Source organism: Enterobacter cloacae complex sp. 2022EL-00788 (assembly GCF_026627565.1).
Lineage (GTDB): Bacteria > Pseudomonadota > Gammaproteobacteria > Enterobacterales > Enterobacteriaceae > Enterobacter > Enterobacter pasteurii.
The window spans coordinates 1-52074 of sequence record NZ_JAPNMC010000018.1; the positions used below are offsets into that span (position 1 = coordinate 1).

The following is a 52074-nucleotide window of genomic DNA, read 5'->3' on the forward strand; positions in this document are numbered from 1 at the left end:
GGTGGCGTATATTACGCTTTCCTCTTTCAGAGTCAACCCGTTATTTCAGGATTTTTTCTCTTCAACCGACCGGGTTGTTTGTGAAGTGATTCACATCCGCCGTGTCGATGGAGGCGCATTATAGGGATCCCAGTTTTTAGCACAAGTACTTTTTAGATCTTTTTTTCCAACTGATGATTTTCCGTGCTTTTCGCTGAAATCCCGCCCGATCCGCTTAAAAATTGACGCATTTTGCCTTGCCTCGATCCCCGAATACGATCAAAGTCTTCTTTATAGCGTTCATCTGTATCGAGGTAGATATGTCTTCAGTATTACGTCCCTATAAAGATCTGTTCCCACAGAAAGGCGATCGCGTGATGATCGATGCCAGCAGCGTGGTCATTGGTGATGTTCGCATGGCCGATGATGTCAGCATTTGGCCGCTCGTGGCGATCCGCGGCGATGTTAACTATGTAGCTATCGGTGCACGCACCAATATTCAGGACGGCAGCGTACTGCACGTCACGCATAAATCGTCCTACAACCCGGAAGGCAATCCGCTCATCATCGGGGAAGACGTCACCGTCGGCCATAAAGTGATGCTCCACGGCTGCACGATCGGTAACAGAGTTCTCGTTGGGATGGGATCGATTTTGCTGGATGGCGTGACGGTAGAAGATGACGTCATGATTGGTGCTGGAAGCCTTGTTCCGCAAAACAAACGCCTGGAAAGTGGCTATCTCTATTTAGGCAGCCCGGTAAAACAGATCCGCCCCTTAAAAGAGGCGGAAATCGAAGGTTTGAAATATTCAGCGAACAATTACGTAAAATGGAAGAATGACTATCTGGATCAGGATAACCAGACCCAGCCCTGATCGTCTTCCTGCCCATCGCGGATTAAATCGCTGGCTTCCTCTTCAAGATCCCAGCGATTTTCGCAAAACACCGCCAACGGATCTGAACCATCAAAGCGCTGGAGCAGCGTGTCCCTTTTAATTGCACAGGTCAGCTGCATTCCATGCACCAGCACCGGGAAGCAGACCGCTTGCCTGCTCTCATCCCAGATTTCTCTGTCGGGAAAATGAATCGCCTGATTCACGCTGTCAGTTCCTGTTTCAGCTTTTCGATAACCGGTTCTACGGCTGGCAACACGCCGTGCCACAGCAGCACCGCATGTGCCGCCTGCCCCACCAGCATACCGAGGCCATCAGCCAGATGTTTTGCACCCTGTTGCTCACACCAGGTCAGAAAAGGCGTCTTTCCTGATTGATAAAACATGTCATAGGCGTAGATATGGGAATGTATCAGGCTCGCGGGAATTGCCGGGATCTCTCCATTTATGCCGCTGGAAGTGGCATTGATGACCAAATCGAATTCGTGCCCCGCGAGATCATCCAGCGCTACCGCGGTTACGCTGCCCGTATGTTCGAACAATGTCGCCAGCGCTTCTGCTCTGGAGAAGGTACGGTTGGTTATTGTTACCGCGCAGCCCAGTGAAAGGAGAGGAAGCAATACACCGCGCGACGCTCCCCCCGCGCCGATCAGCAGGATCCGAAAGCCTGGTTTGATAAACGACAATCTTTGCAGATCGCTAAGTAAACCTATGCCATCGGTGTTATCACCCAGAAGGCGACCATCTTCAAGCCGCTTAAGCGTATTGACGGCGCCTGCGAGCGACGCCCGCTCGGTCAGTTCATCCGCACGCCCGAAAGCCTCTTCTTTAAAAGGCACCGTAACGTTCGCACCTTTACCGCCAGCATCAAAAAAAGCGTTCAGCGTCGGTATAAATGCATCAACGGGCGCAAGGACCCTGCCATACGGGTGATCTATCTGCAACTGCCCGGCGAACAACTGATGAATCAGAGGCGACTTGCTGTGTGCAATCGGATTACCAAAAACAGCATAGGTTTCCATCATATTACCCCTGGCGAAAACGTTCGCCGGTTAAGGCGTCGCGAATTTCCGACGGGTTAAGACGACCACCGGTTTCACCCACGGCGACCGGGAAATCATTCCCGAACTGCGCCAGAACGTCTTCCGTAGTACGGCAAGGAGGAAGACCGGTCAGGTTGGCGCTGGTTGAAACCAACGGTTTGCCAAACGCCTGACATAACTCCACCACCAGCGGATGGTCGGTGACACGCACCGCGAGCGAATCGAAACGGCCCGTTAACCAGCGCGGCGTAGTCGGTTGCGCAGGAAAAACAAACGTCACAGGACCAGGCCACGCAGAGAAAATGGTTTCCCGCTGTGCAGGCGTCAGCATGGAATCATCAATATAAGGCTTAAGCTGCTCGTAATTCGCAGCGATCAAAATCAATCCTTTTTCCACAGGCCGCTGTTTAAGCGCCAGCAACCGGCTTACGGCGACTTCGCTGTCAGGATCGCACCCGACCCCAAAAACGGCTTCTGTTGGATAGGCGATGACTTCTTCTTTTTTCAGAACTTCCACCGCCTGCGCGATGGAGCCTGATGGCAGGTTATTATTCACTGATTTGATCCGCCGAAACCGGCTTTCCACATTGTTTACTGGCGCAAAAGCGTTTCAAGCCTTGCGCCGTTTTCTTCTCTATAAGTAACGGATAATCGCAATGAGGGCAGACACCCGCTACTGGTTTGAAATTGATAACGAACTGGCATTCAGGATAGCGATCGCATGAATGGAAGGTCTTACCATAACGGGAGCGGCGCTGCACCAGTTGCCCACGCTGGCATTGAGGGCAGGCAATTGCCGTCTCATCTGGCTTATCAATTTGTTCCGTATGTTCACATTCCGGGTAACGACTGCATCCGATAAACATCCCGAAACGTCCCTGCCGCAGCGCAAGTTCCCCTCCACAGAGCGGACAGAGCTGACCCTCCAGAATTTTAACAATATGTCCGTCCGCCTGGCTTTTCAGGGGACGAACATAATCACATTCCGGATAGTGTGAACAACCGAGAAACGGACCGTGTTTCCCGGACCGAATAACAAGTTCAGCCCCACACTGTGGGCAGGGCTCGTTTTTATGCACCGTGAAGAGTGCTGATTTGGCCATAACAACTCTTGTTGCTGCACATTGAATTAATGCAGCATACCTTCATTCACTTCAAAGAGTAATTCTTCCATTTGCTGATAGGCGTTTTCACAGCCTGGAATGTTGAACAGAACCATCAGGATCACCCATTTCAGATCTTCCAGTTCAAATTCTGCTGTATCCAGCGCCATAACGCGCTCTATCACCATTTCTCTCGTTTCGAGGTTTAGCACCTGAATCTGCTCAAGGAATAAAATAAATCCCCGGCAGCTGGCATCCAGCCTTTCACACTCTTCAGCTGTATAGATGCGCACAGACAATGGGTCAGAAGCAAGCTGCATCGGTTCGGCGAGGCCGTCCTGATAATCAGCCAGCTTATCCAGCCACATCAACGCATTATAAATATCTTCCCGCTCAAAACCTGCGTCGGTCAGATCCCGTGTTAATTTGTCCTGATCCACGTGCATTTCTGCTTCGTTGTGGATGTAAGTCTCAAACAAATACATCAGTACGTCGAACATGGCATGCCCTCCTTAATCGGACATAGCCGCCGGGTACAGCTGCGATCCACCCTGCTAACTCCAGTTCGAGTAGCTGTGCTACCGTTACTGGCACAGGTTGGCCGGCACGTTCAGCGACAACGTCAACAGGTGTTACCTCATCTCCTACGTTAGCCAGGAGCTTGGGAAATGGCAATGCTACTGCCTCCTGATCTGATGAAATATGTCGCTTTTGAGGTTCATCCAGCAGCCAATGCAATCCGTACTGCAAATTTTCCAGGATATCCTCTTTACAGGTAACCAGCGTCGCCCCCTGCTTTATCAGCCAGTGCGGGCCTTCGCAGCCGGGGTTGCCAATCGGGCCGGGTAACGCAAAGACCTCCCGCCCCTGCTCCAGCGCGCACCTTGCGGTAACCAGCGATCCGCTGCGAATCGCGGCCTCTACCACCAGCACGCCCAGGCTTAACCCACTGATGATCCGGTTACGCCGGGGAAAGTTGCCCGGCCAGGGAGAGGTTGAGAGCGAAAATTCAGAGACGATTGCCCCCTCTGCGGCAATAAGTTGCTCAGCCAGCATTTGATGGCGATGCGGGTAGAGACTGAACAGACCATTCCCCAGCACGGCAATACTTCGCCCTTTTGCCGACAGCGCCGCGTGATGCGCCACGCCATCGATGCCGCAAGCCAGGCCGCTGGTGATGGTAAATCCACATTGTGCGAGTTGTTCACTCAGAATTTTCCCCCACCGCTCGCCGTACCACGAGGGCGCACGGCTGCCCACAACCGCAAGCTGCATGCTATTGAGCGCGTCGACGCTGCCTCGCACAAATAGCGCCCCCGGAAAGTCGGGGATAGTTCGCAACAACGGCGGAAAGCGAGGATCATCAGCCGTCAGCAGGTGATTCTCCGCCTGGTCCAGCCATTTCAGGCTACGTTCAAGTTCACCCTCACTGAATGAAAAAAACTTTCCGGCCTGTTTGGCCGACAGCCCTGCGTCTCTGACAGCGTCGGCATCAACACACGTCTGGCGAAGCAGCCGCTGGGCGGTTTCCAGCATCGCATCACCACATAACGATCCGATGTTTATAAGCCTTAACCATATCTCTGTGGGCGTCATCCTTTTCCCTGCCATAAGCAGCCTCAGCAATCTTTGCGATTGGTCACTGATGCTGTCAATCGACCGGGGATTTGTCTAGAATAGAAGTAATATTCTTATCAACTCCTGAACACGACTCTGGAAATTTATGGCAGTTTTGCAAGTGTTACATATTCCTGACGAGCGCCTTCGCATCGTCGCGGAACCGGTTAAAGAAGTGAATGCAGAAATTCAGCGTATCGTCGATGATATGTTCGATACCATGTACGCTGAAGAAGGCATTGGCCTTGCGGCGACCCAGGTAGACATTCACAAGCGTATTATCGTGATCGACGTTTCTGAAAACCGCGATGAGCGTCTGGTGCTGATCAACCCTGAGCTGCTCGAAAAAAGCGGCGAAACGGGCATTGAGGAAGGCTGCCTGTCTATTCCTGAACAGCGCGCTTTAGTGCCGCGTGCCGAAAAAGTGAAAATCCGCGCACTGGACCGCGACGGCAACCCCTTTGAACTGGAAGCCGACGATCTGCTGGCGATTTGCATTCAGCATGAGATGGACCACCTGGTCGGTAAGCTGTTTATCGATTACCTTTCGCCACTGAAGCAACAGCGCATTCGTCAGAAAGTAGAGAAACTGGACCGTTTGCGCTCTCGCGCATGACGTCCCCCCGGATACAAGGAATAACGTGTCTACATCACTACGTATAATCTTCGCGGGTACCCCTGATTTTGCAGCGCGTCATCTTGACGCGCTGTTATCGTCTGGACACCAGATTGTTGGCGTATTTACGCAACCAGACCGTCCGGCAGGCCGCGGTAAGAAGCTGATGCCAGGTCCGGTAAAAGTCCTGGCAGAGGCGCACGGATTACCGGTGTTTCAGCCAGCCTCATTACGTCCTCAGGAAAACCAGCAGCTGGTGGCTGACCTGAATGCAGATGTGATGGTGGTTGTGGCTTACGGCCTCATTCTGCCAAAAGCGGTCCTTGGTATGCCGCGCCTGGGCTGCATTAACGTCCATGGTTCCCTGCTACCGCGCTGGCGCGGCGCGGCGCCAATTCAACGCTCTCTGTGGGCGGGTGATGCTGAAACTGGCGTCACCATTATGAAGATGGACGTAGGTTTAGACACTGGCGACATGCTGCTTAAACTGGCGTGTCCAATTACTACCGAAGATACCAGCGCCACGCTGTATGACAAGCTGGCGGAACTCGGCCCGCAGGGGCTGATTGAGACGTTACAGCAGCTTGCTGACAATACGGCTAAGCCTGAAGTTCAGGACGACGCGCTGGTGACCTATGCTGAAAAGCTGAGTAAAGAAGAAGCCCGGATCGACTGGTCCCTGTCAGCGGCCCAGCTTGAACGCTGCATCCGCGCCTTCAATCCATGGCCGATGAGCTGGATGATGATTGATGAGCAGCCGGTGAAAATCTGGAAGGCTTCAGTGATAAGCGGCAATACGGCGGCCGAACCCGGTACGATTATCGATGCCAGCAAGAACGGTATTCAGGTTGCAACCGCAGAAGGGATTTTGAATCTGGAATCGCTACAGCCGGCCGGTAAAAAGGCAATGAGCGCTCAGGATCTCTTAAACTCTCGTCGTGAATGGTTTATTCCTGGCAATCGCCTTGCCTGAACAACTTTCTTCTTAAGGCCCGGTGTTTCCGGGCATTTTTATTTTTACGGTTATGAAAAGACAAAATCTACGCACTATGGCGGCTCAGGCCGTTGAGCAGGTTATCGAGCAGGGTCAGTCATTGAGTAATGTTCTGCCGCCACTGCAACAGAAAGTCTCCGATAAAGACAAAGCCCTGCTTCAGGAGCTTTGCTTTGGCGTTTTGCGCACCCTCTCTCAGCTTGAGTGGTTAATCAATAAGCTGATGTCACGCCCGATGAGCGGCAAGCAACGTACCGTACATTATTTAATCATGGTCGGTTTCTACCAGCTTCTTCACACCCGCATTCCACCTCATGCTGCGCTGGCTGAGACAGTGGAAGGTGCCGTTGCGATTAAACGTCCCCAGCTCAAAGGGCTGATCAACGGCGTGCTGCGTCAGTTCCAGCGTCAGCAGGACGAACTGCTGGCAGAGTTTGCCCAAAGTGAAGCGCGTTTCCTGCATCCGGAATGGCTGCTGAAGCGCCTTAAAAAGGCCTATCCGCAGAAGTGGCAAGAGATTGCTGAAGCCAATAATCAACGTCCGCCGATGTGGTTGCGCGTCAATCGTAACCATCATACTCGCGACGCGTGGCTGGCCCTGCTGGAGGAAGCAGGAATGGGCGGCTTCACGCACGATGCTTATCCTGATGCTGTACGTTTAGCCTCTCCTGCACCAGTACATGCCTTACCCGGTTTCGAAGAGGGCTGGGTAACGGTACAGGACGCTTCCGCACAGGGCTGCATGACCTGGCTTGAACCGAAGGATGGAGAACAGATCCTCGACCTGTGCGCTGCGCCAGGCGGTAAAACAACGCATATCCTCGAAGTGGCGCCACAGGCCAGCGTAATGGCCGTGGACGTTGATGAGCAGCGCCTTTCACGCGTCTACGACAACCTTAAGCGTCTGGGGATGAAGGCGCAGGTTAAGCAAGGCGATGGGCGCAAACCCGCAGAGTGGTGTGGTGAAACCCGGTTCGATCGCATTTTGCTGGACGCCCCCTGCTCTGCAACCGGCGTCATCCGTCGTCATCCGGATATCAAGTGGCTGCGTCGCGATGGCGATATTAACGAACTGGCACAGCTGCAATCCGATATCCTGGATGCCATCTGGCCACATCTCAAATCCGGCGGAACGCTGGTGTATGCAACCTGCTCTGTACTCCCCGAGGAGAACAGCCAGCAAATTGCAGCCTTCCTGAAACGTACGCCTGACGCTGCACTGCACGATACGGGCACGCCTGAACGTCCGGGCCTGCAAAACCTGCCGGGTGCAGAAGAGGGTGATGGCTTCTTTTACGCTAAGCTAATCAAAGAGTGATGTTGAGAACAGGTCACGAAAGATGAAAATTATCATTCTGGGCGCGGGTCAGGTTGGTGGAACGCTGGCCGAGAACCTCGTAGGTGAAAACAACGATATCACCATTGTGGATACCAACGGCGATCGGCTGCGCGTTTTGCAGGACAAGTTTGACCTTCGCGTTGTGCAAGGGCACGGTTCCCACCCGCGCGTCCTTCGCGAAGCGGGTGCGGACGATGCCGATATGCTGGTAGCAGTAACCAGTTCTGATGAAACCAATATGGTTGCGTGTCAGGTGGCCTACTCCCTTTTCAACACACCGAACCGTATCGCTCGTATTCGCTCCCCGGACTATGTCCGCGATGCGGAAAAGCTGTTTAACTCAGAAGCGGTACCTATCGATCATCTTATTGCGCCAGAACAGCTGGTTATCGACAGCATTTATCGTCTGATTGAATACCCGGGTGCATTGCAGGTGGTGAACTTTGCTGAGGGGAAAGTGAGCCTGGCGGTCGTGAAGGCATATTATGGCGGCCCGCTGATTGGTAATGCCCTGTCCACCATGCGCGAGCATATGCCCCATATCGATACGCGCGTTGCGGCCATATTCCGTCACGACCGACCCATTCGTCCGCAGGGTTCCACCATTGTTGAAGCCGGCGATGAGGTCTTCTTTATTGCAGCTTCCCAGCACATCCGCGCAGTGATGAGTGAACTACAGCGTCTCGAAAAACCGTATAAGCGTATTATGCTGGTAGGCGGCGGTAATATTGGCGCAGGCCTGGCGAGACGGCTGGAAAAAGACTACAGCGTGAAGCTGATCGAGCGAGATCAGCAGCGTGCGGCGGAGCTTGCAGAAAAGCTTCAGAATACGATCGTGTTTTATGGCGATGCCTCAGATCAGGAGCTGCTGGCCGAAGAGCATATCGATCAGGTCGATCTTTTTATTGCCGTCACCAACGACGACGAAGCGAATATTATGTCCGCGATGCTCGCTAAACGCATGGGGGCAAAAAAAGTGATGGTGCTTATCCAGCGTAAGGCTTACGTCGACCTGGTACAGGGAAGCGTGATTGATATTGCCATATCACCGCAGCAGGCCACCATCTCTGCCCTGCTAAGCCATGTTCGTAAAGCAGATATTGTTGGCGTTTCGTCACTTCGCCGCGGCGTAGCGGAGGCCATTGAAGCCGTCGCCCACGGGGATGAAACGACGTCGCGGGTCGTTGGTCGCGCTATCGACGAAATTAAACTGCCGCCAGGCACTATTATTGGTGCCGTAGTCCGCGGTAATGATGTCATGATCGCCAATGATAATTTACGTATTGAACAGGGCGATCACGTTATTATGTTCCTTACGGATAAAAAGTTTATTACCGACGTAGAGCGTTTATTCCAGCCAAGCCCATTCTTCCTGTAATGGATCGGGTGCTCAGACGAGAGCACCCTTTTATTAACCTTTTAATTTCCATGCCTTTTATTTTTCGTGACGATTATTATCCCCAATGGCATTTGGCTAATCATTTGTTAAACTTATAGGCGTCAGCTGGCACAAGGAGAACATAATGAGTTTTATTAAAGAATTTCGCGAATTTGCGATGCGCGGGAATGTGGTAGATTTGGCAGTGGGTGTCATTATTGGTGCAGCGTTCGGTAAGATCGTTTCATCTTTAGTAGCAGACATTATTATGCCGCCGCTGGGACTGTTGATTGGAGGTATTGATTTTAAACAATTTGCCTTCACGCTTCGGGAAGCTCAGGGCGATATTCCTGCGGTTGTAATGCACTATGGCGTATTCATTCAGAACGTATTTGATTTCGTTATCGTAGCGTTTGCCATTTTCATGGCCATCAAACTCATCAACAGACTCAACCGTAAAAAAGAAGAACCAGCTGCTGCTCCGCCAGCACCATCTAAAGAAGAAGTCTTGCTGACTGAAATTCGCGATCTGTTAAAAGAGCAGAACAACCGCGTTTAATCAGAAGACCGAAACAGGAAGGCCAGTGGTAAAAAAGCGATTCGCTTGCTTGCCACTGGCCTCCCAGTTACCCCGTTGTGCATGTTTTCCCTTACGCAGATAACTTCCTTTTCCTTTTTTATTCTTTTCAACACGCTGTCTGAAGAGCGGGTCGTGAAGCAGTGCCTCTATGGCGTTATCCTTAATTTGTCCCTTAGTGTGCTGATAGCGGCTCATAATTTCTCCTGAGCAAGTTAATGACGGCGGGAGTCTAGACCCTGGCTGCTAAAAAATCAACAACCCTGAGTTTCACTACTGGCACCCTGTTCAAGCGCTTCCAGTATAGAGCAATAAACGCTGCTGTGAGCGGTACCGCAGCACGCATCATTTAACCTTTGCAGAGAACGCTGCATAGTCTGCAATTCCTGAATACGAGCTTCAACTTCTTCCAGACGTGCCTGAACGATGCTTTTGGATTCCTGACAGGTATGATGTTCAGGATCGATACGGATCGACAGCAGCTCGCGGATCGATTCCAGCGTGAAGCCAAGCTGTCGCGCATAGCGAATGAAACGAAGGCGCTGGAGATCGTTTTCCGTATAAAGGCGAAACCCACCTTCTGTTCTGATCTCATGGTCAATCATCTGCTGCTTCTCGTAATAGCGGATGGTATCCGGCGTTACGTTAGCGAGTTTCGCGAGTTCACCTATGCGGTACATCATCACTCCTCATTCATTTTCTGCATCAATCTTTCACTATACTCACCGTGTAAGAAGTCAGTATTCATGCCCGCCTGGCGAAGCTTTAGCTCAATGAGCGCCAGCCGGCGGCTGAGTTCTGCATATCGTGGGTCGTTCTTATGAATGCCTTTAAGCAAATCTGAAAGCTCAACCGCTTCATTACGTTGTTGAAGTTCAGGCGGTAAGCAGCCGGCATTCTTCAGCAAGCGATAACCGGCCCGTAATTCGGGCGCAATGTGCGAATCATCATCCAGTACTAAGGGCTCCCCACAGCCTGGGAGATTATCGAATTCGCCTTTGTGTTGGGCATCGCGAATATGGCGTTCTGCCCACTGGTCAAGCAACCACATTATGAGCTCCAGGGGATGAACAAAATTGATACAGGTATTGTAGATAAGTGGATATTGGGCAGATATAAAAAAACCCGCCGGAGCGGGTTTTTTTACGTTACTGCAGATTACTCTGCAGCAGCTTCTGCTTTCTCTGAACGATCAACCAGCTCGATGTAAGCCATCGGCGCGTTGTCGCCTGCACGGAAGCCACACTTCAGAATGCGAGTGTAACCACCGGCACGGCTCGCGAAACGCGGGCCCAGTTCGTTAAACAGTTTTGCCACGATCTCGTTATCACGAGTACGGGCGAATGCCAGACGACGATTAGCAACGCTGTCAGTCTTGGCAAGAGTAATCAGCGGCTCAACTACGCGACGCAGCTCTTTCGCTTTAGGCAGGGTCGTCTTGATGATTTCATGACGAACCAGTGAACCTGCCATGTTGCGGAACATAGCCTGGCGATGGCTGCTGTTGCGGTTCAGTTGACGACCACTCTTACGATGGCGCATGACCTTATCCTTCTCAGTAAAACCTTAACCTGTGATCCGGTTACTCGTCAGCAATGCTTGCTGGTGGCCAGTTTTCCAGGCGCATGCCCAGAGACAAACCACGTGAAGCCAGCACGTCTTTAATCTCGGTAAGAGATTTTTTACCCAGGTTCGGCGTTTTCAGCAACTCAACCTCGGTACGCTGTACCAGATCACCGATATAGTGGATAGCTTCTGCCTTGAGGCAGTTAGCAGAGCGGACAGTCAATTCCAGATCGTCAACAGGGCGCAGCAGGATCGGATCGAATTCTGGTTTCTCTTCTTTCACTTCCGGCTGACGTACATCACGTAAGTCAACGAAAGCTTCCAGTTGTTCTGCCAGGATGGTTGCCGCACGACGAATCGCCTCTTCAGGATCGATTGTGCCATTGGTTTCCATTTCGATGACCAGCTTGTCCAGGTCGGTACGCTGTTCTACACGCGCTGCTTCAACATTGTAGGCAATACGCTCTACAGGGCTGTAGCATGCGTCGACCAGCAGACGGCCGATTGGGCGCTCATCTTCTTCCGAATGAATTCGGGCAGAAGCCGGCACATAACCACGACCGCGCTGAACTTTGATACGCATGCTAATAGCTGCGTTCTCATCGGTCAGGTGGCAGATCACGTGCTGCGGCTTGACGATTTCAACATCACCGTCGTGGGTGATGTCGGCTGCAGTCACAGGGCCAATGCCAGATTTATTCAGAGTAAGAATAACTTCATCTTTACCCTGAACTCTCACCGCCAGCCCTTTCAGGTTGAGCAGGATTTCAAGGATATCTTCCTGAACGCCTTCTTTGGTGCTGTACTCATGAAGTACACCATCAATCTCAACCTCGGTCACCGCGCAACCCGGCATCGATGAGAGCAGAATACGGCGCAGTGCGTTACCCAGAGTATGGCCAAAGCCACGCTCTAAAGGCTCAAGGGTCACCTTGGCGTGCGTCGAACTCACTTGCTCGATATCTACCAGGCGCGGTTTTAGAAACTCTGTCACAGAACCCTGCATTGTGTCCTCTCTTTGGTACTAAGCTTTACTTGGAGTAAAGCTCGACGATCAGGTGTTCGTTAATGTCCGCAGACAGATCAGAACGTTCTGGCTGACGCTTGAACGTACCTTCCATCTTGCCAGCATCAACTTCCAGCCAGGTTGGCTTTTCACGCTGCTCAGCCAGCTCCAGAGCGGCTTTCACGCGAGATTGCTTTTTCGCTTTCTCACGAATGCTAACAACGTCATTCGCTTTAACCTGATAAGAAGCGATGTTAACAACACGACCGTTTACCATGATTGCTTTATGGCTAACCAGCTGGCGTGATTCAGCACGAGTCGCGCCGAAGCCCATACGGTATACAACGTTGTCCAGACGACCTTCCAGCAGAGCCAGCAGGTTTTCACCTGTGTTGCCTTTCAGACGTGCTGCTTCTTTATAGTAGTTACGGAACTGACGCTCCAGCACACCGTAGATACGGCGAACTTTTTGCTTTTCACGCAACTGCACACCATAGTCAGACAGACGCGGTTTACGCGCACCGTGCTGGCCAGGAGCTTGTTCAATTTTACACTTGGTATCGATCGCGCGAACGCCAGACTTAAGGAATAAGTCGGTGCCCTCACGACGGCTCAGCTTGAGCTTAGGACCCAAATATCTTGCCATTTTCTATCTCCAACTAACCTAAAAAACGAGCGTTATACGCGACGTTTTTTCGGCGGACGACAACCGTTATGAGGGATCGGAGTCACATCAGTAATATTAGTGATGCGGAAACCAGCGGCGTTCAGAGCGCGAACAGTAGATTCACGACCCGGACCCGGACCTTTAACCATAACTTCCAGATTCTTGATGCCGTATTCTTTTACGGCTTCAGCGCAACGCTCTGCTGCAACCTGAGCTGCGAACGGAGTGGATTTGCGAGAACCACGGAAACCGGAACCACCGGCTGTTGCCCAACCCAATGCGTTACCCTGACGATCAGTAATAGTAACGATGGTGTTGTTGAAAGAAGCATGGATATGAGCCACGCCGTCAGAGACTTGTTTTCTTACACGTTTACGTGCACGAACTGGTGCCTTTGCCATTATTCAATCACCCCGATTATTTCTTGATCGGTTTGCGCGGACCCTTACGGGTACGTGCGTTGGTCTTAGTACGCTGACCGCGCACTGGCAGACCACGACGATGACGCAAACCGCGATAGCAACCAAGATCCATCAGGCGCTTGATGCTCATGCTGATTTCACGGCGCAGATCACCTTCAACGACAAATTTGGCAACTTCGTCACGCAGCGTGTCGATTTGTTCTTCAGACAGCTCACTGATCTTAACATCTTCAGCGATACCCGCTGCAGCCAGAATGGCTTTGGAACGGGTCTTGCCGACGCCGTAGATCGAAGTTAATGCGATCACAGCATGTTTCTGATCAGGAATGTTAATGCCTGCTATACGGGCCACTATGCACTCCTACTATTTAATATGTACGCACCATGCTGAAAAGCCCGTTTTCAGGATACTCAAATGGAAACGTACAGACATACAAAAGATTGGCTGGCTAATCTAGCCAGCTCAACCCAACTTTGCAAGAAAAATATGCGAAATAATCAGCCTTGGCGCTGTTTATGCTTCGGCTCGGCACTGCAAATCACACGGATGACACCATCACGCTTAACGATTTTGCAGTTACGGCATAATTTCTTGACGGAAGCACGAACTTTCATTTTTACTCTCCGTAACTTCTCAGGCGACCAGTTAGCGGCCGTAGCCTTTCAGGTTCGCCTTCTTCAATGCAGACTCATACTGACTGGACATCATCAGAGTTTGCACTTGAGCCATAAAGTCCATAATCACGACCACAACGATAAGCAGTGAGGTCCCACCGAAGTAGAACGGTACTTTCATTGCATCACGCATGAACTCCGGGATCAGGCAGATAAAAGTAATATAAAGCGCACCAACCAAAGTCAGGCGAGTCATTACTTTATCAATATACTTCGCCGTTTGCTCTCCCGGACGAATTCCTGGTACAAATGCACCGGACTTCTTCAGGTTATCTGCTGTTTCACGCGGGTTGAAGACCAACGCCGTGTAGAAGAAACAGAAGAAGATGATCGCAGACGCATAGAGTAACACATAAAGTGGTTGCCCAGGCTGCAAATACAGCGAAATTGTTGTCAGCCAGTTCCAACCAGTACCGCCCCCGAACCATGACGCGATGGTTGCCGGGAACAGAATAATACTGGAAGCGAAGATAGCCGGGATAACCCCCGCCATATTCACTTTCAGCGGTAAATGTGTGCTCTGTGCAGCATAGACACGACGACCTTGCTGACGCTTAGCGTAGTTCACCACAATGCGGCGTTGACCACGTTCAACGAAGACAACAAAGAACGTCACTGCAAATACTAATACTGCAACCAACAGCAACAGGAGGAAGTGCAGGTCGCCTTGACGCGCTTGCTCGATAGTATGGGCGATGGCCGGCGGGAGACCCGCAACGATACCGGCGAAGATAATGATTGAGATACCGTTACCGATACCACGCTCAGTAATCTGTTCGCCGAGCCACATCAGGAACATAGTCCCTGTGACCAGACTTACAACAGCGGTGAAGTAGAATGCAAAGCCTGGGTTTAACACCAGGCCCTGCATACCAGGCATATTCGGTAAACCGGTAGCAATACCGATCGACTGGAATATTGCCAGCACCAGAGTGCCGTAACGGGTGTACTGGCTAATCTTACGACGTCCAGACTCCCCTTCTTTCTTCAGTTCTGCGAGGGCCGGATGAACGACCGTCAGCAACTGGATAATAATCGATGCCGAAATGTACGGCATGATACCCAATGCGAAGATAGAAGCACGGCTGAGAGCACCACCAGAGAACATGTTAAACATTTCAATGATGGTGCCTCGCTGTTGCTCAAGCAGTTTGGCAAGTACAGCGGCATCAATACCAGGGATCGGAATAAAAGAGCCAATACGGAACACAATCAGCGCGCCGATTACAAACAGCAGTCTGCGTTTCAGCTCGCCAAATCCACCTTTGGCACTTTGAAAATCTAATCCCGGTTGCTTAGCCATCTGCTACTTATTCCTCAATTTTACCGCCAGCAGCTTCGATAGCAGCACGAGCACCTTTAGTAACACGCAGGCCACGAACAGTTACCGGAGTAGAAACTTCACCAGCCAGGATCACTTTCGCGAACTCGATCTGGATACCGATAATGTTTGCTGCTTTCAGCGTGTTCAGGTCTACAACGCCGCCTTCAACTTTCGCCAGGTCAGACAGACGGATTTCCGCTGTGATCGCTGCTTTGCGAGAGGTGAAGCCGAACTTCGGCAGACGACGGTACAGTGGCATCTGGCCACCCTCGAAACCGCGACGTACGCCACCGCCAGAACGAGAGTTCTGACCTTTGTGACCACGACCACCGGTTTTGCCGAGGCCAGAACCGATACCACGACCCAGGCGTTTACCCGCCTTTTTAGAGCCTTCGGCCGGAGACAGAGTATTTAAACGCATCTCTTACTCCTCAACTTTAACCATGAAGTAAACCGCGTTGACCATACCACGAACAGCAGGAGTATCCTCGCGCTCAACGGTATGACCAATACGACGCAGACCCAGGCCAAGCAGCGTTGCCTTGTGTTTCGGCAGACGACCGATTGCACTGCGGGTTTGAGTGATTTTAATAGTCTTTGCCATGGTCAATTACCCCAGAATTTCTTCAACGGATTTACCACGCTTGGCAGCGACCATTTCTGGAGAATTCATATTTTCCAGGCCATCAATAGTTGCACGAACCACGTTGATCGGGTTGGTGGAACCATATGCTTTAGCCAGAACGTTATGAACTCCAGCAACTTCCAGAACGGCGCGCATTGCACCACCGGCGATGATACCGGTACCTTCGGAAGCTGGCTGCATGAATACACGAGAACCCGTGTGAACACCCTTAACTGGGTGCTGCAGGGTACCGTTGTTCAGCGCGACGTTAATCATATTGCGACGGGCTTTTTCCATCGCTTTCTGGATCGCTGCTGGAACTTCACGCGCTTTACCGTAACCAAAACCAACGCGACCGTTACCATCGCCAACTACAGTCAGAGCTGTGAAGGAGAAAATACGACCACCTTTAACGGTTTTAGATACGCGGTTTACCGCGATCAGCTTTTCCTGCAGTTCGCCAGCCTGTTTTTCGATGTGAGCCATCTTACACCTCTACCTTAGAACTGAAGGCCAGCTTCACGGGCAGCATCTGCCAGTGCCTGGACACGACCATGATATTGGAACCCGGAACGGTCAAAGGAAACATTGCTGATGCCTTTTTCCAGAGCGCGTTCAGCAACAGCTTTACCTACAGCTGCAGCGGCGTCTTTATTACCGGTATACTTCAATTGTTCTGAGATAGCTTTTTCTACAGTAGAAGCAGCTACCAGAACTTCAGAACCGTTCGGTGCAATTACCTGTGCGTAAATATGACGCGGGGTACGATGTACCACCAGGCGAGTTGCACCCAGCTCTTTGAGCTTGCGGCGTGCGCGGGTCGCACGACGGATACGAGCAGATTTCTTATCCATAGTGTTACCTTACTTCTTCTTAGCCTCTTTGGTACGCACGACTTCGTCGGCGTAACGAACACCCTTGCCTTTGTAAGGCTCAGGACGACGGTAGGCGCGCAGATCTGCTGCAACCTGACCGATCAGCTGCTTATCAGCGCCTTTCAGCACGATTTCAGTTTGAGTCGGACATTCTGCAGTGATACCGGCCGGCAGCGGATGCTCAACAGGGTGTGAGAAGCCCAGAGACAGGCCTACTGCATTCCCTTTGATAGCTGCACGATAACCTACACCAACCAGCTGAAGCTTTTTAGTGAAGCCTTCGGTAACACCAACAACCATTGAGTTCAGCAGGGCACGCGCGGTACCAGCCTGAGCCCATCCATCCACGAAACCATCACGTGGACCGAAGGTCAGAGCGTTATCTGCATGTTTAACTTCAACAGCTTTGTTGAGGGTACGAGTCAGCTCGCCGTTTTTACCTTTGATCGTAATAACCTGACCGTCGATTTTTACATCAACGCCGGCAGGAATAACGACCGGTGCTTTAGCAACACGAGACATTCTTTCCTCCGATTAGGCTACGTAGCAGATAATTTCGCCACCAAGACCAGCCTGGCGCGCTGCACGATCAGTCATAACACCTTTAGAGGTAGAAACAACTGCGATACCAAGACCAGCCATAACTTTTGGCAGCTCATCTTTTTTCTTATAGATGCGCAGGCCTGGGCGGCTGACACGCTGAATGCTTTCTACAACAGCTTTACCCTGGAAATACTTGAGAGTAAGTTCCAGTTCCGGCTTGGTGTCGCCTTCAACTTTAAAATCTTCGATAAAACCTTCTTCCTTCAGCACGTTGGCAATTGCCACTTTCAGCTTGGCGGAAGGCATGGTGACCGCAACTTTGTTCGCGGCCTGACCGTTACGGATACGGGTCAGCATATCCGCGATCGGATCTTGCATGCTCATCTGTCTTTACTCCCGTGATTCAATTGGTAATTACCAGCTAGCCTTTTTCAAGCCTGGTACTTCACCGCGCATGGCGGCTTCACGCAGTTTGATACGGCTCAACCCAAACTTGCCCACATAACCATGTGGACGACCTGTTTGACGACAGCGGTTACGCTGACGAGACGGGCTGGAATCACGCGGCAGAGACTGCAGCTTGAGAACCGCATTCCAACGATCTTCGTCGGAAGCGTTCACATCAGAAATGATCGCTTTCAGTTCAGCGCGTTTAGCGAAGAATTTATCAGCTAAAGCTACGCGCTTTACTTCGCGTGCTTTCATTGATTGCTTAGCCATTCAGTAACCCTACCTTACTTGCGGAACGGGAAGTCAAAGGCAGCCAGCAGAGCACGGCCTTCTTCATCAGATTTCGCAGTAGTGGTAATGGTAATATCCAAACCACGCACGCGGTCGACTTTATCGTAGTCGATTTCTGGGAAGATGATCTGCTCACGGACACCCATGCTGTAGTTACCACGACCGTCGAAAGACTTAGCGGACAAGCCACGGAAGTCACGGATACGTGGAACAGCAATAGTGATCAGGCGCTCAAGGAACTCCCACATGCGTTCGCCACGCAGAGTTACTTTACAGCCGATCGGATAGCCCTGACGGATTTTGAAGCCTGCAACAGATTTGCGTGCTTTGGTGATCAGCGGTTTTTGACCGGAGATTGCTGTCAGGTCAGCTGCTGCGTTATCCAGCAGTTTCTTGTCAGCGATCGCTTCACCAACACCCATGTTCAGGGTGATCTTCTCGACCCGAGGGACTTGCATGACAGAATTGTAGTTAAACTCAGTCATGAGTTTGTTAACTACTTCGTCTTTGTAGTAATCATGCAGTTTCGCCATCGTACTACTCCAAATTACTTGATAGTTTCGCTGTTAGACTTGAAGAAACGGACTTTTTTACCGTCTTCGAATCTAAAGCCTACACGGTCAGCCTTACCGGTAGCCGCATTGAAGATTGCAACGTTAGAAACCTGAATAGCAGCTTCTTTTTCAACGATGCCGCCTGGTTGGTTCAGGGCCGGAACCGGCTTCTGATGTTTCTTAACCAGGTTGATACCTTCAACGACGAGTTTGCCGGAAGACAGAACATTTTTTACTTTACCGCGTTTACCTTTATCTTTACCGGTTAACACGATAACTTCGTCATCACGACGGATTTTCGCTGCCATGATTCGCTCCTTAGAGTACTTCTGGTGCCAGAGAGATAATTTTCATGAACTTCTCAGTACGAAGTTCACGAGTTACCGGCCCAAAGATACGCGTGCCGATAGGCTGCTCGCTGTTATTGTTTAAAATAACGCATGCATTACCATCGAAGCGAATGACAGAACCGTCAGGGCGACGAACACCCTTCTTGGTGCGCACCACTACCGCCTTCAGCACATCACCTTTTTTGACCTTACCACGTGGAATTGCTTCCTTGATGGTGATCTTGATGATGTCGCCTACGCCTGCGTAGCGACGGTGCGAGCCACCCAGAACCTTGATACACATTACGCGACGTGCACCGGAGTTGTCGGCGACGTTCAGCATAGTCTGTTCTTGGATCATTTTAGTGCTCCGCTAATGTCAACTACTACCTGAGACTCTAAAATCAGAGCCGTTAAAAAGCCCCATATCGAGGGCGCGGCATTATAACACCGCTTCTGCAATATGGGTAGAAAAAATAAACGGCTCATCGCTGAGCCGTTTATTCGTATTGAGAATGCGTACTCTATTACAGAACCGCTTTCTCTACAACGCGAACCAGCGTCCAGGACTTAGTCTTGGACAGTGGACGGCATTCACGGATTTCAACCTTGTCGCCGATACCACATTCGTTGTTCTCGTCATGTACGTGCAGTTTGGTCGTACGCTTGATGAATTTACCGTAGATCGGGTGTTTCACAAAACGTTCGATAGCTACAACAATGGATTTCTCCATTTTATCGCTAACAACACGACCTTGCAGAGTACGGATTTTATCGGTCATTACGCACCCGCCTTCTGAGTCAGTAAAGTCTTAACGCGCGCAACATTGCGACGCACTTGCTTCAGCAGGTGAGTCTGTTGCAGCTGGCCACTTGCAGCCTGCATACGCAGGTTGAACTGCTCACGCAGCAGGTTCAGCAGCTCAGCGTTCAGCTCTTCAACGCTTTTTTCACGCAGCTCTTTTGCTTTCATTACATCACCGTCTTAGTTACAAAGGTGGTTTTGATAGGCAGTTTCGCTGCTGCCAGGCCGAAGGCTTCACGGGCCAGCTCTTCCGGAACACCGTCCATTTCATAAAGGACTTTGCCCGGTTGGATCAAGGCAACCCAGTACTCCACGTTACCTTTACCTTTACCCATACGAACTTCCAGTGGCTTCTCGGTGATCGGTTTGTCCGGGAATACACGGATCCAGATCTTACCTTGACGCTTAACTGCACGGGTCATTGCACGACGTGCTGCTTCGATCTGACGTGCAGTCAGACGACCACGGCCAACAGCTTTCAGACCGAAAGTGCCGAAGCTAACATCCGTACCCTGCGCCAGACCACGGTTGCGGCCTTTGTGCACTTTACGGAATTTTGTACGCTTTGGTTGTAACATCAGCGACGCTCCTTATTTACGGCCTTTACGCTGCTGCTTTTTAGGTTGAGCAGCCGGTTTTTCCGGTTGTTCAACAGCAGCCATACCACCCAGGATCTCACCTTTGAAGATCCATACCTTAACGCCGATTACACCGTAAGTGGTGTGCGCTTCAGAGGTGTTGTAGTCGATGTCAGCACGCAGAGTGTGCAGCGGTACGCGACCTTCGCGGTACCATTCGGTACGTGCGATTTCCGCGCCGCCCAGACGGCCGCTAACTTCAACTTTGATACCTTTAGCGCCCAGACGCATTGCGTTCTGTACAGCACGCTTCATAGCACGACGGAACATAACACGACGTTCCAGCTGAGAAGTGATGCTGTCAGCAACCAATTTAGCGTCCAGTTCAGGCTTACGAACTTCAGCGATATTGATCTGTGCAGGAACGCCAGCGATATCCGCTACGACCTTGCGCAGTTTTTCTACGTCTTCGCCTTTCTTACCGATAACGATGCCAGGGCGAGCAGTGTGAATAGTCACACGAATGCTCTTAGCTGGACGCTCGATAACGATACGAGATACAGACGCTTTAGCCAGTTCCTTAGTCAGGTACTGACGTACTTTAAAATCGCTGTCCAGGTTGTCAGCGAATTCTTTGGTGTTCGCAAACCAGGTAGAGTTCCATGGTTTTACAATACCCAGGCGAATACCATTAGGATGTACTTTCTGACCCATTGCTAGTCTCCAGAGTCTCAGCGATCGGACACAACCACAGTAATGTGGCTGGTGCGCTTCAGGATGCGATCTGCACGACCTTTCGCACGCGGCATAATGCGCTTCATGCTTGGGCCTTCATCTACGAAAATTTTCGCGACTTTCAGATCGTCGATGTCAGCGCCATCGTTGTGTTCAGCGTTAGCAATGGCAGATTCCAGTACTTTCTTGACCAATACCGCAGCTTTCTTGTTGGTATAGGTCAGGATGTCCAGGGCCTGCGACACTTTCTTACCGCGAATCAGGTCAGCAACAAGGCGAACCTTCTGTGCAGAAGAACGAGCATGGCGATGTTGAGCTAAAGTTTCCATCTCTTCCTCCTACCTTATTTCTTCTTCGCTTTTTTATCAGCAGCGTGGCCGCGATAAGTACGAGTCGGTGCGAATTCACCCAGTTTGTGACCAACCATTTCGTCGGTAACAAAGACTGGAACGTGCTGACGACCATTATGGACAGCGATGGTCAAACCGATCATGTTAGGAAAGATCGTTGAACGACGGGACCAAGTGCGCAGGGGCTTCTTGTCTCCGCTTTCCACCGCTTTCTCTACCTTCTTCAGCAAGTGCAGGTCAATAAAAGGACCTTTCTTGAGAGAACGTGGCATGGCTTATCCTCTAAAATTATTTGCTACGGCGACGTACGATAAATTTATCAGTACGCTTGTTGCTGCGGGTCTTCTTACCTTTGGTCTGAACGCCCCACGGAGTTACCGGGTGCTTACCAAAGTTACGACCTTCACCACCACCATGTGGGTGATCGACTGGGTTCATCGCAGTACCGCGAACGGTAGGACGAACACCACGCCAGCGTGCAGCACCAGCTTTACCCAGAACGCGCAGCATATGCTCAGCATTGCCAACTTCGCCCAGAGTAGCGCGGCAGTCTGCTTCGACTTTACGCATTTCACCAGAACGCAGACGCAGGGTGACATAAGCACCATCGCGCGCAACGATCTGAACGTAAGTACCAGCGGAACGCGCCAGCTGACCGCCTTTACCTGGTTTCATTTCTACGTTATGAACGGTAGAACCAACCGGGATATTGCGCATCGGCAGGGTGTTGCCTGCTTTGATTGCAGCATCAACGCCAGACTGAATCTGGTCGCCAGCTTTCAGGCCTTTAGGGGCCAGGATGTAACGGCGTTCGCCATCTTTGTACAGAACCAGCGCGATGTTCGCGGAACGGTTCGGATCGTACTCAAGACGCTCAACAACTGCTGGGATACCGTCTTTGTTGCGTTTGAAGTCAACAATACGATAAGCCTGCTTGTGGCCACCACCGATGTGACGAGTGGTGATACGGCCATTGTTGTTACGACCACCGGATTTGCTGTTTTTTTCCAGCAACGGAGCAAAAGGCTTGCCCTTGTGCAGCTCAGGGTTAACCACTTTAACTACGTGGCGACGACCCGGAGATGTCGGTTTACATTTAACAACTGCCATTGTATTACTCCTCCGACTTACTCAGCGCCGCCAACGAAGTCCAGGTTCTGGCCTTCTTTCAGGGTGACGTAAGCTTTTTTCCAGTCGCTACGACGACCGATACGCTGTCCGTGACGTTTAACTTTCCCTTTAACTACCAGGGTGTTAACGACTTCGACTTCGACTTCAAACAGTTTCTGCACAGCAGCTTTGATCTCTGCTTTGGTCGCGTCTTTAGCAACTTTGAGAACGATGGTGTTTGTTTTTTCCATCGCAGTAGACGCTTTTTCAGAAACGTGCGGTGCGCGCAGCACCTTCAGCAGACGTTCTTCACGAATCATGCCAGCATCTCCTCAACTTGCTTAACAGCATCAGCAGTCATTACGACTTTGTCGAAGGCGATCAGGCTAACCGGGTCGATACCAGTCGCGTCGCGTACGTCAACCTTGTGCAGGTTACGCGCGGCCAGGAACAGGTTCTCGTCCAGCTCACCGGTGATGATCAGCACATCTTCCAGAGCCATGTCTTTCAGTTTCTGTGCCAGCAGCTTAGTTTTAGGCGCTTCAACAGAGAACTTCTCGACAACGATCAGACGATCCTGACGTACCAGTTCGGACAGAATGCTTTTCAGCGCGCCGCGGTACATCTTTTTGTTAACTTTTTGACTGTGGTCCTGTGGACGCGCAGCGAAGGTCACGCCACCTGAACGCCAGATCGGGCTCTTGATAGAACCTGAACGCGCACGGCCGGTACCTTTCTGGCGCCATGGCTTTTTGCCAGAACCAGTTACTTCAGCACGAGTCTTCTGAGCACGAGTACCCTGACGAGCACCAGCTGCATAAGCAACAACAACCTGGTGAACCAGCGCTTCGTTGAAATCACGACCGAAGGTAGTTTCGGAAACAGTCAGCGCGCTCTGCGCGTCTTTCAATACTAATTCCATTGCTATCCCCTTACGCCTTCACAGCTGGTTTAACGATCAGGTCGCTACCGGTTGCACCCGGGACCGCACCTTTAACCAGCAGCAGGTTGCGCTCAGCGTCAACACGTACTACGTCCAGGCTCTGAACGGTTACACGTTCGTTACCCAGCTGACCTGCCATTTTCTTGCCTTTGAACACTTTGCCCGGAGTCTGGTTCTGACCGATAGAACCCGGAACACGGTGAGACAAGGAGTTACCGTGGGTAGCGTCCTGGGTACGGAAGTTCCAGCGCTTAACGGTACCAGCAAAACCTTTACCTTTAGAGGTACCGGTTACGTCAACTTTTTTAACGTCAGCAAACAGCTCAACGCTAATGTCCTGACCTACGGTGAACTCTTCGCCTTCAGCAAGACGGAATTCCCACAGACCACGGCCAGCTTCAACGCCAGCTTTAGCGAAGTGACCCGCTTCTGGTTTGGTTACACGGTTAGCTTTTTTAGCACCAGTGGTAACCTGAATAGCGCGGTAGCCATCGTTAGCCAGATCTTTAACCTGAGTAACGCGGTTTGCTTCAACTTCGATTACGGTTACTGGGATAGAAACGCCATCTTCAGTGAAGATGCGGGTCATACCCACTTTTTTACCGACTAAACCAATCATTGTTTCAACCTCTCAATCGCTCGATGACCTGATTAACCCAGGCTGATCTGCACGTCTACACCGGCAGCCAGATCCAGACGCATCAGAGCATCAACGGTTTTCTCAGTTGGCTCAACGATGTCAACCAGACGCTTGTGAGTGCGGATTTCGTACTGATCACGCGCATCTTTGTTAACGTGCGGAGAGATCAGAACGGTAAAGCGCTCTTTGCGGGTCGGCAGCGGGATCGGACCACGGACTTGCGCACCAGTGCGCTTAGCAGTCTCGACGATTTCCGCGGTTGATTGATCGATCAGACGATGATCAAACGCTTTAAGGCGGATACGGATTCTTTGGTTCTGCATGAGACCAGAGCTCCAATTATTTTATAAACGAAAATGATTACTCCTCAAACCCATTACGATTGATGGGAGAGTGTAACCGTTCTTACGTAGCTCCCCAATTGGGAGCATTGTTGAGTAACAAAGTGAGCTACTCTGGTTCAGATTGAACCCGCCGTCAATTACGACAAGCCCGCGCATTATACGTAAATCTGGACAAGACGCAAGTGCCGTTTAGAAATTAAGCGCTAAAGACGCACGATGCGTAAGGTCACGCACTTTTTTATGTAATCAATCCCTTCTCAAGGCTTTATCGGAAGCCGCTACGCAATTGCGGTTTTTGTAAATTGTCGGACATGCAGATTATGGCGAGTATGCGTGCAAACCCTTTTGAGGCCTTTTCCATGGTTATGACCCTCCCCTTTCTCCTGATCTATTTTTCACTAACGGCTTTCCTTATACGTGCAGACATTCGCACCGGGCTTCTTCCTGATAAATTTCTCTGCCCGCTGCTTTGGACGTGCCTGCTCTATCAGCTCTGTCTCCACCCTGATTTTCTGCCGAGTGCAGTGGTGGGTGCGATGGCGGGATATGCCGGGTTTGCCGCTGTCTATTGGGGCTATCGGCTACTCTGCCGGCGTGAAGGGATGGGCTACGGCGATATTAAATATCTGGCGGCGCTCGGCGCGTGGCATGGCTGGTGCGTACTGCCGATGCTGGCATTGGTAGCGGCACTGTTAGCGCTACTTTCCTTTCTGTGTCTCTCGTTGCTTACCCCTGACAAGCAGACATTAAAAAACCCGCTGCCTTTTGGGCCATTTCTGGCGACAGCGGGTTTATGCGTCGGTTGGGAAAACCTGATTAATTTTCCACTTTGATCTGAGACTGAAGATAGTTCTGTAGGCCAATTTTGCTGATGAGATCCAGTTCTGTTTCAAGCCAGTCGATGTGACCTTCTTCATCGGCCAGGATCTGGATCATCATGTCGCGGCTGACATAGTCATGGACGCTGTCCGCATAGGCGATAGCTTCACGCAGATCTTTCGCGCCCTCCAGTTCAAGCCGGAGGTCAGAACGCAGCATCTCTTCGACATCTTCTCCGATGCCCAGCTTTCCGAGATCCTGCAGGTTAGGAATGCCTTCAAGGAAGAGAATACGCTCGATGTATTTATCGGCGTGTTTCATCTCATCAATGGACTCATGGTATTCAACATCGTTGAGGCGAGTCAGTCCCCAGTTTTTGAACATTCTTGCATGGAGAAAATACTGATTGATTGCGACAAGCTCATTTCCCAATAATTTATTGAGATAACTTATGATTTTAACATCACCTTTCATTATATAGTCCCTCCGCTTCCACTCATTGAAGCGTAGAACGGGCTACAGGGATGTCAAAAAAAAGATGGTAGCTTACGCGATCTCTTTGAATTCCGGGATCTGCATCAATTCGTCCTGCATAATCTCACGCGCCGCGCGCACGCATTTACCGCATTGATTTCCCACCGGAACGAACTTGCGAAGCTGCTGAAAAGACTGTGGCTGAAACTGGCGAACGGCCTGACGAATTTTTTTGTCGCTTACACCATTACATAAACAAACGTACATAAAGACTCCCGTTCAAAATATGCGCAAAGTGTAAGTGAGAATGCTTATGATTACAATAGCACATACGCCTGTATGCGGCGCGGGAGGAGACAAAAAATGCGACATGCTGTGACAAGAAAAAGGGCACAAAAAAAAGGACGCCGAAGCGTCCTTTTTATTTCAGGGATAATTAATTAGCCCAGAACTTTAGCAACAACGCCCGCGCCAACGGTACGGCCGCCTTCACGGATTGCGAAACGCAGACCGTCGTCCATCGCGATTGGGTGGATCAGAGTCACAACCATCTTGATGTTGTCGCCTGGCATTACCATCTCTACGCCTTCTGGCAGTTCGATGGTACCGGTCACGTCAGTTGTACGGAAGTAGAACTGTGGACGGTAGCCTTTGAAGAACGGAGTATGACGGCCGCCTTCGTCTTTGGACAGAATGTACACTTCAGATTCGAACTTGGTGTGTGGCTTGATTGAGCCTGGCTTCGCCAGTACCTGACCACGTTCGATTTCTTCACGTTTGATACCACGCAGCAGAACACCTACGTTCTCACCAGCACGGCCTTCGTCCAGCAGTTTGCGGAACATTTCAACGCCAGTACAGGTAGACTTCGCAGTCTCTTTGATACCAACGATTTCAACTTCTTCACCAACTTTGATGATACCGCGCTCTACACGACCGGTAACAACGGTACCACGACCGGAGATGGAGAATACGTCTTCGATTGGCAGCAGGAATGGCTTGTCAATCGCACGCTCTGGTTCTGGGATGTAAGAATCCAGGTAGCCAGCCAGTTCGATGATTTTCTCTTCCCACTCTGCTTCGCCTTCCAGCGCTTTCAGCGCAGAACCACGAACGATTGGGGTATCGTCGCCTGGGAAATCGTACTGAGACAGCAGTTCACGAACTTCCATCTCTACCAGTTCCAGCAGCTCTTCGTCATCAACCATGTCGCATTTGTTCAGGAACACGATGATGTAAGGAACGCCTACCTGACGACCCAGCAGGATGTGCTCACGGGTCTGAGGCATTGGGCCGTCAGTCGCAGCAACAACCAGGATCGCGCCGTCCATCTGCGCAGCACCGGTGATCATGTTTTTAACATAGTCGGCGTGGCCTGGGCAGTCTACGTGCGCGTAGTGGCGAGTCGGGGTGTCATACTCAACGTGAGAGGTGTTGATGGTGATACCACGAGCTTTTTCTTCTGGTGCGTTATCGATCTGGTCGAAAGCACGAGCAGCACCGCCGTAGGTTTTAGCCAGTACGGTAGTGATTGCAGCAGTCAGGGTAGTTTTACCATGGTCAACGTGGCCGATAGTACCAACGTTGACGTGCGGTTTTGTACGTTCAAATTTTTCTTTAGACACGGCTATATTCCTTACTATAGTGCTCTCCCCTTCGGAGAGAGCACGGGACTTAGGTTTTAATCCTGTGGATTACTTACCACGGGCTTCGATAACGGCCTGAGCAACGTTGTTCGGCGCATCATCATACTTCAGGAATTCCATAGTGTATGATGCACGACCTTTGGTCAGAGAACGCAGCTGAGTTGCATATCCGAACATTTCAGACAGCGGAACTTCAGCGTGGATCTTAACGCCAGTTACTTCGGATTCCTGACCACGCAGCATACCGCGACGACGGCTCAAGTCACCGATAACGTCACCGGTGTTCTCTTCAGGAGTTTCTACTTCAACCTTCATGATTGGCTCAAGCAGAACTGGTTTTGCTTTCTTAAAGCCTTCTTTAAAGGCAATAGACGCAGCCAGTTTAAACGCCAGTTCAGAGGAGTCAACGTCGTGGTAAGAACCGAAGTGCAGACGAACACCCATGTCTACAACCGGGTAACCAGCCAGAGGACCAGCTTTCAGCTGCTCCTGGATACCTTTATCAACGGCAGGAATGTATTCGCCAGGAATTACACCACCTTTGATGTCGTTGATGAACTCGTAACCTTTAGGGTTAGAGCCCGGCTCCAGTGGGTACATGTCGATCACAACGTGACCGTACTGACCGCGACCACCAGACTGCTTAGCGTGTTTACCTTCAACATCGGTAACTTTCGCGCGAATCGCTTCGCGGTAAGCAACCTGAGGTTTACCCACGTTCGCTTCAACGTTGAATTCACGCTTCATACGGTCAACGATGATGTCCAGGTGCAGTTCACCCATACCGGCGATGATGGTCTGGTTAGATTCTTCATCAGTCCATACGCGGAATGATGGGTCTTCTTTCGCCAGACGGCCCAGAGCCAGACCCATTTTTTCCTGGTCAGCTTTGGTTTTTGGTTCAACCGCGATGGAGATTACCGGCTCAGGGAATTCCATACGCTCCAGAATGATCGGGTGATCCGGGTCACACAGGGTGTCACCAGTGGTCACGTCTTTCAGACCGATAGCTGCAGCGATGTCGCCCGCACGAACTTCTTTGATCTCTTCACGTTTGTTAGCGTGCATCTGTACGATACGGCCAAAACGTTCACGCGCCGCTTTCACGGAGTTCAGGATGGTGTCACCGGAGTTAACCACACCAGAGTAAACGCGGAAGAAGGTCAGGTTACCCACGAATGGGTCGGTAGCAATTTTGAACGCCAGTGCAGAGAATGGCTCGTCGTCGCTTGCGTGACGCTCAGCCGGAGTATCTTTACCGTCGTCCAGGATGCCGTTGATCGCAGGAACGTCAACCGGGGATGGCAGGTAGTCAACTACCGCATCCAGCATCGCCTGAACACCTTTGTTCTTGAACGCAGAACCACAGGTTACCAGGATGATTTCGTTGTTCAGAACGCGCTGACGCAGAGCAGATTTGATCTCTTGCTCAGACAGTTCTTCACCACCCAGGTATTTTTCCATCAGCTCTTCAGATGCTTCAGCCGCGGATTCGATCAGGTTCTGGTGCCATTCGTCAGCCAGGTCCTGCATCTCAGCCGGGATATCTTCGTATTCGAAGGTAACGCCTGCATCTGCTTCGTTCCAGTTGATGGCTTTCATTTTCACCAGGTCGATAACGCCGGTGAAGCCTTCTTCAGCACCAATTGCCAGCTGCAGCGGAACAGGGTTCGCGCCCAGACGGGTTTTGATCTGACCAACAACTTTCAGGAAGTTAGCACCCATACGGTCCATTTTGTTAACGAACGCGATGCGTGGAACTTTATATTTGTTTGCCTGACGCCATACGGTTTCAGACTGTGGCTGAACACCACCAACTGCGCAATAAACCATTACCGCGCCGTCAAGAACACGCATGGAACGTTCTACTTCGATGGTGAAGTCAACGTGCCCTGGGGTGTCGATGATGTTTACGCGATGCGGTTCGTACTGCTTAGCCATACCTGACCAGAATGCAGTAGTCGCTGCGGAGGTGATAGTAATACCACGCTCCTGCTCCTGTTCCATCCAGTCCATGGTGGCTGCGCCGTCATGAACTTCACCGATTTTATGGTTTACACCGGTGTAGAACAGAATACGTTCGGTAGTAGTGGTTTTACCGGCGTCGATGTGCGCACTGATACCGATGTTACGGTAGCGTGCGATGGGTGTTGTACGAGCCATTTGATTCCTCGTTTATATCTTTAGGCGTTCAGTTAAGTTACCCAGAGCGGGCGGCTTCTCTGAAGCGCCCGCCTGGTGACTACGACTCCGAAGGGATTACCAACGGTAGTGTGCGAACGCCTTGTTGGCTTCTGCCATACGGTGAACGTCTTCACGTTTCTTAACTGCAGTACCTTTGTTTTCTGCAGCATCAGAAAGTTCGTTCGCCAGACGCAGAGCCATGGATTTATCACCGCGTTTACGAGCAGCTTCAACGATCCAACGCATTGCCAGAGCATTACGACGAACCGGACGAACTTCAACTGGAACCTGATAAGTAGAACCACCAACGCGGCGAGACTTAACTTCTACAGTCGGGCGCACGTTGTCGAGAGCGACTTCGAAAGCTTCCAGTTCATTTTTACCAGAACGCTGAGCCAGGGTCTCCAGCGCGCTGTATACGATTGCTTCTGCAGTAGATTTTTTACCATCTACCATCAGGATATTTACAAATTTTGCCAGCAGTTCTGATCCGAATTTCGGATCTGGAAGAATTTTACGCTGACCAATGACGCGACGACGTGGCATGGGATTACTCCGTTGTTAATTCAGGATTGTCCAAAACTCTACGAGTTTAGTTTGACATTAAGATAAATCAGTTTGGCCTTACTTAACGGAGAACCATTAAGCCTTAGGACGCTTCACGCCGTACTTGGAGCGAGCCTGCTTACGGTCTTTAACACCTGAGCAGTCCAGCGCACCACGAACGGTGTGGTAACGAACACCCGGAAGGTCTTTAACACGACCGCCACGGATCAGGATCACGGAGTGCTCCTGCAGGTTGTGACCTTCACCACCGATGTAGGAAGTCACTTCGAAACCGTTAGTCAAACGCACACGGCATACTTTACGCAGTGCGGAGTTTGGTTTTTTAGGAGTGGTGGTATATACACGAGTACATACACCACGTTTCTGCGGGCAGGCTTCCAGCGCAGGCACGTTGCTTTTTGCAACTTTGCGTGCACGTGGTTTGCGTACCAGCTGGTTAACTGTTGCCATTAAATAGCTCCTGGTTTTAGCTTTTGCTTCGTAAACACGTAATAAAACGACCTCATACAATATGAGGACGCGAAATTTTAGGGCTACGTCGAAAAGGTGTCAAGAAATATACAGCGATCTCAAATCACCAGTTCATTTGACTGGCGTGCGTCACAGTAAGATTGACGAAATCAGTATAGCCAACCACGTCAATTTTGGCTGAAATTTGACCAGAAAGACCCCGCGCATCCAGATCGTCCTTCAGCGCAGAGACTGTTATGGGGGCATTACTGAGGATTTCAACAAAACGGCTGCCCTCAAGCGCCGCCAGCACGCCGTCCTGAATCAGCAGCAGATCGTCGCCTTCGCACAGCATGCTCAGTAAGGTGTCGATATCGCATTGCCACGGTGAACGGCTCAGGGTATGGAGCATGACAGCCTCAGAAAGTCAGAACGGTATCGTAGTGAGAGAGATGTTCGCGCAGGGTGCCGGATGCAAGGATCGTCACGTCCAGCACGAATGCCGTTTTCTCGTTTAACCCCCGCGCCGCCAGCGAGTCGGCGCACACGTAGAAGGTTTCAATGTCATAGAGCGGCAGCACTTTAAACGTCGCGATGTAATCGCGCGCAAGAATAGCCTGCGGTTGTTGACCCGCCAGAAGCTGGAATACGCCATCGCCCAAAAAGAACACGCCGATGTCTTCCGTCAATGCCGACGTCGCGAGCAATGCATCCAGCCCTTCCCGACCTGACGCGCTGCCATGCGGCGCAGAAGTAAAAACAAACGCTACGCGCTTCATCAGAATTGTACCACCCTGTCGCAGGTCAGCGCAGCCTGTGCTAAGGCGCCTAAGCCGCTGAGCGAAAAGCCCGGCTGCAGGTTAGCCCCCGACAGACCGAGGCGTTCGGCTTCGGCCGCATCCGCTACGCCGCGCCGCAGTGCCGCCGCCACGCAGATGTGCAGCTCAACGCCCTGCGTCTCGTTTAATTTTTGCCAGGCGCGTACAAGGTCAAACTCATCGCTCGCCGGAGACGTAAACTGGTTCGCGTTATAGACCCCTTCACGATAGAAAAAGACGCTTGCCAGTTCATGACCGGCCTCAAGCAGGGCATGGGCAAACTGGAGCGCGCTGCTGGCCTGCTGGGTGCCGTACGCCGGGCCCGTCACCATTAACGCAAAACGCATTACTTCTCTTGCCCCAGGAAGTCGCCGCTTTTGAACTGGCGAATATAGAGGTAAACCGTGTGCTTAGAGATGTTAAGACGATCGGCCACCTGGTTGATGGCATCTTTGATATCAAAAATCCCTTTCTCATAGAGGTTCAGCACGATCTGACGATTCTTGGCGTTGTTGGATACGTTGCGATCGGCATTCACCTCTTCGATGGTGAACTCCAGCGTCTGGGTCACAAGGTCTTCAACAGAAGAAGCAAAGTTCACCGACGAGCCTACGTCCGGCGTTTCTGGCGGAACGAAGGTACTCATGATTTGGGAGAATGGCACATCAAGGTTCATGTTGATGCACAGCAGGCCGATAACTCGCTGATCGCGGTTACGGATTGCGATAGTTTCAGACTTCATCAGCACGCCGCTTTTGGCGCGGGTGAAATAGCATTTTGAGACACTGCTGTCCGCGCCGGTCATGTCATGCAACATACGCAATGCAAGGTCGGTGATTGGCGAACCAATTTTACGGCCAGTGTGCTCACCATTCGCAATGCGGATAGCGGAACACTTAAGATCTTGCAGGGAATGCAATACGATTTCGCAGTGGGAACCAATGAGCATCGCTAACCCGTCCACTACCGCTTCGTAGGATTTCAGAATATCGAAGTCGGTCTGGTCAAATGGACGTTGATCCAGCAAATCAAGTTCACTGGTTTCGTTGGTTAAAAGCGACCTGGACATGAAAAAAACACTCCTTTTCAGGAGCCTGTCGTTAGGTTTTCAGGGCAGGCTCATTATCTACACGGACAACTAAATTAATACAGCGCGTATAACGCTTTCCAGTGTTAATTATATCTGCCCCACAATAAAAAAAACCGCCGCCTGAAAGGCGGCGGTTTTTTTCAGCATTACTTCTTCGCTGCTGCGGCTTTGTCGTCAGCCGGTGCGTCTGTTTTCGCATCCGCTTTCGGTGCCGGTTTGATGTCCAGCAGTTCTACATCAAATACCAGCGTGGAGTTAGCCGGGATCCCCGGAACGCCCGTTTTGCCGTAAGCCAGATCCGGTGGGATAACCAGCTTGATTTTACCGCCTTTCTTGATGTTCTTCAGGCCTTCAGTCCAGCCCGGGATCACACCGTCCAGACGGAAGGAGAGAGGCTCACCGCGCGTGTAGGAGTTGTCGAACTCCTTACCGTCGATCAGCGTACCTTTGTAGTTAACGACAACGGTGTCGCTGTCTTTAGGCGCGCTACCGGTACCTTCTTTCTCAACTTTATAGATCAGGCCAGTAGAGGAGGTTTTAACGCCTTTCTCTTTAGCAAACGTATCGCGGTAGGCTTTGCCTTTCGCTTCATTTTCTTTAGCGTCAGCTTCCATCTTGGTCTGAGCGGCGCCTTTCACGCGCGCTTCAAACGCCTGCAGAGTCTGCTCGATTTCCTGGTCAGACAGTTTGCTCTTGTCTGCGAACGCATCCTGAACACCTGCGATCAGCTGGTTTTTATCCAGTTTGATGCCCAGCTTCTCTTGTTCTTTCAGAGAGTTTTCCATGTAGCGACCCAGAGACGCGCCCAGTGCGTAGGCGGATTTCTGGTCGTCATTTTTGAATGCCGCTTTGCTGTCTGTAGTCGCAGCAGGCTTCGCAGCAGTATCAGCAGCGAAAGACAGCGGCGCGTTGAGCGCTACAGCCATGGTGGTCGCCAGCAGCGTAACTTTAAACAGTGATTTCATCCATATCTCCAGGACCTGAGGTCTCTCACCCCAGTGTTAAACGTAAATGAGTGACGTACTATAAAACGTTGTGGAAGAAATCTACAGACAGACTCCCCCGAATGTCTCTTCTTTTCAGACTATTTTTGTTTAAATAAGTTTCTTGTCAGGGAGATGGATACTGTACTTAAGGGAAAAGTCAGCTAAACTTCGCCGCCGCAGGCCCCCTGATGGCCCATGAGAGATGAACGAGGTGAATGATGAAGGATACAATGATGGAAGCGAGACTGGCTGAGCTGGAAAGCCGCCTGGCTTTTCAGGACATCACCATCGAAGAGCTAAACCAGACCGTGACGGCACATGAGCTTGAAATGGCAAAACTGCGGGATCATATGCGCCTGCTGACGGAAAAGCTGAAGGCGACGCAGCCGTCGAACATTGCCTCACAGTCTGAAGAGACGCCACCACCTCACTATTGAGGCGTAAAAAAAGCGGGATTATCCCGCTTTTTTATTTTCCGTCTTACGGAATTAGTGGCAACCGCAGCCGCCGTTACCGCAACCACCTTTACCGTGGTCGTGACCATGGTCGTGGCCGTGACCACCGCAGCAGCCATCGTGGCCGTGTTCGTGATCGTGGTCGTGACCGTGCGCACCGTGAACGTGGCCGTGAGCCAGCTCTTCTTCGGTTGCTTCGCGGATGGCAACAACTTCTACGTTGAACTTCAGGTTCTGGCCAGCCAGCATGTGGTTGCCGTCAACCACAACGTGGTCGTCTTCAACTTCAGTGATTTCAACCGGAACCGGCCCCTGGTCGGTTTCAGCCAGGAAGCGCATGCCAACCTGCAGCTCGTCAACGCCCATAAACACGTCTTTAGGAACGCGCTGAACCAGGTTGTCATCATACTGGCCGTAAGCGTCGTTCGCGCCCACAGCTACGTCAAATTTGTCGCCAACTTCATGACCTTCCAGCGCAGTTTCCAGGCCGGAAATCAGGGAACCGTGACCATGCAGGTAGTCCAGCGGCGCACTCACCGGAGACTCATCAACCAACACACCGTCTTCTGTACGTACCTGATAGGCCAGGCTGACCACCAGGTCTTTTGCTACTTTCATGATATCTCCTGAGCGTGGGAAAATTGCTGGCGCAGATTGTAGCGGAAATCTGCACCCGTGTACCCTTAAGCTTAAAAAAACTCAGAGCATATCGCTAGTCTGGATGAAAAATGCCGATCACTTGCTCTTCTTTGCGAACGTGATCGCGGGCTTCTTTGTCGGCCTCACGCATCTGGTGTCCGCACTTAACGCATTCAACTATATCGATATTATTTTCGCGCCACATGGCCAGCGTATCCTGTGCCTGGCAGGACGGACATTTTGCGCCCGCGATAAAGCGTTTACGTACAGCCATCTTTCGTTACCCTTTATTCAAATTCATCCCAGCCGTCGAGCTGGCGTCGTTCCTGCTGCATCTCGCGCTGGAAGATCTCCTCCAGTTCGCGGCGCGCTTCCCGCACGCGGGAGATCTGCGCCGTATCGCTGTGCACAGGCATCAGTTCACGCAGCATTCGCATATCCAGCCGGCGGAAATGCATCTGGGCGCGTTGCGCCTGGTGAGGATGCATCCCTAGCGAGATAAGCGCCTTACGACCCAGCTCCAGCGCGCTGGAGAAGGTTTCACGGGAGAAGTGTTTCACACCTGCCTGTAAAAGTTCGTGAGCTTCAACACGTCCGCGGGCCCGCGCCAGAATATGCAGATGCGGGAAATGCTGCTGGCACAGCTCCACCAGCTTCATCGTGTCTTCCGGGTCGTTACAGGTGATGACGATAGACTCCGCGGCCTCCGCGCCCGCCGAGCGCAGCAGTTCAAGCTGGGTCGCGTCGCCGTAATACACCTTATAGCCATATTTGCGCATCAGGTTGACCGCGCTGATATCGCGCTCCAGCACCGTGATGCGCATTTTGTTCGCCATCAGCAGTCGCCCGATCACCTGACCGAAGCGGCCAAAGCCCACGACGATCACCTGCGGTTTATCGTCTTCTACCCACGGCGCTTCGTCTTCATCGTCTGCCGGGTTCAGGCGGCGCGACAGCAGTTTGTCCACCAGCTTCATCAACAGCGGCGTGGTCATCATCGACAGGGTCACCGTCACCAGCAGCAGCGCCATCTGGTCATCCTTGAACAGCTTTTGTGACGACGCGGTAGAAAAGAGCACGAACGCAAACTCTCCGCCCTGGCTTAACACGCTGGCAAACTGCATTCTTTCCGAACTGCGCAGGCCATAAATCCTCGCCAGGACATACAGCACCAGCGCTTTCACCGCCACCAGCACCGCCACGCTCATCACTACCCACAGAAGATGGGTATAGAGCACGCCAAGGTTGAGCGCCATGCCCACCGAAATAAAGAACAGCCCTAACAGCAGCCCCTTGAACGGATCGATGGCCGTCTCCAGCTCGTGCCGGTACTCGCTTTCCGCAAGCAACACCCCGGCGATAAACGTACCGAGCGCCATCGACAGGCCCAGCGCATCCATAAACAGCGCCGAGCCGAGCACCAGCAGCAGCGTTGCGGCGGTAAATACCTCGCGCACGCCGGATGCGGCAATAAAGCGGAACACCGGACGCAGTAAAAACCGTCCGCCGATCAGCATGCCCGCGAAGGCCAGCACCTTCATGGAGATTTTCATCCAGTCGAAATGATCGTCCCCGGAGCCTGCCAGCAGCGGCACCAGCGCCAGCGCCGGGATCACCGCTAAATCCTGAAACAGCAGCACCGAAAAGCCCAGCTGCCCCGCCTCGTTGCGGTTCATTCCCTTATCGCGCATCAGCTGTAGCGCCATCGCCGTCGACGACATCGCAAGCCCTATCCCGCCAATCGCCGCGGCCTGCCAGGAAAACTGCGTCAGCATCAGCAGGCCCGCGAGAATGGCGGCGCTGAACAATACCTGCGCCGCCCCGACGCCAAAAATGGATTGCCGCAGCTGCCACAGCTTAGCGGGGTTCAGCTCAAGCCCGATGATGAACATCAGGAATACCACGCCCAGTTCGGAGAAGTGGAGTATTTCATCCACATCGCTGATAAACCCAAGCCCCCAGGGGCCTATGGCAATCCCCGCCAGCAGGTAGCCCAGCACCGCGCCAATGCCAAGCCGTGCGGCAAGCGGTACCGCGACAACCGCGGCAAATAAAAACAGCACGCCGGCAAGGAGTAAATTCGAACCGTCCATTAACGTCCTCCCGCCGGAATCGGTGATGCCAGCCATTCGCCATAGGCTCTGGCGTGGCTCGCCAGCGCCTTCGGATCCTGCCGCCGCGCCCAGTAGACGATAATCGGGCTCATCCAGTGCATGCGGCACATCGCTGCCGTCAGCTCGAACGGCCGCAGGATATCGCTCATGGGATAACGGTTCAGCCCGTCATGGCGGTAAGCGCTCTCCGGCTCACCGGTGGTAATGACGCTCCGCCAGTACTTTCCCGCCAGCTGGTTGCCTCCCACCCCGCTGGAAAAGCCCCGGCTCAGCACGCGGTCCAGCCACTCTTTCATCAGCGCCGGACAGCTATAGGTATAAAGCGGATGCTGGAACACGATGACGTCATGCTGACGCAGCAGCTCCTGCTCGTAAGGAATGTCGATAAAGAAATCTGGATAGTGCGCGTAGAGATCGTGCACCGTTACGTTGCTGAGCTGTGTGGCCGGCTTAAGCAGTACCCGGTTCGCCACCGAGTCCTGTGATTCCGGATGGGCATACAGCAGCAGCACTTTCGCTGTCTGAGACATCACTCCCCTCCCGGTTCTGTTTTTGTGTATTGTTGTCGTTTTGGGCTACCATGGCGGCCCGGTGGGGAAAATGGCCCACACCTTACATTATCATAATGACAAATTAACATAGTCGGAACATACGGCGCTTCTATGATTGTTTTCTCCTCGTTACAAATTCGTCGCGGCGTGCGCGTCCTGCTGGATAACGCGACTGCTACCATCAACCCGGGCCAGAAAGTTGGGCTGGTCGGCAAAAACGGCTGCGGTAAATCCACCCTGCTGGCGCTGCTGAAAAACGAGATAAGCGCGGATGGCGGGAACTTTACCTTCCCGGGCAACTGGCAGCTCGCCTGGGTGAACCAGGAGACGCCCGCGCTGAGCGAGCCCGCGCTCGACTATGTTATCGACGGCGACCGCGAATACCGCAGGCTGGAGGCGGAGCTCAACACCGCCAACGAGCGCAACGACGGTCACGCCATCGCGACCGTCCACGGCAAGCTCGACGCCATCGACGCCTGGACCATTCGCTCCCGCGCCTCCAGCCTGCTGCACGGTCTGGGCTTCAGCAACGAACAGCTTGAGCGCCCGGTCAGCGACTTCTCGGGCGGCTGGCGTATGCGCCTTAACCTGGCGCAGGCGCTGATCTGCCGCTCTGACCTGCTGCTGCTCGATGAACCGACCAACCACCTCGATCTCGATGCGGTTATTTGGCTGGAGAAGTGGCTTAAGAGCTATCAGGGCACTCTGATTCTGATCTCCCACGACCGCGACTTCCTCGACCCGGTGGTGGATAAAATCATTCATATCGAACAGCAAAGCATGTTCGAGTACACCGGTAACTACAGCTCGTTCGAGCGCCAGCGCGCGACGCGCCTCGCCCAGCAGCAGGCGATGTATGAAAGCCAGCAGCAGCGCGTAGCGCACCTGCAGAGCTTTGTGGATCGCTTCAAGGCCAAAGCGTCAAAAGCCAAGCAGGCCCAGAGCCGCATCAAGATGCTGGAACGCATGGAGATGATCGCTCCGGCGCACGTGGATAACCCGTTCCACTTCAGCTTCCGCGCGCCGGAAAGCCTGCCGAACCCGCTGCTGAAGATGGAAAAAGTGAGCGCGGGCTATGGCGATCGCATTATTCTCGACTCCATCAAGCTCAACCTGGTACCGGGCTCGCGTATCGGCCTGCTGGGGCGCAACGGCGCCGGTAAATCAACGCTCATCAAACTGCTGGCGGGCGAGCTTAACCCGGTCAGCGGCGAAATCGGGCTGGCGAAGGGCATCAAGCTTGGCTACTTCGCCCAGCATCAGCTGGAATTTTTACGCGCCGATGAATCTCCCATTCAGCACCTGGCGCGCCTGGCGCCGCAGGAGATGGAGCAGAAGCTGCGCGACTACCTTGGCGGCTTCGGCTTCCAGGGGGATAAGGTCACCGAAAATACCGCGCGTTTCTCCGGCGGTGAAAAAGCCCGCCTGGTGCTGGCGCTGATCGTCTGGCAGCGTCCGAACCTGCTGCTGCTCGATGAACCTACAAACCACCTGGATCTCGACATGCGTCAGGCGCTGACCGAAGCGCTGATTGAGTTCGAAGGCGCGCTGGTTGTCGTTTCGCACGATCGCCACCTGATCCGCTCCACCACCGACGATCTCTATCTGGTGCACGGCGGCAAGGTGGAGCCGTTTGACGGCGATCTGGAGGATTACCAGCAGTGGCTGACGGACGTGCAGAAGCAGGAAAACCAGCCGGAAGAAGCGGCGAAAGACAACGCCAACAGCGCCCAGGCGCGTAAAGACCAGAAGCGCCGCGAGGCCGAGCTGCGCACCCAGACTCAGCCGCTGCGTAAAGAGATTGCCCGTCTTGAAAAAGAGATGGAAAAGCTCAACGCCACGCTCGCTACCGTTGAAGAGAAGCTGGGCGACAGCGAACTGTATGACCAGAGCCGTAAAGCCGAACTGACCGACTGCCTGCAAACCCAGGCGAAAGCCAAATCCAGCCTCGAAGCGTGTGAGATGGCCTGGCTGGACGCGCAGGAACAGCTGGAAGCCATGCTGCAGGCCGACTAACACGCCGGGAGGGTTATGCGTTTCGATACTACGAGCGAGATTACATTCCGCAAGCTCAGCATCTTCATGACGTTTATGGAGAAGGGCAATATCGCGCGTACCGCCGAAACGCTGGGCCTGAGCGGCGTCAGCGTACACCGGGCGCTGCATACCCTGGAAGAGAATGTCCGCTGCCCCCTCTTTACCCACAAAGGGCGTAACCTGATTGCCCTTCCCTCGGCGTGGACGCTGCTGGAGTATTGCCAGGAAGTAATGCAGGTGATGGAGCGCGGGCTGGAAGAGTCGCGCAAGGTCGCCGGCATCGGTCAGGGCCGGTTACGCGTCGGCACGCTCTACTCGCTGACGCTGGAAACCGTGCCGCGCCTGATAATGGGTATGAAGCTGCGCCGTCCGGATCTGGAAATGGATCTAACCATGGGCTCCAACGAAACGTTGCTGCACATGCTGGACGACGGCACGCTGGACGCCATTTTAATCTCCATCTCCGAGAGCGATATCGACCGCAACAGCCTCGAAGTGCTGCCCCTGTTCCACGACGATATTTTCCTTGCCGCGCCTGCCTCTGCCACGCTCGATACCAGCGGCCCCGCCGATCTGCGCGACTATAAAGACCGCAAGTTTGTTGCCCTCGCGGAAGGGTTTGCCACGTATGCGGGGTTTCAGGAGGCGTTTCATATCGCCGGATTCGAACCGGAGATTGTGACGCGCGTGAACGACATCTTTTCGATGCTGAGCCTGGTGCAGGCGGGGGTTGGCTTTACGCTGATGCCGGGCAGGATGAAGAAGGTGTACGAAAATTCGGTGCAGCTGCTGAAGCTGGCGCAGCCGTACCAGATGCAGCAGCTGATTGCGATCGTCTTTGCCCGCAACCGCGAGCAGGATCCGAGCCTGCGGGCATTAGCCGCCGAGGGGCGGATGTATGCGCGTAGCCTGCAGGAGGATGCGTGACGTATTGCCCGGCCGCGCCTTGCCGGGCAAAAACTTACCGCTGAAGCCGTCCCGCCAGATGCACCGCCACGTCCACGCCGCTGCGCTCCAGCGAAATTGACTCCCCTTCCCACGAAGCCTGTCGCGTCAGGCAGGTCAGCACGCCGCCGGGAGGCATTTCAATCGCCAGCCTTGCGTCACGCTCGTTAGCCGAAATCACCGCTTCCTGCCAGCGCACGGTGCGCGCCATGTTCATCACCAGATCGTCGGCAATGCTTTCCGGCTGCCAAAGCACGCGCCCGGTGCTGCCGCTCAGGTACGTGCAGCGCGGGCGTGAAAGCGTGACCGAGCTAAACGCCGCCGCCAGCTTCTGCGCCGGCTCCGCCAGCAGCTCGCAGTGCGACGGCACGCTAACGGCCAGCCGCTTCGCTTTGCTCGCGCCTTTTTCCAGGGCGCGTTTTGCCACCAGCGCCATCCCTTCATCGGATCCGGCAATGACGATCTGCGTTTCGGCATTCAGGTTGGCAATGTACGTTCCGCTACCTTCGATAAGCTGTTCCACCTGCGGCAGGGTTAAGCCCATGATTGCCGTCAGGCCGTAGCCGTGCGGCCAGGCCTGTTCCATCAGATCGCCGCGCAGCGCCACCAGCTTCAGCGCGTCCGTAAATTCCAGCGCGCCCGCCACCACCGCCGCGGGATAAGCGCCAATCGATAAACCGCTAACGATGTCAGGCGACACGCCGCGTCGCTCCAGCTCGCGCGCCCACGACACGCCGGCAATTAACAGCGAAAGCTGCACCGCGCGGGTGTGGGTTAACGAGGCTGCGCTGTCCAGGGTATCAACTTCCGCACCCAGCACGTCACGAGCCTGTTCCAGCTCCGTACCCGGCAGGTTTTGCAGCATACCTTCATGCTGCGTGCCCTGGCCCGGAAAAGTAAACAGTATTTTCATCACTCCTCCCTGCGCCATGGATCTGCCACCAGGCGTGGCCCACGGCGGGTTTTCAGCAGCGTTTTACCGTCGCGCAGCCACTCCGCCAGCGCGAATCCGCCTTCCGGCGTATCCACCTGCGTATCCGCCCGGCACAGCGCGCGCCCGAGCTGAAGCTGCCAGCCAGCAAAAGCGTCAGGGGAAACGGCGTGCGGAGCGCGGATCAGCAGGTCGAGATCGCTGTCGGCATGGATCACCGGAATACCGGTCGCCAGCGCGTAGCCGGTGCTGCCGGTAATGCCCCACGTCCACGGCCACGACTGCTGAGCAAGCTGAAGCGCCACCTGTACCGGCGGCTGGGTTACAAACGGCGAACGCAGCAGATCGGCGGTGACGCACAGGTCTTCAGGTGAAACCACGCGCAGCACGTTCCCGGGCTTCACCCATCCGGCCGCCCGCTGGTCGCGGCGCAGTCCGCGCACGCCAACGGGAATACGGCCGTCGTTATCAACATCACGCCGTACCACCACCGGCAGGCCGGCATGCCAGGCAGATTCAACCCAGGATTCGGTAATACCTTCCAGCGCGTCGCGCGAGGTAAGCCAGATGAGGTCGTGGGGGCGTAATGTTGTGGTCATAATTACATTCCTGAAGTCAGCGAGATAAACAGCGGCAGCGACAGGATACACAGTACGGAGCTTAACAGCAGCACGGCTTCTGCATCCGGCGACTGCACGCCAAAGCGGTTACCGAACACCACGCCGAAGAAGCCCGCGGACAGCGCAATCATCAGGATGGCGGTGATCGCCACGGAGCCGTGCAGACCGAAGATTAAAACGATACCCCAGGCAATCGCCGGCTGGATCAGCAGCTTGGCGATGGTGGAGGTGATCACCATAGTGTTGATCTGGAGCTTACGGGCAGAGAGGATCACGCCGGTCAGGAACAGCGCCGCCGCGGTCGCGGACAGCCCCAGCGGTTTAATTGCTGCCAGCACCAGTTCCGGCATTTTGATGCCGATAGCGGACAGGATCACACCCAGCAGCGGGCCCATCACGATCGGTTTTTTTATGGAGCGCCACATCAGCACCGGCAGCATGGAGAGCGTTGAGCCGGAGCTATTGCCCTCGGCGCGCGCTTTTTCACGCTCCAGAATAAGCAGGCAGAACGGGGTCATCAGCACGGAACCGCAGGCGATAGAGACCGCAACGGACAGTGAGGTGGAAGAACTTTCGCCCAGCACGCTGCCCAGAATCGGCAGGCCAAGCGCCGCATAGTTTGGCAGCGCGACGGTGAGCGTCAGCACGGCCGCATCCTGCGGGGATTTTTTAAATACTTTCGTCGCGAGGAAGTAGATAGCCGCATAGGTGATCCACATCGCCAGCGTCAGCACCAGGATCAGCGGCGACTGCGCCACGATGCCGGTCCACGGGGTTTGCACGGTGGCGCTAAACAGCGCGGCCGGAAGCGCAAAATCCATGACGAAAATATTCAGCAGGGAAACATTTTTGTTATCGACCATCTTTGCCTTACCGGCCCAGAATCCCAGCAGCATGATGACGAAAATCGGTGCAAGAGCATGAACAATTACGTAAGTCATAAATCACCTGTAGTAAAAAAGTTTAAGCACTGACGCGATGTTTATTATTTTCAGGATGCAGACACCCACGCGGGCGCAGCGTGCGTGCCCACGGGGTGTTGCATCTGGCAGGTCTCTTTTTACTTACCAGCTGGCTCGCATACGTTCGCGTACGAGCGCCGAGCTGCGGCGGTTGTCAGCACCCAGACGGCTTTTCAGCGTGGTGTCCTGACGAGCGTCACTGATGGCCTGTTGCAGGGTGGTTTTCACCAGCGTCAGATCGTTATCGGATGGGGCATCCGGGTTGCTGATATCCAGCAGGTCGGAAAGCAGCCCCAGCGTGGCGTAGTTGCTGATGTCGTACGCCATTGGCGGAATGGTTGCCGCCAGTTTTTCCAGCGCGTCGACGGTACGCAGCGTAATGCGCGCCGCAGACTCTTTGCCCATCGCGTGGATCAGCACGCCCTTATCGTTAAAGGCAATCAGACGGTTAGCCTGGTAGCCGTGCGCCAGAAACGCGCCGGACATTGCCTTACCGACGATAAGACCAATCACCGGATGACCCGCCAGACGCGCGTTGGCGTAGGCGGCCGCGGCTCCCGCGAGCGCCTGGTGGATACCAAACGCCTCTTCGCGACGGCCATAGGCCTGGCTTGGGACGTCGATCACCGCCACAATCGGGCGCTTAACGGCTTTATCAGCATCTGCCGCTACGGTTTCGCTGACCACTTTTGCCAGCGTCCAGCCTTCCAGCAGACCTACTTCCCCTTTCGCCGCGCGCGGGAAGTGGTTGTTGGCATCCGGCACCACGGCGACAAAACGCACCGTTTCACCGTTCAGCTCGCCGTCTGCCGCCTGCACGGACGGGCACAGCCCCTCAATACGTTTGGCGTTCGGGGCGAGCGTTTCCAGCCAGCGTTCGCCACGGCTTATTGCGTTATTCATCATTTCACCTCCCGGGCAAAAAGCGCTTTAATCTGTTCGGCATCGGCCTGCTTGCGGGTGTCGAAATTCGTCAGACGGTTCAGGTAATCGTCATAGTTATCGGTGCGATGCTTCGCCGGTACGCCTTTCGCGATGGCCTCGTTCATCGCGGCTTTCACCGCGTTCACGCCGTCGCCTACCAGCGCGTCCACCAGCCCGCTTTCATAGCGCACTTCGCCGCCGGTCATGCTCCAGATAAACGGACGGTCGCGGGAGTCGTACTCTTCAATGCCCGCTTCCTGCTCGATAACCTGCGGGCCGTTGAGGCCGAGACGCGCTTCGCGGGTCACAATCAGGTAGCTGCACAGCGCCGCGGCGATAGACATCCCGCCGAAGCAGCCCACGGTTCCGGCCACAATCCCGACGACCGGGGTATAACGACGCAGGTCAACGATCGCGGCGTGGATATCGGCAATTGCCGCCAGGCCAAGGTTCGCTTCCTGCAGGCGCACGCCGCCGGTTTCGAGGCACAGTACCGCCTGCGTTGGAATGCCGTTGCGGTTATCTTCCGCCGCCAGCTCCAGCGCCGCCGCCATTTTGGCGCCGGAAACTTCGCCCATGCTGCCGCCCTGGAAGGTACCTTCAATCGCCACGACTACCGCTGGCTGGCCGTTGATGGTCCCTTTCGCGACCACCATGCCGTCATCGGCCTGCGGAACAATCCCCTGTGGCCCAAGCCACGGAGAGATAATGCCTTCAAACGGATCCAGCAGTTCGCGGTAGCTGCCCTCGTCGAGCAGCGCCTGCGCACGCTGGCGCGCTTTTAATTCGATAAAGCTGCTGTCATCACGCATGGCTCACCCCTTCAAACACCTGTTCAATACGAATGCGCGCCACGCCCGGCGTCGCGCCGAAGTCGTGGATGGTCAGTTTGCCTGCGGGCAGGCTGCTGACGGTTTCCAGGCGGCTGAACAACGCCTCCCAGCGTCCGCGGCTGTTGTCGACGGAGGTGGTGATATCAACGGTCAAGGTCTGGCCCGGTTCGGCGGTGAAGAGCACCTCCATATCCCCGGAGCCGACGACGCCTGCCAGCGCCCTGCCGCTTACTTCGCGGCGGGCGGGCACGGTCAATGTAATTTTTTCCATAACATCCTCTTAATGCTTTGAATATGGCGTTTCGACGCGATCGAGAAACAGCGTGGCCGCAAGCAGGTCTGCGGCGCCGCCCGGTGAGGCGTTAAGCGTTAGCATCTGGCGGTCTAACTGCGCCAGCGCCTGCTGCCCCGCGAGCGTTGCGCATCCACCGGCGTTCAGCACCGCCCGGGCGCCGTTCTGCATGGCGTCCAGCCCCTCCATTCCGGCGCGCGACAGCACGCAGGTATCGGTGAGCGAGGTCATGATTGCCATCAGCGCGTCGAGTCTGGCGTTCGTTTCGCTGCTGCCGTTAAGGCGGCTCAGGCGAAGCTGCGGCAGCGCGCGCTGCATGATGTGCGGAAACGCCTGCTGCGCCTCTTCACGCGCGCCGGGCACGCGGTAGCGGTGCGTGGCGCGTAACCCCTTGCTGAACACCTTCGGTGCCGCATCGTCCGGGAGTTTTGCCAGCCGGGCGGCGGTGTTAGCGACGGCCTGCGCGCTGGCATCACCGCCCAGCATCGCCACCGCGCTCACCAGCAGCCCCAGCGCCCAGATCGCGCCACGGTGGGTGTTTACGCCGTCGGTAGCGGCCATCATCTGCCGCTCGCCGTCGCGCCCCAGGCGCCCAACGGTTTGCCGGAGGGCAATATCCGCCGGACGCTGCCAGCTTTGCTGCGCCAGCGCCTGAAACGTGGGAGTCAGGCTGTGCGCGGAGCGCTCCATCAGCGCAAGCGATAAATCGTGGTGCGCGCCGTTCCCCCGACTGTCCACCAGACCGGGTTTCGGGCTTAAACGTGCTTCGTCAATCAGACACTGCGTGGCGGTTCGCGCCAGCCATTCGGCACCGCCTTCAACCTGGATCCGGGGCAGAAGTTTCATTACCAGCTCCGGAATTTCGCAGGTGGGTTGTACAGGCCGCCGGACCACTCAACGAGGTCGGCCACGCTGCCCGCCGCCAGCAGAGAGCGGGTGGCATCGGTGCGGCGAATACCCATATCTTCCGGATAGACCACTTTGCCGCTCTGGCGCAGTTCCGCCACGCGTTTGGCATCCACGCCCAGACCGATATCGGTGATGCCCGCCACGGCGGCGACCATGGCGCGACGCTCTTCCAGATCTTTCGCCCGGTAGAGGTAAGCAATCCCCTCTTCCGTCAGCACGTGGGTAACGTCATCGCCGTAAATCATGACCGGCGCCAGCGGCATGCCGGAGGCTTTCGCGACGTCAACGGCGTCCAGTTTTTCCACGAAGGTTGGCTTCACGCCCGCCTGGAAGGTTTCCACCATCTGCACGACCAGTTTTTTACCGCGCTGCATTGGGTCAGGCTCGGTGATCATGTTCAGCCAGGCCGGCGTGGCGTGGCGGCGACCGTGCGGATCGTGGCCCATGTTTGGCGCGCCGCCGAAGCCGGAGAGGCGACCGCGGGTGACGGTTGAGGAGTTAGCGTAGCCATCAACCTGCAGCGTAGAGCCGATAAACATATCTACCGCGTACTGGCCTGCCAGCTGGCAGAAGGCGCGGTTGGACCGCATGGAGCCGTCGGCACCGGTAAAGAACACGTCCGGACGGGCGCGAATGTACTCTTCCATCCCCAGCTCGCCGCCGAAGCAGTGCACGCTTTCCACCCAGCCGCTTTCGATTGCCGGGATCAGCGTCGGATGCGGGTTCAGGGTCCAGTGTTTACAGATTTTGCCCTTCAGGCCGAGCTGTTCGCCGTAGGTTGGCAGCAGCAGCTCAATCGCCGCGGTGTTAAAGCCAATCCCGTGGTTGAGGGACTGCACCTGGTGTTCAGCGTAGATGCCTTTAATCGCCATCATCGCCATCAGGATGTGTTCCTGTTTAATCAGGCGCGGGTCGCGGGTGAAGAGCGGCTCAATGAAGAACGGCTTGTCCGCCACCACCACGTAATCGATCCACGAGCCAGGAATATCGACGCGCGGCAGGTCGCACTCGTCGTCCACCAGCTCGTTCACCTGTGCGATGACGATGCCGTCGTGGAACGCGGCGGCTTCCACCAGCGCCGGCGTATCTTCGGTACTCGCCCCGGTGTAGAGGTTACCCTTGCGGTCCGCTTTAAACCCGGCAATCAGCGCCACGTTTGGCGAAAGGTCGACGTAGAGGCGTGAGTAAAGTTCGATGTAGGTGTGAATCGCACCGATTTCGAGCTGGCCATCTTCCAGCAGCTGCGAAATGCGCAGGCTTTGGGTACCGGAGAAGGAAAAGTCCAGCTTGCGGGCGATGCCTTTCTCAAAGATATCCAGATGTTCGCTGCGCCCGACGCTCGGCATGATCATATGCAGGTCGTGAACAATTTGCGGGTTCACTTCAGCCAGTGAACGGGAAAGAAAATCCGCCTGCTTCTGGTTATTGCCTTCCAGAACGACTTTGTCGCCTGGTGCGATCAGTTTTTCCAGCATGGCGACAAGATCGCCGGTTGGCAGTACCTTGCCCTGCACCGGTACGGATGCCAGACGACGCGCTTTCTCGCTGCGTCGGGTGTTCCATTGCCGGGTGGGTGTTTGCCCAGATAACATTATTAACCTCCTGATTCAGCACATCATTCTGATTTGCTTAACGTTGAGTAAAGTGTGCGCTCTGGTGATAAAGGCATCAATTAAGCGTAGGAGTGAATCATTAGCTTGAGAGTAATAAACAAGGTAAGGAAATGTGATCGGGATCAGTTCATGTTTCGGAAAAACGGGCTAAACGGGGTACAATTCGGAAGGTATAGTTAATTTCTGACAAGAATCAGCATCGCCCTTATGACCCAAATCATTCCCTCAGACTTCGACATTGCAGCCGAAGAGAGCGCCGAGTTCGTGCCCATGCGCGGTGTGGCTAACCCCCACCTGCAAACCATGCTCCCGCGCCTGATCCGCCGCAAGGTGCAGTTCAACCCCCACTGGCAGCGCATTGACCTGCCGGACGGTGACTTTTTGGATCTTGCCTGGAGCGAAGCGCCAGAACAGGCCAGGCATAAACCCCGTCTGGTGGTGTTTCACGGTCTGGAGGGCAGCCTGCACAGCCCTTACGCGCACGGCCTCATCGAGGCGGCAAAGGCCCGCGGCTGGCTTGGGGTGGTGATGCACTTTCGCGGATGCAGCGGCGAGCCAAATCGGCAAAAACGCATTTATCACTCGGGTGAAACCGAGGACGGCACCTGGTTCCTGCACTGGCTGAGAGACAATTTTGGCGCGGCGCCAACGGCAGCGGCGGGATATTCGCTGGGGGGTAACATGCTGGCCTGCCTGCTGGCGAAGGAGAGCGACGCGGTGCCGCTGGACGCGGCGGTTATTGTCTCCGCGCCGTTTATGCTGGAGCAGTGCAGCTATCATATGGAAAAGGGGTTTTCGCGGGTTTATCAGCGGTATCTGCTCAACCTGCTGAAGGCTAACGCCGCGCGCAAGCTGAAGGCCTATCCGGACACGCTGCCCGTCACGCTGCAACAGCTCAAACGCGTGAAGCGCCTGCGCGAGTTTGATGATTTGATCACCTCAAAGATCCACGGATTTGCCGATGCAATTGACTATTACCGTCAGTGCAGCGCCATGCCTTTGCTGAATCAAATCACGAAACCCACGCTGATTATCCACGCCAAAGATGACCCGTTTATGGATCATCACTCGATCCCCGCCCCTGACTATCTGCCGGATAACGTGGAGTATCAGCTCACCGAGTTCGGCGGGCATGTGGGCTTTGTTGGCGGCACGCTGCGTCGGCCAAAAATGTGGCTTGAGACGCGCATACCCGACTGGTTAACGGCCTATCTGGATGGTAAAAAATGATTATTCCCTGGCAGGATCTCTCTCCCGAAACGCTCGATAACCTGATTGAAAGCTTTGTCTTGCGCGAAGGCACCGATTATGGTGAACATGAACGTTCGCTTGAACAAAAGGTCAACGATGTTAAGCGCCAGCTTAAGAGCGGCGACGTGGTGCTGGTATGGTCCGAACTGCATGAGACGGTCAATATTATGCCCCGCAACGCGTTTCATGGCTGATCTTTAAACCTTTCCAGTCAGGGAGTTGCTATGTCTGCCAGACATCCGGTTATTGCCGTTACGGGTTCGAGCGGGGCGGGAACCACCACCACCAGCCTCGCCTTTCGCAAGATCTTCGCACAGCTGAATTTACGGGCGGCAGAGGTGGAAGGCGACAGCTTTCACCGCTACACGCGCCCGGAGATGGACATGGCCATCCGCAAGGCGCGCGATCTGGGTAAACACATTAGCTACTTCGGACCGGAGGCCAATGACTTCGGCCTGCTGGAGCAAACCTTTCGTGAATACGGGCAGAGCGGTACCGGACAGTCCCGCAAGTATCTGCACACCTACGATGAAGCCGTGCCCTGGAATCAGGTGCCGGGCACGTTCACGCCCTGGCAGCCCCTCCCGGAACCGACTGACGTGCTGTTTTATGAAGGATTGCACGGCGGCGTGGTCACGCCACAGCACGACGTGGCGCGCCATGTGGATTTGCTGGTGGGCGTGGTGCCGATTGTTAACCTTGAGTGGATCCAGAAGCTGACGCGTGACATCAGCGAGCGCGGGCACTCTCGCGAGGCGGTGATGGACTCGGTGGTACGTTCCATGGAAGATTACATCAACTTCCTGACGCCACAGTTTTCCCGAACCCATATTAACTTCCAGCGCGTCCCTACCGTAGACACCTCAAACCCGTTCGCCGCAAAAAGCATTCCGTCGCTGGACGAGAGCTTCGTGGTGATCCACTTCCGCAATCTGGAAGGCATCGACTACCCGTGGCTGCTGGCGATGCTGCAGGGTTCATTTATTTCGCATATGAATACGTTAGTGGTGCCGGGCGGAAAAATGGGGCTGGCGATGGAGCTGATCATGACGCCGCTGGTACAGCGGTTGATGGAAGGGAAGCAGATCGCATAATCATATCCCCTCTCCTGCGGGAGAGGGTTAGGGTGAGGGCATCAACACGCAGATGCCCCCTGAATCACGCCTCGATCACTTCATACGAATGCGTGATGTTCACCGCTTTCTCCAGCATTAACGCCACCGAGCAGTACTTCTCCGCGGAGAGGTCCACCGCGCGGGACACCGCCGCGTCCTTCAGCGCTTTACCGGTGACCACAAAGTGCAGATTGATGTGCGTAAACAGGCGTGGCGCCTCTTCACGACGTTCTGACGTCAGCTTCACTTCACAATCGGTCACTTCATGACGGCCTTTTTGCAGGATCGACACCACGTCGATAGCGCTGCATCCACCCGCGGCCATCAGCACCATTTCCATAGGGCTTGGGGCTTTATCGCCGGAGTTGCCATCCATCAAAACCTGATGCCCGGAAGCGGACTCGCCCAGGAACGTTAACCCTTCAACCCATTTCACGCGCGCTTGCATATTCACTCACTCCAACGTTGCATTTTTTATGACAGATTACGTGTACGTTACATTTCTCGCAACGGAAGGCGACCTGCGTCATGCTGAAGCGAGACACCAGGAGACACGCGGCGAAAGCTATGCTAAAACACTCTGGATGCTACAGTAATACATTGACGTTACACATGTATGCAGAGGACATCAAACTTTACTGGCTGCGAAACGTTACGACAGCCGACTTCCCAGGTATGGGTAAGAATTCGATTGCAACCCCAGAGTCCGGATGCATCTTATGACTCTGGTGACAGCTTATAACAGAGGATAACAGCGCATGGTGCTTGGCAAACCGCAAACAGACCCGACTCTCGAATGGTTCTTGTCTCATTGCCACATTCATAAGTACCCATCAAAGAGCACGCTGATTCACCAGGGTGAAAAAGCGGAAACGTTGTATTACATCGTTAAAGGCTCGGTGGCCGTGCTGATCAAAGATGAAGAAGGGAAAGAGATGATCCTTTCTTATCTGAACCAGGGCGATTTTATCGGTGAACTGGGCCTGTTTGAAGAAGGCCAGGAACGTAGCGCCTGGGTTCGTGCAAAAACAGCATGTGAAGTGGCTGAAATTTCTTACAAGAAATTCCGTCAGCTGATTCAGGTTAACCCTGACATCCTGATGCGTCTTTCTTCCCAGATGGCGCGCCGTCTGCAGGTGACCTCTGAGAAGGTAGGCAACCTGGCCTTCCTGGACGTGACCGGCCGTATCGCGCAGACCCTGCTGAACCTGGCGAAACAGCCAGACGCCATGACCCACCCTGACGGCATGCAAATTAAAATTACCCGCCAGGAAATTGGTCAGATCGTCGGTTGTTCCCGTGAAACAGTGGGCCGTATCCTGAAGATGCTGGAAGATCAGAACCTGATCTCTGCCCACGGTAAAACTATCGTGGTCTACGGAACCCGTTAATTCCGGCCAAACGGCGTGCCGCCGCAGGGCGGCACGCCGTTTTTGTCTCTACTCCTCATGTGGCGCAGGCTGATCTATCACCCGGAAGTTAACTACGCACTGCGACAAACGCTGGTGCTGTGTCTTCCCGTGGCCGTGGGCCTGCTCCTCGGACACCTGCAGCAAGGCCTGCTGTTTTCCCTCGTTCCCGCCTGCTGCAACATTGCCGGTCTGGACACGCCGCATAAACGCTTTTTCAAACGCCTGATCGTCGGTGGCTGCCTGTTTGCCGGCTGTAGCCTTGCCGTCCAGCTCCTGCTGGCCCGGGACATTCCCCTGCCGCTGATCCTGACCGTGCTGGCGATGACACTCGGCGTGACCGCCGAAATCAGCTCGCTGCACGCCCGCCTCCTTCCCGCGTCGCTGATCGCCGCCATCTTCACCTTAAGCCTGGCGGGCAATATGCCGGTGTGGGAGCCGTTGCTGATCTACGCCCTCGGCACGCTATGGTACGGGCTGTTTAACTGGTTCTGGTTCTGGCTGTGGCGGGAACAGCCGATGCGCGAATCCCTCAGCCTGCTCTACCGTCAGCTGGCGGAGTATTGCGAAGCGAAATATACCCTGCTGACGCAGCACACCGATCCGGAAAAATCGCTGCCGCCGCTGCTGGAGCGCCAGCAAAAGGTGGTGGATCTGATAAGCCAGTGCTACCAGCAGCTGCACATGCTCGCCGCCAGCCAAAACCAGGAATACAAGCGGCTGCTGCGTATCTTCCAGGTCGGGCTGGATTTGCAGGAGCATATCTCCGTCAGCCTTCACCACCCGGAAGAGGTGCAGAAGCTGGTGGAGCGCAGCCACGCGGAGGCGGTGATCCGCTGGAACGCACAGACCGTTGCGGCGCGCCTGCGGGTGCTGGCGGACGATATTCTCTATCACCGCTACCCGACGCGCTTTACCATGGACAAACAGCTCGGCGCGCTGGAGAAGATTGCGCGTCAGCACCCGGATAACCCGGTCGGCCAGTTTGCCGCCTGGCATTTCAGCCGTATCGCCCGGGTGCTGCGCACCCAGCGCCCGCTGTACGCCCGCGACCTGATGGCGGACAAGCA

The 52074-nt window shown here is 54.0% G+C and carries 76 protein-coding genes (1 of these 76 only partly in view); 15 read left to right on the forward strand and 61 right to left on the reverse strand.

Translation table 11 applies throughout. From position 1 onward, the window contains the following. The first annotated feature begins 299 nt into the window (after positions 1 to 299). On the forward strand, positions 300 to 854 hold the full coding sequence (locus tag OWK27_RS21250) for a gamma carbonic anhydrase family protein (RefSeq protein WP_176609351.1): 555 nt from the start codon (positions 300 to 302) through the stop codon (positions 852 to 854). On the opposite strand, the gene OWK27_RS21255 is transcribed toward OWK27_RS21250, so the two are convergent. Genes OWK27_RS21255 through dprA form a run of 6 tightly spaced genes read right to left on the reverse strand, consistent with a single transcriptional unit; the run spans position 830 to position 4613 of the window. Next, positions 830 to 1078 carry a DUF1488 domain-containing protein gene (locus tag OWK27_RS21255; protein ID WP_148422731.1) on the reverse strand — a complete coding sequence of 83 codons (249 nt, stop codon included), beginning with the start codon at positions 1076 to 1078 and terminating at the stop codon, positions 830 to 832. The genes OWK27_RS21250 and OWK27_RS21255 overlap by 25 nt on opposite strands. After that, the gene (gene aroE / locus OWK27_RS21260) at positions 1075 to 1893 is read right to left on the reverse strand and encodes a shikimate dehydrogenase (RefSeq protein ID WP_193356740.1); all 819 of its coding nucleotides are present in this window, start codon (positions 1891 to 1893) and stop codon (positions 1075 to 1077) included. The genes OWK27_RS21255 and aroE overlap by 4 nt, the downstream gene beginning before the upstream one ends. 4 nt (positions 1894 to 1897) lie before the next feature. Further along, a complete protein-coding gene (gene tsaC, locus OWK27_RS21265) occupies positions 1898 to 2470 on the reverse strand; it encodes an L-threonylcarbamoyladenylate synthase type 1 TsaC (protein WP_148422732.1) in 573 nt (190 codons plus the stop codon). Next, complete coding sequence (locus OWK27_RS21270) at positions 2463 to 3017, reverse strand: type I DNA topoisomerase (RefSeq protein WP_017383725.1); 555 nt, start codon at positions 3015 to 3017, stop codon at positions 2463 to 2465. The genes tsaC and OWK27_RS21270 overlap by 8 nt, the downstream gene beginning before the upstream one ends. Positions 3018 to 3043: 26 nt before the next feature. Further along, positions 3044 to 3517 carry a DUF494 family protein Smg gene (gene smg, locus OWK27_RS21275; RefSeq protein WP_148422734.1) on the reverse strand — a complete coding sequence of 158 codons (474 nt, stop codon included), beginning with the start codon at positions 3515 to 3517 and terminating at the stop codon, positions 3044 to 3046. After that, positions 3489 to 4613, reverse strand: coding sequence for a DNA-protecting protein DprA (gene dprA, locus OWK27_RS21280; protein ID WP_267591191.1), 1125 nt, complete (start codon positions 4611 to 4613; stop codon positions 3489 to 3491). The genes smg and dprA overlap by 29 nt, the downstream gene beginning before the upstream one ends. 127 nt (positions 4614 to 4740) lie before the next feature. On the opposite strand from dprA, the gene def reads away from it, so the two are divergent. The 5 genes from def (at position 4741) to mscL (ending at position 9520) form a co-directional block, all read left to right on the forward strand. Then, entirely contained in the window at positions 4741 to 5250 is a 510-nt protein-coding gene (def, locus tag OWK27_RS21285) for a peptide deformylase (protein ID WP_006812188.1), read from the forward strand. A 25-nt stretch (positions 5251 to 5275) separates the two neighbouring features. Then, complete coding sequence (gene fmt, locus OWK27_RS21290; RefSeq protein WP_267591192.1) at positions 5276 to 6223, forward strand: methionyl-tRNA formyltransferase; 948 nt, start codon at positions 5276 to 5278, stop codon at positions 6221 to 6223. Between the two features lie 52 nt (positions 6224 to 6275). Beyond that, entirely contained in the window at positions 6276 to 7562 is a 1287-nt protein-coding gene (gene rsmB, locus OWK27_RS21295; RefSeq protein ID WP_267591193.1) for a 16S rRNA (cytosine(967)-C(5))-methyltransferase RsmB, read from the forward strand. Between the two features lie 22 nt (positions 7563 to 7584). Further along, entirely contained in the window at positions 7585 to 8961 is a 1377-nt protein-coding gene (gene trkA / locus OWK27_RS21300; protein WP_148422738.1) for a Trk system potassium transporter TrkA, read from the forward strand. Positions 8962 to 9106: 145 nt separating this feature from the next. Next, the gene (gene mscL, locus OWK27_RS21305) at positions 9107 to 9520 is read left to right on the forward strand and encodes a large-conductance mechanosensitive channel protein MscL (RefSeq protein ID WP_148422739.1); all 414 of its coding nucleotides are present in this window, start codon (positions 9107 to 9109) and stop codon (positions 9518 to 9520) included. On the opposite strand, the gene OWK27_RS21310 is transcribed toward mscL, so the two are convergent. The 31 genes from OWK27_RS21310 to rpsJ all read right to left on the reverse strand — a co-directional run bounded on the left by OWK27_RS21310 (position 9521) and on the right by rpsJ (position 24349). Next, positions 9521 to 9736: an alternative ribosome-rescue factor A gene (locus OWK27_RS21310; RefSeq protein ID WP_148422740.1), complete on the reverse strand. Its 216-nt coding sequence runs from the start codon at positions 9734 to 9736 to the stop codon at positions 9521 to 9523. Positions 9737 to 9792: 56 nt separating this feature from the next. Continuing rightward, positions 9793 to 10218 carry a Zn(2+)-responsive transcriptional regulator gene (zntR, locus tag OWK27_RS21315; protein ID WP_148422744.1) on the reverse strand — a complete coding sequence of 142 codons (426 nt, stop codon included), beginning with the start codon at positions 10216 to 10218 and terminating at the stop codon, positions 9793 to 9795. Between the two features lie 2 nt (positions 10219 to 10220). Further along, on the reverse strand, positions 10221 to 10589 hold the full coding sequence (locus OWK27_RS21320; RefSeq protein ID WP_148422741.1) for a DUF1992 domain-containing protein: 369 nt from the start codon (positions 10587 to 10589) through the stop codon (positions 10221 to 10223). A 107-nt stretch (positions 10590 to 10696) separates the two neighbouring features. After that, positions 10697 to 11080 (reverse strand): 50S ribosomal protein L17, encoded by a 384-nt coding sequence (gene rplQ, locus OWK27_RS21325; RefSeq protein ID WP_001216368.1) that lies wholly within the window; start codon positions 11078 to 11080, stop codon positions 10697 to 10699. Positions 11081 to 11120: 40 nt separating this feature from the next. Continuing rightward, positions 11121 to 12110: a DNA-directed RNA polymerase subunit alpha gene (locus OWK27_RS21330; protein ID WP_002919219.1), complete on the reverse strand. Its 990-nt coding sequence runs from the start codon at positions 12108 to 12110 to the stop codon at positions 11121 to 11123. A 25-nt stretch (positions 12111 to 12135) separates the two neighbouring features. After that, positions 12136 to 12756 (reverse strand): 30S ribosomal protein S4, encoded by a 621-nt coding sequence (gene rpsD, locus OWK27_RS21335; protein ID WP_003863314.1) that lies wholly within the window; start codon positions 12754 to 12756, stop codon positions 12136 to 12138. 32 nt (positions 12757 to 12788) lie between these two features. Then, the gene (gene rpsK / locus OWK27_RS21340; RefSeq protein ID WP_003863312.1) at positions 12789 to 13178 is read right to left on the reverse strand and encodes a 30S ribosomal protein S11; all 390 of its coding nucleotides are present in this window, start codon (positions 13176 to 13178) and stop codon (positions 12789 to 12791) included. 16 nt (positions 13179 to 13194) lie between these two features. Further along, a complete protein-coding gene (rpsM, locus tag OWK27_RS21345; protein WP_003863308.1) occupies positions 13195 to 13551 on the reverse strand; it encodes a 30S ribosomal protein S13 in 357 nt (118 codons plus the stop codon). A gap of 146 nt (positions 13552 to 13697) precedes the next feature. Then, entirely contained in the window at positions 13698 to 13814 is a 117-nt protein-coding gene (gene rpmJ / locus OWK27_RS21350) for a 50S ribosomal protein L36 (RefSeq protein ID WP_000868187.1), read from the reverse strand. A gap of 31 nt (positions 13815 to 13845) precedes the next feature. After that, positions 13846 to 15177 carry a preprotein translocase subunit SecY gene (gene secY, locus OWK27_RS21355; protein WP_003863305.1) on the reverse strand — a complete coding sequence of 444 codons (1332 nt, stop codon included), beginning with the start codon at positions 15175 to 15177 and terminating at the stop codon, positions 13846 to 13848. A gap of 7 nt (positions 15178 to 15184) precedes the next feature. Continuing rightward, on the reverse strand, positions 15185 to 15619 hold the full coding sequence (gene rplO / locus OWK27_RS21360; RefSeq protein WP_003863304.1) for a 50S ribosomal protein L15: 435 nt from the start codon (positions 15617 to 15619) through the stop codon (positions 15185 to 15187). Between the two features lie 3 nt (positions 15620 to 15622). Then, positions 15623 to 15802 carry a 50S ribosomal protein L30 gene (rpmD, locus tag OWK27_RS21365; protein WP_003863301.1) on the reverse strand — a complete coding sequence of 60 codons (180 nt, stop codon included), beginning with the start codon at positions 15800 to 15802 and terminating at the stop codon, positions 15623 to 15625. Positions 15803 to 15808: 6 nt separating this feature from the next. Beyond that, complete coding sequence (gene rpsE / locus OWK27_RS21370; RefSeq protein ID WP_003863299.1) at positions 15809 to 16309, reverse strand: 30S ribosomal protein S5; 501 nt, start codon at positions 16307 to 16309, stop codon at positions 15809 to 15811. 14 nt (positions 16310 to 16323) lie between these two features. Further along, entirely contained in the window at positions 16324 to 16677 is a 354-nt protein-coding gene (rplR, locus tag OWK27_RS21375; protein ID WP_003863297.1) for a 50S ribosomal protein L18, read from the reverse strand. 9 nt (positions 16678 to 16686) lie between these two features. After that, the gene (rplF, locus tag OWK27_RS21380; protein WP_003863296.1) at positions 16687 to 17220 is read right to left on the reverse strand and encodes a 50S ribosomal protein L6; all 534 of its coding nucleotides are present in this window, start codon (positions 17218 to 17220) and stop codon (positions 16687 to 16689) included. 12 nt (positions 17221 to 17232) lie between these two features. Then, positions 17233 to 17625 carry a 30S ribosomal protein S8 gene (gene rpsH / locus OWK27_RS21385; protein ID WP_006178918.1) on the reverse strand — a complete coding sequence of 131 codons (393 nt, stop codon included), beginning with the start codon at positions 17623 to 17625 and terminating at the stop codon, positions 17233 to 17235. A gap of 30 nt (positions 17626 to 17655) precedes the next feature. Continuing rightward, the gene (gene rpsN, locus OWK27_RS21390; RefSeq protein ID WP_003863291.1) at positions 17656 to 17961 is read right to left on the reverse strand and encodes a 30S ribosomal protein S14; all 306 of its coding nucleotides are present in this window, start codon (positions 17959 to 17961) and stop codon (positions 17656 to 17658) included. Positions 17962 to 17975: 14 nt separating this feature from the next. After that, the gene (gene rplE, locus OWK27_RS21395) at positions 17976 to 18515 is read right to left on the reverse strand and encodes a 50S ribosomal protein L5 (RefSeq protein WP_003863290.1); all 540 of its coding nucleotides are present in this window, start codon (positions 18513 to 18515) and stop codon (positions 17976 to 17978) included. 14 nt (positions 18516 to 18529) lie between these two features. Next, positions 18530 to 18844, reverse strand: coding sequence for a 50S ribosomal protein L24 (rplX, locus tag OWK27_RS21400; protein WP_003863287.1), 315 nt, complete (start codon positions 18842 to 18844; stop codon positions 18530 to 18532). A 10-nt stretch (positions 18845 to 18854) separates the two neighbouring features. After that, on the reverse strand, positions 18855 to 19226 hold the full coding sequence (gene rplN, locus OWK27_RS21405; protein WP_002919748.1) for a 50S ribosomal protein L14: 372 nt from the start codon (positions 19224 to 19226) through the stop codon (positions 18855 to 18857). A gap of 166 nt (positions 19227 to 19392) precedes the next feature. Further along, a complete protein-coding gene (rpsQ, locus tag OWK27_RS21410) occupies positions 19393 to 19647 on the reverse strand; it encodes a 30S ribosomal protein S17 (RefSeq protein WP_002438707.1) in 255 nt (84 codons plus the stop codon). Further along, a complete protein-coding gene (gene rpmC, locus OWK27_RS21415) occupies positions 19647 to 19838 on the reverse strand; it encodes a 50S ribosomal protein L29 (RefSeq protein ID WP_003863282.1) in 192 nt (63 codons plus the stop codon). The genes rpsQ and rpmC overlap by 1 nt, the downstream gene beginning before the upstream one ends. Further along, the gene (rplP, locus tag OWK27_RS21420) at positions 19838 to 20248 is read right to left on the reverse strand and encodes a 50S ribosomal protein L16 (protein WP_002919759.1); all 411 of its coding nucleotides are present in this window, start codon (positions 20246 to 20248) and stop codon (positions 19838 to 19840) included. The genes rpmC and rplP overlap by 1 nt, the downstream gene beginning before the upstream one ends. Before the next feature lie 12 nt (positions 20249 to 20260). Beyond that, positions 20261 to 20962, reverse strand: coding sequence for a 30S ribosomal protein S3 (rpsC, locus tag OWK27_RS21425; RefSeq protein WP_000529945.1), 702 nt, complete (start codon positions 20960 to 20962; stop codon positions 20261 to 20263). 17 nt (positions 20963 to 20979) lie between these two features. Further along, a complete protein-coding gene (gene rplV / locus OWK27_RS21430; RefSeq protein ID WP_002919773.1) occupies positions 20980 to 21312 on the reverse strand; it encodes a 50S ribosomal protein L22 in 333 nt (110 codons plus the stop codon). A 14-nt stretch (positions 21313 to 21326) separates the two neighbouring features. Continuing rightward, entirely contained in the window at positions 21327 to 21605 is a 279-nt protein-coding gene (gene rpsS / locus OWK27_RS21435; RefSeq protein ID WP_001138117.1) for a 30S ribosomal protein S19, read from the reverse strand. A 16-nt stretch (positions 21606 to 21621) separates the two neighbouring features. Continuing rightward, positions 21622 to 22443 carry a 50S ribosomal protein L2 gene (gene rplB / locus OWK27_RS21440; protein WP_000301859.1) on the reverse strand — a complete coding sequence of 274 codons (822 nt, stop codon included), beginning with the start codon at positions 22441 to 22443 and terminating at the stop codon, positions 21622 to 21624. A gap of 17 nt (positions 22444 to 22460) precedes the next feature. Then, complete coding sequence (gene rplW, locus OWK27_RS21445; protein ID WP_000617546.1) at positions 22461 to 22763, reverse strand: 50S ribosomal protein L23; 303 nt, start codon at positions 22761 to 22763, stop codon at positions 22461 to 22463. Continuing rightward, complete coding sequence (rplD, locus tag OWK27_RS21450; RefSeq protein WP_000424395.1) at positions 22760 to 23365, reverse strand: 50S ribosomal protein L4; 606 nt, start codon at positions 23363 to 23365, stop codon at positions 22760 to 22762. Before rplD ends, rplW begins: the two co-directional genes overlap by 4 nt. Before the next feature lie 10 nt (positions 23366 to 23375). Beyond that, positions 23376 to 24005 carry a 50S ribosomal protein L3 gene (gene rplC / locus OWK27_RS21455; protein ID WP_003863274.1) on the reverse strand — a complete coding sequence of 210 codons (630 nt, stop codon included), beginning with the start codon at positions 24003 to 24005 and terminating at the stop codon, positions 23376 to 23378. A gap of 32 nt (positions 24006 to 24037) precedes the next feature. Then, positions 24038 to 24349, reverse strand: coding sequence for a 30S ribosomal protein S10 (rpsJ, locus tag OWK27_RS21460; RefSeq protein WP_001181005.1), 312 nt, complete (start codon positions 24347 to 24349; stop codon positions 24038 to 24040). A 380-nt stretch (positions 24350 to 24729) separates the two neighbouring features. On the opposite strand from rpsJ, the gene OWK27_RS21465 reads away from it, so the two are divergent. After that, positions 24730 to 25203, forward strand: coding sequence for a prepilin peptidase (locus OWK27_RS21465; RefSeq protein WP_267591194.1), 474 nt, complete (start codon positions 24730 to 24732; stop codon positions 25201 to 25203). Here the strand turns inward: OWK27_RS21465 and bfr are convergent. The 11 genes from bfr to fkpA form a co-directional block, all read right to left on the reverse strand. Next, the gene (bfr, locus tag OWK27_RS21470) at positions 25187 to 25663 is read right to left on the reverse strand and encodes a bacterioferritin (RefSeq protein ID WP_028014636.1); all 477 of its coding nucleotides are present in this window, start codon (positions 25661 to 25663) and stop codon (positions 25187 to 25189) included. The genes OWK27_RS21465 and bfr overlap by 17 nt on opposite strands. Positions 25664 to 25735: 72 nt before the next feature. Continuing rightward, on the reverse strand, positions 25736 to 25930 hold the full coding sequence (bfd, locus tag OWK27_RS21475) for a bacterioferritin-associated ferredoxin (RefSeq protein WP_003863268.1): 195 nt from the start codon (positions 25928 to 25930) through the stop codon (positions 25736 to 25738). Between the two features lie 173 nt (positions 25931 to 26103). Further along, a complete protein-coding gene (tuf, locus tag OWK27_RS21480; protein ID WP_022651945.1) occupies positions 26104 to 27288 on the reverse strand; it encodes an elongation factor Tu in 1185 nt (394 codons plus the stop codon). A gap of 69 nt (positions 27289 to 27357) precedes the next feature. After that, positions 27358 to 29472 (reverse strand): elongation factor G, encoded by a 2115-nt coding sequence (fusA, locus tag OWK27_RS21485; RefSeq protein ID WP_006812195.1) that lies wholly within the window; start codon positions 29470 to 29472, stop codon positions 27358 to 27360. Between the two features lie 96 nt (positions 29473 to 29568). Further along, positions 29569 to 30039, reverse strand: a complete 471-nt coding sequence (rpsG, locus tag OWK27_RS21490) for a 30S ribosomal protein S7 (RefSeq protein ID WP_003861706.1) — start codon at positions 30037 to 30039, stop codon at positions 29569 to 29571. 96 nt (positions 30040 to 30135) lie between these two features. Next, positions 30136 to 30510, reverse strand: a complete 375-nt coding sequence (rpsL, locus tag OWK27_RS21495) for a 30S ribosomal protein S12 (RefSeq protein ID WP_000246815.1) — start codon at positions 30508 to 30510, stop codon at positions 30136 to 30138. Positions 30511 to 30634: 124 nt separating this feature from the next. Beyond that, complete coding sequence (tusB, locus tag OWK27_RS21500) at positions 30635 to 30922, reverse strand: sulfurtransferase complex subunit TusB (RefSeq protein WP_148422607.1); 288 nt, start codon at positions 30920 to 30922, stop codon at positions 30635 to 30637. A gap of 7 nt (positions 30923 to 30929) precedes the next feature. Next, positions 30930 to 31289: a sulfurtransferase complex subunit TusC gene (tusC, locus tag OWK27_RS21505; protein ID WP_148422606.1), complete on the reverse strand. Its 360-nt coding sequence runs from the start codon at positions 31287 to 31289 to the stop codon at positions 30930 to 30932. Continuing rightward, positions 31289 to 31675 carry a sulfurtransferase complex subunit TusD gene (gene tusD, locus OWK27_RS21510; RefSeq protein ID WP_148422605.1) on the reverse strand — a complete coding sequence of 129 codons (387 nt, stop codon included), beginning with the start codon at positions 31673 to 31675 and terminating at the stop codon, positions 31289 to 31291. Before tusD ends, tusC begins: the two co-directional genes overlap by 1 nt. Then, positions 31675 to 32397: a helix-turn-helix transcriptional regulator gene (locus tag OWK27_RS21515; protein WP_148422604.1), complete on the reverse strand. Its 723-nt coding sequence runs from the start codon at positions 32395 to 32397 to the stop codon at positions 31675 to 31677. Before OWK27_RS21515 ends, tusD begins: the two co-directional genes overlap by 1 nt. 167 nt (positions 32398 to 32564) lie before the next feature. Continuing rightward, positions 32565 to 33383: an FKBP-type peptidyl-prolyl cis-trans isomerase gene (gene fkpA, locus OWK27_RS21520; RefSeq protein ID WP_148422603.1), complete on the reverse strand. Its 819-nt coding sequence runs from the start codon at positions 33381 to 33383 to the stop codon at positions 32565 to 32567. A gap of 239 nt (positions 33384 to 33622) precedes the next feature. Between fkpA and OWK27_RS21525 the strand changes: the two genes are divergently transcribed. Continuing rightward, positions 33623 to 33841 carry a protein SlyX gene (locus OWK27_RS21525; protein WP_148422610.1) on the forward strand — a complete coding sequence of 73 codons (219 nt, stop codon included), beginning with the start codon at positions 33623 to 33625 and terminating at the stop codon, positions 33839 to 33841. A 51-nt stretch (positions 33842 to 33892) separates the two neighbouring features. Here OWK27_RS21525 and slyD read toward each other — a convergent pair whose 3' ends face one another. The 4 genes from slyD to kefG all read right to left on the reverse strand — a co-directional run bounded on the left by slyD (position 33893) and on the right by kefG (position 37142). After that, positions 33893 to 34477, reverse strand: a complete 585-nt coding sequence (gene slyD / locus OWK27_RS21530; protein ID WP_148422602.1) for a peptidylprolyl isomerase — start codon at positions 34475 to 34477, stop codon at positions 33893 to 33895. A 94-nt stretch (positions 34478 to 34571) separates the two neighbouring features. Continuing rightward, complete coding sequence (locus tag OWK27_RS21535; protein WP_003861689.1) at positions 34572 to 34772, reverse strand: YheV family putative zinc ribbon protein; 201 nt, start codon at positions 34770 to 34772, stop codon at positions 34572 to 34574. Positions 34773 to 34785: 13 nt separating this feature from the next. Next, a complete protein-coding gene (kefB, locus tag OWK27_RS21540) occupies positions 34786 to 36591 on the reverse strand; it encodes a glutathione-regulated potassium-efflux system protein KefB (protein ID WP_242173935.1) in 1806 nt (601 codons plus the stop codon). After that, entirely contained in the window at positions 36591 to 37142 is a 552-nt protein-coding gene (gene kefG / locus OWK27_RS21545; RefSeq protein ID WP_176609337.1) for a glutathione-regulated potassium-efflux system ancillary protein KefG, read from the reverse strand. The genes kefB and kefG overlap by 1 nt, the downstream gene beginning before the upstream one ends. 132 nt (positions 37143 to 37274) lie before the next feature. Between kefG and OWK27_RS21550 the strand changes: the two genes are divergently transcribed. Both OWK27_RS21550 and OWK27_RS21555 read left to right on the forward strand, forming a co-directional pair. Beyond that, entirely contained in the window at positions 37275 to 39179 is a 1905-nt protein-coding gene (locus OWK27_RS21550) for an ABC transporter ATP-binding protein (RefSeq protein WP_267591195.1), read from the forward strand. 15 nt (positions 39180 to 39194) lie between these two features. Next, complete coding sequence (locus OWK27_RS21555) at positions 39195 to 40127, forward strand: LysR substrate-binding domain-containing protein (RefSeq protein WP_242173938.1); 933 nt, start codon at positions 39195 to 39197, stop codon at positions 40125 to 40127. A gap of 34 nt (positions 40128 to 40161) precedes the next feature. On the opposite strand, the gene mdcH is transcribed toward OWK27_RS21555, so the two are convergent. The 8 genes from mdcH to mdcA form a co-directional block, all read right to left on the reverse strand. Beyond that, positions 40162 to 41058, reverse strand: a complete 897-nt coding sequence (mdcH, locus tag OWK27_RS21560) for a malonate decarboxylase subunit epsilon (protein WP_267591196.1) — start codon at positions 41056 to 41058, stop codon at positions 40162 to 40164. Then, a complete protein-coding gene (locus OWK27_RS21565; RefSeq protein WP_242173941.1) occupies positions 41058 to 41675 on the reverse strand; it encodes a malonate decarboxylase holo-ACP synthase in 618 nt (205 codons plus the stop codon). The genes mdcH and OWK27_RS21565 overlap by 1 nt, the downstream gene beginning before the upstream one ends. Positions 41676 to 41677: 2 nt before the next feature. Then, entirely contained in the window at positions 41678 to 42637 is a 960-nt protein-coding gene (locus OWK27_RS21570; RefSeq protein ID WP_242173944.1) for an AEC family transporter, read from the reverse strand. A gap of 123 nt (positions 42638 to 42760) precedes the next feature. Then, positions 42761 to 43561 (reverse strand): biotin-independent malonate decarboxylase subunit gamma, encoded by an 801-nt coding sequence (mdcE, locus tag OWK27_RS21575; RefSeq protein WP_200035631.1) that lies wholly within the window; start codon positions 43559 to 43561, stop codon positions 42761 to 42763. Continuing rightward, entirely contained in the window at positions 43561 to 44394 is an 834-nt protein-coding gene (locus OWK27_RS21580; RefSeq protein WP_148422594.1) for a biotin-independent malonate decarboxylase subunit beta, read from the reverse strand. The genes mdcE and OWK27_RS21580 overlap by 1 nt, the downstream gene beginning before the upstream one ends. Continuing rightward, positions 44387 to 44686, reverse strand: coding sequence for a malonate decarboxylase acyl carrier protein (gene mdcC, locus OWK27_RS21585; RefSeq protein WP_042286285.1), 300 nt, complete (start codon positions 44684 to 44686; stop codon positions 44387 to 44389). The genes OWK27_RS21580 and mdcC overlap by 8 nt, the downstream gene beginning before the upstream one ends. A 9-nt stretch (positions 44687 to 44695) precedes the next feature. Then, positions 44696 to 45553, reverse strand: a complete 858-nt coding sequence (locus tag OWK27_RS21590) for a triphosphoribosyl-dephospho-CoA synthase (protein ID WP_148422593.1) — start codon at positions 45551 to 45553, stop codon at positions 44696 to 44698. Continuing rightward, a complete protein-coding gene (mdcA, locus tag OWK27_RS21595) occupies positions 45553 to 47208 on the reverse strand; it encodes a malonate decarboxylase subunit alpha (protein WP_023298766.1) in 1656 nt (551 codons plus the stop codon). Before mdcA ends, OWK27_RS21590 begins: the two co-directional genes overlap by 1 nt. Positions 47209 to 47436: 228 nt before the next feature. On the opposite strand from mdcA, the gene OWK27_RS21600 reads away from it, so the two are divergent. Genes OWK27_RS21600 through OWK27_RS21610 form a run of 3 tightly spaced genes read left to right on the forward strand, consistent with a single transcriptional unit; the run spans position 47437 to position 49574 of the window. Further along, positions 47437 to 48459: a hydrolase gene (locus tag OWK27_RS21600; protein WP_267591197.1), complete on the forward strand. Its 1023-nt coding sequence runs from the start codon at positions 47437 to 47439 to the stop codon at positions 48457 to 48459. Next, the gene (locus tag OWK27_RS21605; protein WP_003861664.1) at positions 48456 to 48674 is read left to right on the forward strand and encodes a YheU family protein; all 219 of its coding nucleotides are present in this window, start codon (positions 48456 to 48458) and stop codon (positions 48672 to 48674) included. Before OWK27_RS21600 ends, OWK27_RS21605 begins: the two co-directional genes overlap by 4 nt. A gap of 30 nt (positions 48675 to 48704) precedes the next feature. Beyond that, positions 48705 to 49574, forward strand: a complete 870-nt coding sequence (locus OWK27_RS21610; RefSeq protein WP_063449489.1) for a phosphoribulokinase — start codon at positions 48705 to 48707, stop codon at positions 49572 to 49574. Between the two features lie 64 nt (positions 49575 to 49638). Here the strand turns inward: OWK27_RS21610 and OWK27_RS21615 are convergent, their stop codons facing one another. Continuing rightward, positions 49639 to 50043 (reverse strand): OsmC family protein, encoded by a 405-nt coding sequence (locus OWK27_RS21615; RefSeq protein ID WP_267591211.1) that lies wholly within the window; start codon positions 50041 to 50043, stop codon positions 49639 to 49641. A 310-nt stretch (positions 50044 to 50353) separates the two neighbouring features. On the opposite strand from OWK27_RS21615, the gene crp reads away from it, so the two are divergent. Together crp and OWK27_RS21625 are read left to right on the forward strand one after the other, a co-directional pair. Next, entirely contained in the window at positions 50354 to 50986 is a 633-nt protein-coding gene (gene crp, locus OWK27_RS21620; RefSeq protein WP_000242758.1) for a cAMP-activated global transcriptional regulator CRP, read from the forward strand. A 57-nt stretch (positions 50987 to 51043) separates the two neighbouring features. Next, positions 51044 to 52074, forward strand: partial view of a YccS/YhfK family putative transporter gene (locus OWK27_RS21625; protein ID WP_267591212.1) — the 5' portion only. Its footprint extends 1057 nt past the window's final position; 1031 of the gene's 2088 nt are visible here — the first part of the coding sequence; its start codon is at positions 51044 to 51046; its stop codon lies beyond the right edge, outside the window.

Coding starts and splice junctions, on each gene's coding strand:
- OWK27_RS21250 (WP_176609351.1), top strand. CDS start 300: ATGTCTTCAGTATTACGTCCCTATAAAGATCTGTTCCCACAGAAAGGC.
- aroE (WP_193356740.1), bottom strand. CDS start 1,893: ATGGAAACCTATGCTGTTTTTGGTAATCCGATTGCACACAGCAAGTCG.
- OWK27_RS21270 (WP_017383725.1), bottom strand. CDS start 3,017: ATGGCCAAATCAGCACTCTTCACGGTGCATAAAAACGAGCCCTGCCCA.
- smg (WP_148422734.1), bottom strand. CDS start 3,517: ATGTTCGACGTACTGATGTATTTGTTTGAGACTTACATCCACAACGAA.
- dprA (WP_267591191.1), bottom strand. CDS start 4,613: ATGACGCCCACAGAGATATGGTTAAGGCTTATAAACATCGGATCGTTA.
- def (WP_006812188.1), top strand. CDS start 4,741: ATGGCAGTTTTGCAAGTGTTACATATTCCTGACGAGCGCCTTCGCATC.
- rsmB (WP_267591193.1), top strand. CDS start 6,276: ATGAAAAGACAAAATCTACGCACTATGGCGGCTCAGGCCGTTGAGCAG.
- trkA (WP_148422738.1), top strand. CDS start 7,585: ATGAAAATTATCATTCTGGGCGCGGGTCAGGTTGGTGGAACGCTGGCC.
- mscL (WP_148422739.1), top strand. CDS start 9,107: ATGAGTTTTATTAAAGAATTTCGCGAATTTGCGATGCGCGGGAATGTG.
- OWK27_RS21310 (WP_148422740.1), bottom strand. CDS start 9,736: ATGAGCCGCTATCAGCACACTAAGGGACAAATTAAGGATAACGCCATA.
- zntR (WP_148422744.1), bottom strand. CDS start 10,218: ATGTACCGCATAGGTGAACTCGCGAAACTCGCTAACGTAACGCCGGAT.
- OWK27_RS21320 (WP_148422741.1), bottom strand. CDS start 10,589: ATGTGGTTGCTTGACCAGTGGGCAGAACGCCATATTCGCGATGCCCAA.
- rplQ (WP_001216368.1), bottom strand. CDS start 11,080: ATGCGCCATCGTAAGAGTGGTCGTCAACTGAACCGCAACAGCAGCCAT.
- OWK27_RS21330 (WP_002919219.1), bottom strand. CDS start 12,110: ATGCAGGGTTCTGTGACAGAGTTTCTAAAACCGCGCCTGGTAGATATC.
- rpsD (WP_003863314.1), bottom strand. CDS start 12,756: ATGGCAAGATATTTGGGTCCTAAGCTCAAGCTGAGCCGTCGTGAGGGC.
- rpsK (WP_003863312.1), bottom strand. CDS start 13,178: ATGGCAAAGGCACCAGTTCGTGCACGTAAACGTGTAAGAAAACAAGTC.
- rpmJ (WP_000868187.1), bottom strand. CDS start 13,814: ATGAAAGTTCGTGCTTCCGTCAAGAAATTATGCCGTAACTGCAAAATC.
- secY (WP_003863305.1), bottom strand. CDS start 15,177: ATGGCTAAGCAACCGGGATTAGATTTTCAAAGTGCCAAAGGTGGATTT.
- rplO (WP_003863304.1), bottom strand. CDS start 15,619: ATGCGTTTAAATACTCTGTCTCCGGCCGAAGGCTCTAAAAAGGCGGGT.
- rpmD (WP_003863301.1), bottom strand. CDS start 15,802: ATGGCAAAGACTATTAAAATCACTCAAACCCGCAGTGCAATCGGTCGT.
- rpsE (WP_003863299.1), bottom strand. CDS start 16,309: ATGGCTCACATCGAAAAACAGGCTGGCGAACTGCAGGAAAAGCTGATC.
- rplR (WP_003863297.1), bottom strand. CDS start 16,677: ATGGATAAGAAATCTGCTCGTATCCGTCGTGCGACCCGCGCACGCCGC.
- rplF (WP_003863296.1), bottom strand. CDS start 17,220: ATGTCTCGTGTTGCTAAAGCACCGGTCGTTATTCCTGCCGGCGTTGAT.
- rpsH (WP_006178918.1), bottom strand. CDS start 17,625: ATGAGCATGCAAGATCCGATCGCGGATATGCTGACCCGTATCCGTAAC.
- rpsN (WP_003863291.1), bottom strand. CDS start 17,961: ATGGCTAAGCAATCAATGAAAGCACGCGAAGTAAAGCGCGTAGCTTTA.
- rplE (WP_003863290.1), bottom strand. CDS start 18,515: ATGGCGAAACTGCATGATTACTACAAAGACGAAGTAGTTAACAAACTC.
- rplX (WP_003863287.1), bottom strand. CDS start 18,844: ATGGCAGCGAAAATCCGTCGTGATGACGAAGTTATCGTGTTAACCGGT.
- rplN (WP_002919748.1), bottom strand. CDS start 19,226: ATGATCCAAGAACAGACTATGCTGAACGTCGCCGACAACTCCGGTGCA.
- rpsQ (WP_002438707.1), bottom strand. CDS start 19,647: ATGACCGATAAAATCCGTACTCTGCAAGGTCGTGTTGTTAGCGATAAA.
- rpmC (WP_003863282.1), bottom strand. CDS start 19,838: ATGAAAGCAAAAGAGCTGCGTGAAAAAAGCGTTGAAGAGCTGAACGCT.
- rplP (WP_002919759.1), bottom strand. CDS start 20,248: ATGTTACAACCAAAGCGTACAAAATTCCGTAAAGTGCACAAAGGCCGC.
- rpsC (WP_000529945.1), bottom strand. CDS start 20,962: ATGGGTCAGAAAGTACATCCTAATGGTATTCGCCTGGGTATTGTAAAA.
- rplV (WP_002919773.1), bottom strand. CDS start 21,312: ATGGAAACTTTAGCTCAACATCGCCATGCTCGTTCTTCTGCACAGAAG.
- rpsS (WP_001138117.1), bottom strand. CDS start 21,605: ATGCCACGTTCTCTCAAGAAAGGTCCTTTTATTGACCTGCACTTGCTG.
- rplB (WP_000301859.1), bottom strand. CDS start 22,443: ATGGCAGTTGTTAAATGTAAACCGACATCTCCGGGTCGTCGCCACGTA.
- rplW (WP_000617546.1), bottom strand. CDS start 22,763: ATGATTCGTGAAGAACGTCTGCTGAAGGTGCTGCGCGCACCGCACGTT.
- rplD (WP_000424395.1), bottom strand. CDS start 23,365: ATGGAATTAGTATTGAAAGACGCGCAGAGCGCGCTGACTGTTTCCGAA.
- rplC (WP_003863274.1), bottom strand. CDS start 24,005: ATGATTGGTTTAGTCGGTAAAAAAGTGGGTATGACCCGCATCTTCACT.
- rpsJ (WP_001181005.1), bottom strand. CDS start 24,349: ATGCAGAACCAAAGAATCCGTATCCGCCTTAAAGCGTTTGATCATCGT.
- OWK27_RS21465 (WP_267591194.1), top strand. CDS start 24,730: ATGGTTATGACCCTCCCCTTTCTCCTGATCTATTTTTCACTAACGGCT.
- bfr (WP_028014636.1), bottom strand. CDS start 25,663: ATGAAAGGTGATGTTAAAATCATAAGTTATCTCAATAAATTATTGGGA.
- bfd (WP_003863268.1), bottom strand. CDS start 25,930: ATGTACGTTTGTTTATGTAATGGTGTAAGCGACAAAAAAATTCGTCAG.
- fusA (WP_006812195.1), bottom strand. CDS start 29,472: ATGGCTCGTACAACACCCATCGCACGCTACCGTAACATCGGTATCAGT.
- rpsG (WP_003861706.1), bottom strand. CDS start 30,039: ATGCCACGTCGTCGCGTCATTGGTCAGCGTAAAATTCTTCCAGATCCG.
- rpsL (WP_000246815.1), bottom strand. CDS start 30,510: ATGGCAACAGTTAACCAGCTGGTACGCAAACCACGTGCACGCAAAGTT.
- tusB (WP_148422607.1), bottom strand. CDS start 30,922: ATGCTCCATACCCTGAGCCGTTCACCGTGGCAATGCGATATCGACACC.
- tusC (WP_148422606.1), bottom strand. CDS start 31,289: ATGAAGCGCGTAGCGTTTGTTTTTACTTCTGCGCCGCATGGCAGCGCG.
- tusD (WP_148422605.1), bottom strand. CDS start 31,675: ATGCGTTTTGCGTTAATGGTGACGGGCCCGGCGTACGGCACCCAGCAG.
- OWK27_RS21515 (WP_148422604.1), bottom strand. CDS start 32,397: ATGTCCAGGTCGCTTTTAACCAACGAAACCAGTGAACTTGATTTGCTG.
- fkpA (WP_148422603.1), bottom strand. CDS start 33,383: ATGAAATCACTGTTTAAAGTTACGCTGCTGGCGACCACCATGGCTGTA.
- OWK27_RS21525 (WP_148422610.1), top strand. CDS start 33,623: ATGAAGGATACAATGATGGAAGCGAGACTGGCTGAGCTGGAAAGCCGC.
- slyD (WP_148422602.1), bottom strand. CDS start 34,477: ATGAAAGTAGCAAAAGACCTGGTGGTCAGCCTGGCCTATCAGGTACGT.
- OWK27_RS21535 (WP_003861689.1), bottom strand. CDS start 34,772: ATGGCTGTACGTAAACGCTTTATCGCGGGCGCAAAATGTCCGTCCTGC.
- kefB (WP_242173935.1), bottom strand. CDS start 36,591: ATGGACGGTTCGAATTTACTCCTTGCCGGCGTGCTGTTTTTATTTGCC.
- kefG (WP_176609337.1), bottom strand. CDS start 37,142: ATGTCTCAGACAGCGAAAGTGCTGCTGCTGTATGCCCATCCGGAATCA.
- OWK27_RS21550 (WP_267591195.1), top strand. CDS start 37,275: ATGATTGTTTTCTCCTCGTTACAAATTCGTCGCGGCGTGCGCGTCCTG.
- OWK27_RS21555 (WP_242173938.1), top strand. CDS start 39,195: ATGCGTTTCGATACTACGAGCGAGATTACATTCCGCAAGCTCAGCATC.
- mdcH (WP_267591196.1), bottom strand. CDS start 41,058: ATGAAAATACTGTTTACTTTTCCGGGCCAGGGCACGCAGCATGAAGGT.
- OWK27_RS21565 (WP_242173941.1), bottom strand. CDS start 41,675: ATGACCACAACATTACGCCCCCACGACCTCATCTGGCTTACCTCGCGC.
- OWK27_RS21570 (WP_242173944.1), bottom strand. CDS start 42,637: ATGACTTACGTAATTGTTCATGCTCTTGCACCGATTTTCGTCATCATG.
- mdcE (WP_200035631.1), bottom strand. CDS start 43,561: ATGAATAACGCAATAAGCCGTGGCGAACGCTGGCTGGAAACGCTCGCC.
- OWK27_RS21580 (WP_148422594.1), bottom strand. CDS start 44,394: ATGCGTGATGACAGCAGCTTTATCGAATTAAAAGCGCGCCAGCGTGCG.
- mdcC (WP_042286285.1), bottom strand. CDS start 44,686: ATGGAAAAAATTACATTGACCGTGCCCGCCCGCCGCGAAGTAAGCGGC.
- OWK27_RS21590 (WP_148422593.1), bottom strand. CDS start 45,553: ATGAAACTTCTGCCCCGGATCCAGGTTGAAGGCGGTGCCGAATGGCTG.
- mdcA (WP_023298766.1), bottom strand. CDS start 47,208: ATGTTATCTGGGCAAACACCCACCCGGCAATGGAACACCCGACGCAGC.
- OWK27_RS21600 (WP_267591197.1), top strand. CDS start 47,437: ATGACCCAAATCATTCCCTCAGACTTCGACATTGCAGCCGAAGAGAGC.
- OWK27_RS21605 (WP_003861664.1), top strand. CDS start 48,456: ATGATTATTCCCTGGCAGGATCTCTCTCCCGAAACGCTCGATAACCTG.
- OWK27_RS21610 (WP_063449489.1), top strand. CDS start 48,705: ATGTCTGCCAGACATCCGGTTATTGCCGTTACGGGTTCGAGCGGGGCG.
- OWK27_RS21615 (WP_267591211.1), bottom strand. CDS start 50,043: ATGCAAGCGCGCGTGAAATGGGTTGAAGGGTTAACGTTCCTGGGCGAG.
- crp (WP_000242758.1), top strand. CDS start 50,354: ATGGTGCTTGGCAAACCGCAAACAGACCCGACTCTCGAATGGTTCTTG.